The following is a 57,671-nucleotide window of genomic DNA, read 5'->3' on the forward strand; positions in this document are numbered from 1 at the left end:
CTTGCGCGGTGGGCCAGGTATCTGTGGGGTCGGTGGTTGCGGCGGGGTGAGGAGTTCGGCGAGCCAGGCGTCGATCGGTGCGCCGGCCGGGCCCGAGCGGCCGAGGCCGGGCAGGTCGGGGGCGAGAACGGAGGCGTCGAGGCGCGGGATGACGTCCGCCCAGGACTCGGAGTTCAGCGGCAGGCCGTGGAGCAGGACGTACCCGGGCCGGTCGTGGCGCCCCTCGATCCAGGTCCGGGTGCCGGCCACCCGCTGGTAGCCGTACGGGCCCCTCGGGGTCGGGGCCGAGCCGAAGCGGGCCGCCACCAGGTCGTCGGCCCAGGTCTTCAGCGCGCTGTCGACCGGCGGCACGCGCAGGCCGGACCGCTCGGCCAGTGCCCGGGCGGAGGCGGTGTCGTACCGGTCGGAGGACAGGAACGACAGCGTCTCCGGGTCGGCCCCGGTCAGAGCGCGGGGAAGGCGGCGCAACAGCCCGGCCGGGATCGTCCGCCGCGGCGCCCGCACCCCCATGTGCCCCGCGAGCAGCCCGATCAGCTCGGGCAGGAGCGGGGTGCGGTCGTCGAGGACCCAGTACGACTCGTCCCGGCCGTGCGCCGCCAGCTCCGCGAGGAAGGCCGCCAGGTAGCCGGCCTCGACCACGGGGACGAACACCGCACGCCCGCCGGGCACGGCGGGCAGGCGGCCGCGCCACAGGTCGGCCACCACGGACGCCAGCCCGACGAACTGGCCGGGGCCGATCACCGTGGACGGGTTGGCGATGCTCAGCGGCAGGCCGCGCTCGCGGGCGCGCGCCCGCACCGCCGCGTCCCCCTCCCGCTTGGACGCCTCGTACGCGCCCAGCCTCCGGTAGCCGGGCGGGCCGTCCTGCGCGGCGGGCCCGGCTTGCGGCCGGTTCGCCGCGTGGGGTGCGCCGCCCACCCGGTATCCGCTGATGTGCACGATGCGCCGCAGGCTCGTCCGGGTGGCGGCCCAGTCGAGGACGTTGAGCGCGCCGGTCACGTTCGCCGCCCGGGCCTCCTCGACGCTCAGGCCGAACGCGTAGCGGCCCGCGCAGTTGTAGACGTCCCGTACGGCGGGCAGGGCGTCCGGCGGCAGGCCGAGGCCGGGGACGGTGATGTCGGCCCTGACGACGGTCAGCCCGTCCAGGGGCACGTCCCGATCGGCGAGCCATGACCTCAGCCCGTCACCCCGGGCCGCGGCGGCGACCGCGTGACCGCGGCGCAGCAGCTCGGCGACCAGGAACCGGCCGATGAAGCCGCCGGCGCCGAAAACGATCGAGTCGGATGGCATGGATGCTCCTAATAGATCGATCTACATATTTTCGCGAGCTGAGGAAGCCCGCCGCTCCCTGGCTCCGGTGCGGCGGTGGGGGTCAGGTGCGGAGCAGGGTGGCGACGGTGCGGGCGGCGCGGTCGAGGGGCTCCCGGCTCCGGTGTGCCCTGGCCAGCAGCAGGGCCCCCTCGACCAGGGCGAGCACGGCCGTGGCGACGTCATCGGCGTCGGGGCGCCCCTCGGCGGCCAGCCGGTCGCGCAGGGGGGCCTCCCACGAGGCGTACACCTCCGCGCAGACCTGCTGGAGCGTGTCGTTGGCCGCCGCCATCTCCAGCGCGACCGTGGCCACCGGGCATCCCTTGCGCCAGCCGGAGGCTTCGAGGCGGTCGGCGAGCAGGCCGATCACCCCGTTGACCAGGGCGACCGTGTCCGGAGCCCGCTCGGCCAGCTCCTGCACCGCCAGGCCGATCTCCCGGCCGCCGCGGCGCAGCGCCTCGGCGACCATCTGGTCCTTGCCGCCGGGGAAATGGAAGTAGAGCGAGCCTCTGGGCATGCCGCTGGCCGCGGTCACCTGGTTGAGCCCGGCGCCGAAATAGCCGCCGGTCTCGATGAGGTCCTGGGTGGCGTCGAGCAGCCGCCCGCGCGTTTCCTCGCCTTTCCGTCCCATGGATCGACAAAGTAGACCGATCTGCATATTTCCGCAACCGGCCCTGACCCGCCGCCGCGCCGGGGCTCAGGTCAGGCGACCGGCTCGGTCGGGGCCGCGGCGGCCTCCCTGCGGGCCTTCTCCCGCAGGGCGTTCTCGTCCGTTCTGGCGTCGTAGCGGCGGAACCCCGGCAGGGTGGCGGCCAGGGCGAGGACGGCGGCCACGCAGAGCACGCCCCCCGACCCGAGCGAGAAGGGCACACCGCCGAAGCCCGCCATCAGGCCCGCCCGGGCGTTGCCCAGCATCGGGCCGCTGGCGTAGGAGAGGAGCTCGATGCCGGCCAGGCGGCCGCGGTACTCCGACGGGATCGTCTGGTTCCACATCGTGATGCGGAAGATGCCGCTGATCATGTCGGCGGCACCCGCCAGCGCGATGCAGACGAAGACCAGCCAGAAGTTCGGGGCCAGCGCGGTCAGCGCCACCGCCACGCCCCAGAGCGTGGCCGCGACGATCACGCCCAGGCCGTGGCGGTGCACGCGCGCCGTCCAGCGGCCGGTGACCGAGGCGATCAGGGCGCCGATCGCGGAGGCGGAGTAGAGCAGGCCCAGGGCCTGCGGCGTCCGCAGCTCCTCGGCCAGGAACGGGAACAACGCCGTGGCCATGGCGAACACCATCGCCGCCATGTCCACCAGATAGGTGCCCGTGAGGTCGCGGCGGCTGACCGCGTACCGTACGCCGTCGACCAGCGACCGCAGCGAGGCGGGCGCGGCGTCCTCGGCGGCGGGGAGCGACCTGACGCGCCAGAGCAGGAACATCGACACGACGAACGTCAGCGTGTCGATCGCGTACGCGGCCCCCGTGCTCCACGTCACCAGCAGGCCGCCCAGCGCCGGGGCGACGATGGCGCCGAAGTTCCAGCGCAGGCTGGACAGGACCGCGGCGGCGCTCTGCTGCTCGTGCTTGACGACCTGCTGGATCACCGCCTCCAGGCTCGGCCGCTGGAGCGAGGCGATGCCGGTGGAGACGGCGCCCATCACGTACAGGACCCAGACCTGGGGGTCGGGCAGCAGCGCGTTGACCATGAGGGCCGCGGAGGTCACCAGCAGGCCCAGCTCGCTCAGTACGATGATCTTGCGGCGGTCCAGCGCGTCGGCGATCGCCCCGCCCCACAGGCCGCACACCACCATCGGCACGAACTCCGCCAGGCTCACCAGCCCGACCGCCAGATAGGAGTCCGTCAGCTCCTTCATCTGGTACGGCACCGCGACCATCGAGATCATCGTGCCGAACATCGTGATGACGCCGGAGGCGAAGAGCAGCCGGTAGTCGCGGGAGTCGCGCAACGGGCTCAGGTCCAGCGTGAGGTGACGGAAAAGGCGTTTTGCTGCAGAAGGCACGAAGTGAGATTGTCCGACAGGCATCGTGGCCGGGGCAAACCAATATTCGGGCAGGGAAGCGCCTTCCGCGCCTCCCGCACTCTGTGGACCTGGGCTCCGCGACGCGCACGCAAGCGGCCCCGCGGATTTCCGCGGGGCCGCCGGGGGCGCTCTGCCGTCAGGCCGGCAGAGTTCTGCCGTCAGGAGGGGACCTTGTCGAGGAAGCCGAGCACCTTGCTGATCCGGCCGTCCTCGGCCAGCTCGACCACGTCGAACCCGACCGCGACCGGCTCCCCGCCCTCGGGGCCGAGGTGCCAGGTGAAGCGGGCGGTGTGGTGGTGGGCTTCGTACAGGTCGCCGGGGGTGAAGACCAGGCCGGGGAACATGCCCTGCGCACCCTCGATCACGGCGGCGATCCCGGCGTGGCCGGAGACGTCCGCGAGGGGGTCGGTGTAGGTGGCGTTCTCGGTCCACACCTCGGCGACGGCCTTGGCGCGGGCCTCGGGGTCGGTCTCGTTCCAGCAGGCGAGGTAGCGGTCGACGAGGGTCATGGTGGCTCCTTGAGGTGAAGAGGGGGTGGCGGGGTCAGTTGGCGCGGCTCTTGCGCAGGCCCATGATCTGCAGCTCGGCGAAGCCGGCGACGACCAGGGCCTGGGCGATGGCCCAGATGGCGCCCATCGTGCTGAAGCCGATCGCGCCGGTGACGACGGCCGCGATGCTGGCCAGGGTCCAGACGATGTTCACGGCGATCACGGCCTTGGTGGCGGCGGGGCTGATGTCGCGGCGGGCGGCCAGCAGGCCGACGGCGGCGCCGTACGCGAGGAGGAACACCCCGATCCCGCGCAGCAGGCCGGCGTCGGGGCCGAGCAGGTCGCCGACCGGGCCGGCGAAGGCGAGGTAGACCAGGCCGTTGCCGCCGGTGACGACGGCGTCGGCGGCCAGCGCCAGGCGCAGGAACTTCATCCGGTCGGTGGTGATGGTTACGGCGGTCATGTCGGGCTCCTTCTATGGCCTCGGTTCGGACAACTGAAAGATGTCAGGCCGGGGGTAGGGGCCGCGATTACGCGCCAGGTAAAGGGGAGCGGTCATCCCTGCTCAGAGGGGTGCTGTGAGGCCGGTCACATGCGGCGGGCGGGCCTGTCGCGAGAGGTGACGACCTGGTCGCCCCGGCCGGGGAAGGCCATGACGAGCCGCCAGAGAGTTGATCAGGAGGTGATCGGGTAGGCCGCTTCCCGCCCGCCCGGAGCGGCCCGCGCCGGTTGCAGAGGGGGGTGGGCGCGGGCCGCCGGGGGTTCGGGAGGGCGGGGTTTCGGGAGGGCGGGGTCAGGGGTCGGAGGGTCAGGGGTCGGAGGGTCAGGAGGCGGAGGTCAGGAGCCGAGGATCTCGCGGCGGAGGTGGGTCTTGAGGATCTTGCCGCCGGGGTTGCGGGGCAGCTCGCCCTCGCGGAACCAGACGTGCACCGGGATCTTGAACTTGGCGATCCGGCCGGCCAGGAAGGTCTGCAGCTCCCCGGCCGTGGCGGACGCGCCCGGGGCCAGCCGGACGACCGCGCCGACCTCCTCGCCCAGCTCGTCGTGGGGCACGCCGATCACCGCCACGTCGTCCACCGCCGGATGCTCGAACAGCGCCGCCTCCACCTCGGCGCAGTACACGTTCTCGCCGCCCCTGATCACCATGTCCTTGGCCCGGTCCACGATGTAGACGAAGCCTTCGTCGTCGATCTTGGCCAGGTCGCCGGTGTGCAGCCAGCCGCCCACGAACGTCTGCGCCGTGGCCTCCGGCTTGTTCCAGTAGCCGAGGATGACGTTCGGGCCGCGTACGCACAGCTCGCCCACCTCGCCGGGCGGCAGCTCGTCGCCCATCGGGTCGACCACGCGCACGTCCACCACGGGCGAGGGCAGGCCGATGCTGTCGGGCTTGGCCTGGTAGTCGGCGCCGCCGTTGCCGATGGCCAGGGCGGAGGTCTCGGTCATGCCGTAGCCGTTGGAGGGGGCGCGGTCGGGGAGGTTCTTGGTGATGCGCTCCAGCAGCTTGGGCGGGGCGGGGGCGCCGCCGTAGCCGAGGGTGGTCAGGGACGACAGGTCGTACTTGCCGAAGTCGGGGTGGGACATGAGCTGCCAGGCGTTGGTCGGCACCCCGATCATGGCGGTGACCCGCTCCCGCTCGATCAGGCGCAGCGCCTGCTCGGGGTCCCACTTGTACATCAGCACCAGGCCGCCGCCGCTGAACATCGTCGTGGTCAGGCCCGAGAAGCAGCCGGTGACGTGGAAGAGCGGGACGGTCAGGAGCGTGATGCGCCGGGTCCCCGCCGCCGCTCCGACGTCCTTGCCGGCCATGGCGACCGCGCGCATGAGGCCGAACGCGACCGTCATGGGGGACTGGCCCAGGTTGCGGTGGCTGCCGAGCGCGCCCTTGGGGCTGCCGGTGGTGCCCGAGGTGTAGAAGATCGTGGCGGGGTCCTCCGGGGCCAGCTCGACGTCGGGGAGCTTCACGTCGGCGCCGACCTCGCCCATGACCTCGTCGAACGCGCGCGCCCCCGGGGGGACCTCGCCCCTGGTCACGATCAGCGGCACGCCCGTGCCCGCCAGCCTGACCGCCCGCTCGCCGTCCGCGATCAGCACCTTGGCGCCGGAGTCGCTCACGCCGTAGGCCAGCTCGGCCTCCGTCCACCAGGCGTTGAGCGGTACGGCGATGGCCCCCGCCGCCAGCGCGGCCGAGAACGCGATCACCCATTCCGGGTAGTTGCGCATGGCCACCGCCACGCGGTCGCCCTTGGCCACGCCGTACTCCTCGACCAGCCGGTTGGCGAGGGTGGCGGCGCGGCGGAAGTGCTCCTCGAAGGTGATGTGCTGGTCCTCGTAGACGAGGAAGACCTTCTCGCCGTGGAACCTGCTCATCTCCAGCAGCGCGCGGAAGTGGGCGGGAGCGTGCTTCCAGGTGCGTACGCCTGTGTCGCCGATCTCCTCGATCTCGAAAAGCTGGCCGGGGCCGGTGAGCTGGGCCTGGACCTGGGCGTGCGAAAGAGAAGACATACGCAGAACTCCCGCAGTGGACGATTATTCCGGTAATTCACAGTACCGACCGGTAGGTACGTCGCGCTAGATGAGAAGTCGGGACCACGTCGCCCATGAAAGTTTCATCTACCTTCCGATAGTTTCTGCCCTCCAACTGCTGTTTTGGCGCCGCCGTGAGCTGGTTATTGACCACACACTCCCATGTCAATACCGTCAGCGATGCGGTCCCAACCGGGCCGAAACTTTCGGAATCGAGTGCCTGCCTCCGGAGGTAGATGTCCGTGCATTCGTCCTCGCTCCTTCGACTCCTCACGTTAGTGGGGATGTTCGCAGCCTTCCTCCTGCCCGCCACCTCGGCGGAAGCGTCGGCGCCCCTGCGCACGCACGCGGCCGCCCGCGGCAAGTTCATCGGTGCGGCGCTCGCCACCAGCCCGCTGTCCAACGAGACCTCCTACCGCAACATCGCGGCCACCGAGTTCAACCAGGTGACCGCCGAGAACGTGATGAAGTGGGACACGGTCCAGCCCAGCCAGGGCCAGTTCAACTTCTCCGGCGCCGACGCCATCGTCAATTTCGCCACCCAGAACAACCAGCAGGTCCACGGCCACACCCTGGTGTGGCACAGCCAGACCCCCGGATGGGTGCAGGGCCTGAGCGCCAGCGCCATGCGCACGGCGATGCAGACCCACATCAGCAGGCTCGTCGGCCGCTACGCGGACAACGCCGCGGTGGTGTCGTGGGACGTGGTGAACGAGATCTTCGACGAGAACGGCGGCTGGCGCAGCTCGTTCTGGTACAACACGCTGGGCCAGAGCTTCGTCGCCGACGCCTTCCGCGCCGCCCGGGCCGCCGACCCCAACGCCCGGCTGTGCATCAACGACTACAACGTCGAGGGCATCAACGCCAAGAGCACCGCGATGTACAACCTCGTCTCGTCCCTGCGCCAGCAGGGCGTGCCGGTGGACTGCGTGGGCTTCCAGGGCCACCTCGCGATCCAGTACGGCTTCCCCAGCGACATCCAGCAGAACATGCAGCGCTTCGCCGACCTCGGCGTCCAGGTCCGGGTCACCGAGCTGGACGTGCGCATGCAGATGCCCAGGAGCTCCAGCAAGGACACCACCCAGGCCACCTACTACCGCAACGTGATCAACGCCTGCAACGCGGTCACCGCCTGCGCCGGCGTGACGATCTGGGGCTTCACCGACAAGTACTCCTGGGTGCCGGACACGTTCTCCGGCGAGGGCGCCGCGCTCATCTACGACGAGAACTACCAGCAGAAGCCGTCCTACACCGCCGTGCACGACGCGCTGGCGGGCGGCACCAGCAACGACACCACCCCGCCGACCGCGCCGGGCACGCCGGCCGCGAGCAACGTGACGTCCAACTCCGCCACGCTGACGTGGACCGCCTCGACCGACAGCGGCGGCAGCGGCCTGGCCGGCTACAACGTCTACCGCGAGCAGGGGACGACCGACACGCAGCTCGGGCAGAGCACGACCACCTCCATCAACCTGACGGGACTGACCCCGAACACCGAGTACCAGGTGTACGTGCGCGCCCGTGACGGGGCGGGCAACCTGTCGGCCAACTCCGCCACCGTCACCTTCAGCACCACCGAAGGTCCCGGCGGCGGCGGGTGCACCGCCGTGGGCACCGTGCAGAACCAGTGGAACAACGGCTACGTCGTGCAGCCCGTGACCGTCACCAACACCGGCTCCTCCGCCATCACCGGCTGGACGGTCACCTTCACCCTGCCGGCCGGCCACACGCTGGCCGGGTCCTGGAACGCCACGCTGAGCGTCAGCGGGCAGACCGTCACGGCCAGGAACGCCGGCTACAACGGCAACCTGGCCGCCAACGCCAGCACCAGCTTCGGCTTCCAGGTCAACCGCCCGAACGGCAACACGCAGACGCCCTCCGGCTACACCTGCGCCTGATCGGGGATCCCCTGGGGCCTGCCCGGCCTGCCCGCCCGGCGTCCGGCCGCCCCAGGGGATTCTCTCACCCGCACACCGGCGGGACCGGCCGCGCCCGGTCCTGCCGGTGCCTTCCCGCGTTCGGCTACCTGCTCGACCCGGAGGCGTTCGAGCGGGGCCTGGCGGCGGGTCAGCAGATCTTGTAGTCCTGCCGGGAGGAGTCGTACGCGCAGGAGTCGACCAGCTTGCCGGCCCGGTCGCGCAGGTAGGCGGTGTCCCGGCTCTGGTTCCAGATGTAGGCGAACGTCCCGCCGCCGCTCCTGTTCCAGTACCGGGTGGTGCTGGTGTCCTTGCCCTTGCCGGTCCGCAGCGTGACCGTCTTGCCGGCGCGGAGGGTGAACGCGCCGAAGGTGTAGACGTGGTCGGGGCGGGCCGTCTCGTCGCGTACGGTCCAGCCCCTGAGGTTGACGCTCTTCCCGGTGGTGTTCCTGAGCTGGATGTACTCACCGTTCAGGCTGCTGTTCGAGCCGTGGTCCGGCGAGCCGGGCGAGTCATAGTAGATCTTGGTGATCTGCACGCCGGGCGCGGCCGCCTGGGCGGGCTGGGAGACGACGACCATGCCGGTGGCCAGTACGGCGGAGGTCAACAGGGATCGGATGCGCACGGACACGCTCCTGGCTCGGGGGGATTGGGCGGATCGATCCTATTGATGGGCATAGGTCGAGCACTGGAACGTTCCGGTATCGATTCGGCATCCACCCCGCACCGTCCCCCTGCGGGTGGCGGGCCTGTCGTCAGGCGGGGGTCAGGGCTGCTGCCGGGCGTCGCGCAGGAGCGCGGCGTCGAGGCCCGGCTGGACCGGGCCCGACTTCGGCGTGACGTTGGCCCGCAGCACCAGCCCGAGCACCAGCGACAACACGGTCACCGTGGCGCCGATCTGCTCCGCGGTGAACTCCAGCCCGAACCCCGCCACCGCGGTCATCAGCGTGGTCACCGCGCCCGTCAGCGCCGAGACCACGATCGGCCGGGTCATGAACGTGACGACGATCGACATCACCGCGCCGGCGACCGTCGCGATGGTGGCGACCTGCGTCTGCGACAGGTTCAGCCCGAAGGAGACCAGGAGGGCGACCAGCGCGTTCACCATGAAGAGGATGGTCGTGGGCTCCTGGCCGAAGATGCTGACCTTCTTCACTACGCCTCCCATCGAAGGGGTCCCGCGCAACGGCGGGGCGGGGGCGCGGGGCCTCCCGGGAACGCGGCCGCGCCTCCCTTGTAGACCCGAGCCTGAACCCCTACCGGCCCGCTGTCGAGGCCACCCCGACCGTCCCGGTTCGTGAGCTCTCCCTCGGCGGCGCAGGGTCACGCCGTGAACCGGGACGCGTTCCGGCATCCGGTTCTTGCGACGCATCGTCTGGGGTGGTCCGTTGCCTCCGGGTCGGGGGCGTGCTTAACGTGCTGGTGGCGATCCCCCTGACCGATGAGGAGCCCACCCTGATGCATGACGACCGCGACCTGGTCGAAGCCCGGCTGAGGCGAGTGCTGGACGAGCGGATCCGCCCGGCCGTCCACCCCGAGTCCGTGCCGCTGGAGGTGGCGGTCTGGCACGCGCCGGGCGAGCCCGTGCCGGTGGCGGAGGGGCTGGCGGCCACGCCCGGGCCGATCGCGGTGGGGCGGGAGTGGGGCAGGCCCTGGGGCACGAGCTGGTTCACGGTGACCGGCGTGGTGCCGAGGGAGTGGGGCGGGCGGGTCGTCGAGGCCATCCTCGACCTCGGCTTCGCCGAGGACCGGCCGGGCTTCCAGTGCGAGGGCCTGGTCTACCGGCCCGACGGCACGCCGGTGAAGGGGCTCAACCCGCGCAACCAGTGGGTCCGCGTCGGCTCGCCGGCCGAGGGCGGCGAGGAGGTGCGGCTGCACATCGAGGCCGCCTCCAACCCCATCATCCTCGGCCGCGACGGGTTCCGGCCGACGGCGCTGGGCGACAGGGAGACGGCGGGCTCCGACCCGCTCTACCGGCTGGGCCGGATGGACCTGGCCGTCTTCGACAAGACGGTGTGGGAGCTCGTCATGGACCTGGAGGTGCTCGGGGAGCTGATGCTGGAGCTGCCCGTCGACAGCGCCCGGCGCTGGGAGCTGCTGCGCGCGCTGGACCGGGCGCTGGACGCGATCGACCTCCAGGACGTCAACGCCACCGCCGCGGCGGCCCGGGCCGAGCTGGCCGGCGTGATGGCCGCGCCGGCGGCGCCGTCGGCGCACCGGATCAGCGCGGTCGGCCACGCGCACATCGACTCGGCCTGGCTCTGGCCGCTGCGCGAGACCGTGCGCAAGGTGGCCCGCACCGCCGCCAACATGACCGCGCTGCTGGAGGACGAGCCCGACTTCGTGTTCGCGATGTCGCAGGCGCAGCAGTGGGCGTGGATCAAGGAGCACCGGCCCGAGGTGTGGGCGAAGGTGGTCAAGGCGGTGGCCACGGGCAGGTTCGTCCCGGCGGGCGGCATGTGGGTGGAGTCCGACACGAACATGCCCGGCTCCGAGGCGATGGCCAGGCAGTTCGTGCACGGCAAGCGCTTCTTCATCGAGGAGTTCGGCGTCGACAACGAGGAGGTGTGGCTGCCGGACACGTTCGGCTTCGCGGCCGGGCTGCCACAGATCATCCGGGCAGCCGGGTCGAAGCGGCTGCTCACGCAGAAGATCTCGTGGAGCCAGACCAACGCGTTCCCGCACCACACGTTCCTGTGGGAGGGCATCGACGGGACCCGGATCTTCACGCACTTCCCGCCGGTCGACACCTACAACTGCTCGATGCACGGCCACGAGCTGGCGCACGCGGCCCGCAACTTCAGGGACAAGGGCGTGGCCCGGCACTCGCTGGCCCCGACGGGCTGGGGCGACGGCGGTGGCGGCACCACGCGGGAGATGGTGGCCAAGGCGGCCCGCGTACACGATCTGGAGGGATCGCCCGCCGTGAGGTGGGAGACGCCGGCCGAGTTCTTCGCCAAGGCCGAGGCCGACTGCCCGCACCCGCCGGTGTGGGTGGGCGAGCTCTACCTGGAGCTGCACCGCGCGACGCTGACCAGCCAGGCCAAGACCAAGCAGGGCAACCGGCGCAGCGAGTCGCTGCTGCGCGAGGCCGAGCTGTGGGCGGCGACGGCCGCGGTGCGGGAGGGCGCGCCCTATCCGTACGAGCGGCTCGACCGGATCTGGAAGACGGTGCTGCTGCACCAGTTCCACGACATCCTGCCGGGGTCGTCGATCGCGTGGGTGCACCGGGAGGCGCGCCGGACGTACGAGCTGGTGGCGCGGGAGCTGGACGAGATCATCGACGGCGCCCAGCGGGCGCTGGCGGGCGACCCGTCGGGCGGCACGCTGCTCTTCAACGGCGCCCCGCACCGGCGCCACGGCGTGCCCGCCGGCGGCGCCGCGCCCGAGCCCGCCCCCGCGCCCGCCCGGGATGCCGCCGGGCCCGCGGCGCGGGTGGTCCCGCGCGACGGGGGCGGATACGTGCTGGCGGACGCCCTGCTCAAGGTGGAGATCGACGCCCGCGGCCTGGTCGTGTCGGCGATCGACCGGCGCACGGGCAGGGAGACGGTCCCGCCCGGCCGGGCGGCCTGCCTGCTCCAGCTCCACCCCGACTTCCCCAACAAGTGGGACGCCTGGGACGTGGACGCGTTCTACCGCAACACCGGCACCGACCTCACCGAGGCCGACGAGGTGCGGCCGGCCGGGGGCACGGACGGGGGCACGGTCGTGGTCAGGCGCTCGTTCGGCGCCTCCGCGGTGACCCAGCGGCTCACGGTGGACGGCGGGCGGCTGCTGATCGAGACCGAGGTGGACTGGCACGAGACCGAGAAGTTCCTCAAGCTGGCCTTCCCCCTGGACGTGCGCGCCGACCGGTACGCCTCCGAGAGCCAGTACGGCCACGCCTACCGCCCCACGCACACCAACACGAGCTGGGAGGCCGCCAAGTTCGAGGCGTGCAACCACCGGTTCGTGCACGTGGCGGAGCCCGGCTGGGGCGTGGCGCTGGTCAACGACTCGACCTACGGCCACGACGTCACCCGCGACGTGGACGCGCACGGCACGACCACCACCGTGCGCGTCTCGCTGCTGCGCGCGCCGCGCTTCCCCGACCCGGAGACCGACCAGGGCGTGCACCGCTTCCGCCACGCGCTCGTGCCGGGCGCGACGATCGGCGACGCTGTCCGCGAGGGGCACTTCATCAACCTGCCCGAGCGCCGGGTGCCCGGGAGCGCGCCGGTCGCGCCGCTGGTCACCGTCGATGACGACGCCGTGGTGGTGAGCGCGGTCAAGCTGGCCGACGACGAGAGCGGCGACGTGGTCGTCCGCCTCTACGAGTCCCGGGGCGGCCGGGCCCGGGCCACGCTGCGCGCCGGCTTCCCCGTGGCGGAGGTCGTCACCACGGACCTGCTGGAGCGGCAGACGGGCGAGCCGCGGCGCGAGGGGGCCGAGGTGCCGCTGGCGTTGCGGCCGTTCGAGCTGGTCACCCTGCGCTTCACCCGCGCCTGACCCGGACCCCGCCGGCGGCGGCCCGCGCGGTCTCCACCCACCACGTGCAGCCACCCACCCCGGATGCAACCGCCCACCCCGCGTGCCGCCGGCCGGGCGGCCACGCCCGCGCACCGGGGTACTGGCGGCTTTACGACAAGTCGGGATGTGGCCACGCTGATTTCGTAGACAGCGCAGCTCAGGATGACTAGGAATTCGGTAGTCGTGCTTACCGATTGCCTTCTGGAGGTCGTCCATGCTGCGTGGCTCAAGCCGGGTGGTGGCCCTGTCTCTGGCAGCCTCGCTGCTCTCGGTCCCGGGCGCGTACGCGGCCGCCGGCCCGCCAGGGAAACCGCCCGCCGGATCGCCCGCCGCGTTCGCCGCGCGGCCGGCCGCCGGCGAGGAGATCACGCTCGTCACCGGCGACCGGGTGCTGGTGCGGGCCGTGGACGGCGAGCACAAGACGGTGACCGTCACCCCCGCCCCCCGGGCCGACGGCTCGGTGCCGACGTTCCAGGTGCTGGAGTCGGAGCACGGCCTGACGGTCATCCCCGACGACGTCGCCGCCCTGGTCCCCTCGCGGCTCGACACCGCGCTGTTCGACGTGACGGCGCTGGCCGGGCAGGACCACGGCGACGCCATCCCGCTGATCCTCACCTACGCCCCCGGCGTCGCGAAGGCCGCCCTACCGGCCGCGAAGCAGGTGCGCGCGCTGGAGAGCATCGGCGGCGCGGGCGTGACGGTGGCCGAGGCGGACGCGCCCGCGTTCGGGGCGGAGCTGGCCAGGCTGGCCGCCACGGCCCCCGGCGCCCGCGCGGCCGGGCCGCTGGCGGGCGTGACCAAGATCTGGCTGGACCGCGAGGTGCGGCCCGCGCTGGAGGACAGCGTGCCCCAGATCGGCGCGCCCGAGGCGTGGGCCGCCGGGTACGACGGCACGGGCACCACCGTGGCCGTGCTCGACACCGGCGTGGACGCCGCCCACCCCGACCTGGCCGGCAGGGTCGCCGCCCAGCGCGACTTCACCGGCGGGAACGCCACCGGCGACCCGCACGGCCACGGCACCCACGTCGCGGCCACGATCGCCGGCGCGGGAGCGGACGGCGCCGGCAAGGGCGTGGCGCCCGGCGCGAAGCTGCTGGGCGGCCGGGTGCTGGACGCCGACGGCCACGGGCAGCTCTCCTGGATCATCGACGGCATGGAGTGGGCGGCCGGCGAGCAGCGCGCCGAGGTCGTCAACTTGAGCCTGGGCAGCCCGGTACCGGGCGGCCCGCTCACCGAGGCGGTCTCCCGCCTCACCGAGCGGTACGGCACGCTGTTCGTGGCCGCCGCCGGCAACGACGGCTGCGACTCGTGCGTGGGCGCGCCCGGCGACGCCCCCGAGGCGCTCACCGTCGGCGCGGTGGACGGGCGGGACCGGCTCGCCGACTTCTCCAGCAGGGGCCCGATCGAGGCGGGCAAGGCGGTCAAGCCCGACGTCACCGCGCCCGGCGTGGACGTCACCGCCGCCAGGGCGGGCGGCGGCCGGGTCACGATGTCCGGCACCTCCATGGCCACCCCGCACGTCGCGGGCGCGGCGGCGCTGCTGCGCCAGGCCCGGCCCGGCCTCACCGGCGGCGAGCTGAAGTCGCTGCTCATGGCCACCGCGAAGCCCGGCGCCGACATCCCCGTGGACGCGCAGGGCGCGGGCCGGATCGACGTGGCCGCCGCGCTCGGCAGCCCGGTCGTCGCCGCGGCGGGCTCGCTCGACTTCGGCGAGCTCACGGTGGGCGAGGAGAAGACGCTCACGCTCGGCTACCGCAACCTCGGTGACACCCCCGCCGAGCTGGACCTGGCGAGCGGCCCGGCGTTCACCGTCGAGCCTGCCAGGCTCACCGTGCCCGCCAAGGGCACGGCCCGGGCGACGGTCACGCTCAAGGCGGCCGAGGCCGGCACGCTGCGTCAGGAGCTCACCGCCGGCGGGCTGCGCACGCTGCTGACGGCGAGCGTGGACGTCGAGCGGGTCGAGCTGCGCGTGCGCGGCATCGCGAGGGACGGCCGCCCGGGCCGCGGCGGCTTCACCGTGCTCGACCTCGACGCGGGCACCCTGGCAGGCCGGGTGCTTCCCGGCGACCCGGCCCAGCCCTGCACCGACGCCAGGTACGGCACCGGCACCTGCCTGCTGGTCAGGCCCGGCACCTACTCGGTGCTCGGCCACATCTTCACCATGCCCGCCGGCCAGGACAGCACCGCCCCCGGCACGCCGCTCAACGAGAGCCTGCTCGGCGACCCGGAGGTGACGATCACCAAGGACACCGAGATCGTGCTGGACGCCCGCAAGGCCGTCGAGGTCGAGGTGGAGACGCCCGACCACGAGACCAAGCGGAACACCGGGGCCGCCGCCGCCCTCATGTGGTACCGGGCCGGCGAGCGCGGCACGGCGCTGCGCGGCGGCACCACGATCACGCCCGGCGGGCAGATCGAGGAGCGGCTGTTCGTCCAGCCCACCAGGAAGGTCACCAAGGGCACGTTCGTGGTCTCCACCCGCTGGCGGCTCAAGGCCCCGGAGATCGCCTTCTCCGCGCCGGGGCTGCGGCTGACGCCTGAGTACGTCGACCCGGTCCAGTTCAGCGACTTCTCCACCGACTACCCCCGCCTGGACGGCACCCGGCTGCTCCTGGCCGTGGACGCCGGCCGGGGCAGCGCGGCCGAGATCGCGGCCCGCGACCTGCGCGGCAGGCTCGCCGTCATCCGCCGCACCGACGGCGTGCCGGTCGCCACGCAGGCGAACGCCGCCGCGGCGGCCGGCGCGGCGATGGTGGCCGTCTACGGCGACCGGCCCGGCGCCGACGTCACCACCGGCGGCGGCGGGGTCAGGCTGGCCGTCCCGACCGTGCGGCTGACCCACGAGGAGGGGCTGGAGCTGACCGGCCGGCTGCGCCGCCTGCCGGTGCCGGTCGTGGCCAGGGGCATCCCGGCCAGCCCGTACGTCTACGACCTGTACCTGCGCGAGAAGGGCCGGGTGCGCGACTCGCTCAGGTACGTCGTGCGCGCCGCCCGGCAGGCCAGGATCGAGACCGGCTACCACAGCCAGCTCGCCCGCGACGTGACGGTCAACGAGGCCCGCTACGTCTTCGAGCCCTGGGACACGCTGTCGATCTCGACGAACCATCCCCTGGCCCAGACGCCGCGGGTCCGCACCGACTACGTCACCCCCGATCCCGACCTGCGCTGGAGCACCTCGGCGGGCACGCCGGAGTGGCCCTACAACACCCAGTGGCCGCACCCCGACACGGCGCGGGTCCTGCTGACGTCGCCGGAGTTCCGGGCGTACGGGGCGGGGGAGCGGGTGAGCCGCACCGTGTTCAGGCAGCCACTGCTGCCCGGCGTCAACCCGCGCGACCCGGTGCGCCGGGAGGGCGACACGCTGAGCCTGTCGATGCAGGGCTTCGTGGACGCCCACGGCAACTTCGGCGAGACCTACACCAGCGACTTCGACGGGGGCATGAAGACCGACTTCCGGCTCTACCAGGGCGACACGCTGCTGTGGCAGACGAACTACCTGCCGGCCGGCTCGGGGACGGTGACACCGGACGAGAGCGCGTACCGGATCGAGTACGACCTGCGCAACGAGGCGGGCTGGGCGAAGCTGGCCACCCGCACGCGCGGCGTGTGGACGTTCACCTCGCGGCGGGCCGCGGAGCCGGCGGTGATCCCGCTGCTGATCGCCTCGTTCGACGCGCCCGTGGACCTGACGAACCGGGCCGGGTCGCGCCGGCTCGGCCTGACCCTGCGGCACCAGGAGGGGGCGGAGCAGAGCGCGATCAAGGACGTCTCGCTGGAGGTGTCGTACGACGACGGCGCCACCTGGAAGGGCGTCCGCCTGCGGGACAAGGGGAAGCGGGCCTATGAGGCGACGCTCGGCCGCGCGCCGTCGGGGTTCGTCTCGCTCCGGGTGAACGCCTCCGACGTGCGCGGCAACACGGTGTCGCAGGAGGTGATCCGGGCCTACGCCGTGCGCTGAACGCCGTGCATGAGGGTGTCGAGCACCCTCGTGGCCAGCGCGTCGGGATCGTGACCCGTGACGCTCGCCGGGGGAGTGCCGTGCGCGGCCTCCCCCAGCAGCGCGAGATAGGCCCGCCTGACCCAGACGAGGTCGGCGCCGGGCCCCAGCAGCCTCCCGAAGACCTCCTCGCACACCTCCATCACCTCGGCCTGCACGGCCCGCGCCTCGGCGCTGAGCGGCACCTGGCGCGCCAGCGTGAACCGCCAGGCGGGCTTGACCTGCAGGATCGAGGCCGTGGCCTGGTGCAGCGCGACCAGCGGGGGAGCGGTGTGCGGGCGGGCGGCCTTGACCGCCTCCAGGATCTCCCGCCACGCGGTCACCTCCATCGCCTCGATCAGCGCCTCGCGGCTGGCGAACCTGCGGTGGATGGTGGCCCTGGCCACGCCCGCGGCCTCGGCGATCTGCTCCATCGTGGCCACCGGGTTGGCGCTCAGCACGTCTTCGGCCGCCGCCATGATCGCCCGCATGCTGCGCTCGGCGTCTGCCCGCAGTTTTCCCATGGAAGGGAACGTTACCGCGTCCAAGTGAGACTAAGTGTCGCAGTTCTAGGAAAATCTGCTACGTTCTTTCTCATGAACCTCAAGGGAACCGCCCTCGTCACCGGCGCCTCCTCCGGCCTCGGCGCGGAGTTCGCCCGCGCCCTCGCCGCCCGCGGGCACGACCTCGCCCTGGTCGCCAGGTCCGCCCCCGCGCTCGAATCGCTCGCCGACGAGCTGCGCGAGCGCCACGGCGTGCGCGCGGAGGTGATCGTCCAGGACCTGTCCGCGCCCGACGCGGCCACGCGCGTCGCCGAGGAGGCCGCCGCCCGCGGCGTGACCGTCGAGCTGCTCGTCAACAACGCCGGCTTCGGCACGGCCGGGGAGTTCGCGCGGATCGACGCCGCGCGCGAGCACGACGAGCTCATGGTCAACGTCGTGTCCCTGGTGGGGCTGACGCACGCGTTCCTGCCCGGCATGCTCGCCCGGGGCTCCGGCGGGGTGATCAACGTGGGCTCGACGGCCGGGTTCAACGTCGCGCCGTACTTCGCGACCTACGCCGCGTCCAAGACGTTCGTGCTCAACTTCAGCCTGGCGCTCTGGAGCGAGCTGCGCGGCAGCGGCGTCAAGGCCCTGGCCGTCACGCCCGGCCCGGTCGAGACCGCCTTCTTCGACCGCATCGGCACCAGGAAGGCGGCCATCGGCGGCCGGCTCGCCACGCCCGCATCCGTCGTCACCGCCGCCCTGCGGGCCTTCGACCGCGACCAGGGCTACGTGGTGCCCGGCCGCGGCACCTTCGCGATGGCCCACCTCATGCCGCGCCGGCCGCGAAAGCTCGTGGCTCTCATGGGCCGGCGCGTCACTCGGCAGGTGGCGGACGAGCTCACACCCAGTGCGGCTCATTGACGGGCGCGCGCACGGCGGCGGGGGCGCCGGTGAGGGGGTCGGCGAGGGGGTCTGCGGGGGCGCGGGTGAGCAGGGCCTGGGCGAGGCCGGCCTTGATCAGCGCCGCGCCGCGCACCACCGGCAGCAGCGTCACCGCGAACAGCACCCCGACCACGGTGTTGACGCCCACGAACATCAGCGTTCCGTCGCCCAGCCCGAGCAGCTCGGGCAGCCCGCCGTCCACGCCCGGGATGGCGGCGACCATCCAGCCGTAGAGGGGGAAGGTCAGGCCGGCGATCGTGCCCGCCCACCACACGGCGGTGACGACGAAGGCGGCCAGCGAGATCGGGAAGGCGATGATCCCGTAGAGCAGGTCGAGGACGGCCTGCCCGGCGGTGAGCGGGTTCATCATCCGGCGGAACCAGCCCGCGCCGTACGGGGCGGGCGGGTAGGACGGCCGGGCGACCGGGCGGCGGATCACCTCGGGGATCGCGACCCGCTCGAAGTCGGCCAGGTTCCTGGCCGCGGCGGCGGTGCCGGCCAGGATCGGCAGCCCGACGAACGCGACCGCGCCGCCGAGCCCGGCCGCCACGCCGGTCACGACGACGGAGAAGTGGGCCACGGCCGTCGGCAGGCCGAGCAGGGTGTAGCGGGTGTCGGTGGCGAGGCGGTGCCGGAGGGTTGTCATGGGGACGACGCTACGGGGCCGGGCCGGGCCCGATCGACCCTGCTCACGGTCCAGTCCATGGTAGGGACAGCCCTACCCGAAGCCGCGCCCGGCCCGGTCCATGGTAGGGACAAGTCCTACCCGAAGCCGCGCCCGGCCCGGTCCCGGGGACTCAGGCGGCCCGGCCCGGGATCGCGGCGAGGAGCTCGCGGGTGTAGTCGTCGGAGGGACGGTCGAAGATCTCCTCCGCCGTGCCGCTCTCCACGATCCGCCCGGCCCGCATGACGTGCACCGTGTGCGAGATCATCCGCACCACGGCCAGGTCGTGGCTGATGAACAGATAGCTGAGCCCCAGCTCCCGCTGCAACCGCGCGAGCAGCTCCAGGATCTGCGCCTGCACCAGCACGTCCAGCGCGGAGACGGCCTCGTCGAGCACGACCAGCTCGGGCGAGAGCGCCAGGGCGCGGGCGATGGCCACCCGCTGGCGCTGGCCGCCGGACAGCTCGTGCGGCAGCCGCCCGGCCATCGACGCCGGCAGCGACACCTTCTCCAGCAGCTCCGCCGCCGTCCGCCTGCGCTCGGCCGCGCTGCCGACGCCGTGCACGCGCAGCGGCTCGGTGATCGACTTCTCGACCGTGTAGCGGGGGTCGAGCGAGGCGTACGGGTTCTGGAAGACCGGCTGCACCCGCCGGCGGAAGGCGAACAGCTCCTTCCTGCCCAGCGCGGTCAGGTCCGTCCCGTCGAAGCGGATGGCGCCGGAGGTGGGCGTGTCCAGCCCGAGCAGCAGGTTCGCGGTGGTCGACTTGCCCGAGCCCGACTCGCCCACGATCGAGACGGTACGGCCGCGCGGGACGGTGAACGACACCCCGTCCACCGCCGTGAACTCCTCACGCGTGCCCCTGATCGGGAACACCTTGCGCAGGCCCTCCACCACGACCAGGTCGCCGGGCGCCCGCTCGGGCGGGCCGGGCGGCTCGCTGACCCGCACCGACGACAGGCTCGGCACCGCGCCGAGCAGCCGCCTGGTGTACTCGTGCCCCGGCTCGGAGAGGATCGCCGCCGCCGGGCCGGTCTCGACGATCTCCCCCTGGTACATCACGGCCACCACGTCGGCCCGCTCGGCCGCCAGCGCCAGGTCGTGCGTGATGAGGAAGACGGCCGTGCCCATCTCGGCGGTGAGCTGCCCGAGCTGGTCGAGGATGCGCCGCTGCACGGTCACGTCCAGCGCCGAGGTCGGCTCGTCGGCGATGAGCAGCCGGGGCCGGCAGGCCAGCCCCATGGCGATCAGCGCGCGCTGCCGCATGCCGCCGGAGAACTCGTGCGGGTACTGCCCGAACCGCCGCTCCGGGTCGGGGATGCCCACCAGGTCCAGCAGCTCGACCACGCGCGAGCGCGCCGCCTTCCCCGAGGCCAGCCCGTGCACCTGGAGCGCCTCGGCGATCTGGTCGCCGATGCGCATGAGCGGGTTGAGGTTCGACATCGGGTCCTGCGGCACCAGGCCGATGCCCGCGCCGCGCACCGCGGTCATCTCGCGCGCGCTCAGCCGGGTCAGGTCCCGGCCGTCGAACACCACCCGCCCGCCGGTGATCCGGCCGTTGCCGGGCAGCAGCCGGTTGACCGCGGCCGCGGTGGTCGACTTGCCGGACCCCGACTCGCCGACCACCGCCACGGTCTGTCCCGGCAGGATCTCCATCGAGACGTTCCTGACGACGGTGACGTCCTGCCGGCGGGTGCGGAAGGCGACGGAGAGGTCGTGGATCTCCAGCAGCGGGGTCATGCGGTCCTCGATCGGTGTGCGGTTTCCTGCAGCAGGTCGTGCCAGAGCGCGTCGGTGGGCGCCGGGGTGCCCGCCACCAGCAGGCGGTTGCTGGCCAGGGCGAACGCCGCGTCCCGGCCCGGCACGAAGCCGACCGCGCAGCCCACGTGGCCGGGGTGGCCGAGCACGGTGACCGTCTCGCCGGGCAGCTCCAGCGCGTACCTGCGAAAGCCCAGCGCCTGCTCGGGGTCGGGGCCCGGGGTGAGGAACTCCCGTACGACCTCCGGGCGCCACAGGTGGTCGTACTCCTCGTACCTGGACAGGGCCAGGCCGTAGCGCAGCAGGTCGGGCACCGTCGAGAACAGGCCCGCGTGCCCCGCGACGCCGTCCAAGGCGTGGTGGGCGTTGCCGTCGGCGACCTCCCCGAGCACCGGCTCGGCCCGCCAGCGGGCGAAGTCGGCGCTGCGGTAGGGCACCGGGTACGGGCGTCCGGTGTCGAGCATGGTCATCTCGACCCGGTCGTCCAGCGCGCTCATCGCCGCCTCCGACCCGGCGGGGCGGGCGTAGGTGGTGGAGGTGAGGCCCAGCGGGCGGGTGACCAGCTCGGCCAGCGCCCGGTCCAGGCGCAGCCCGGTCACGGCCGTGACGATCCGGCCGAGCAGGATGAAGCCCAGGTCGGAGTAGTGCCGGGCGCGGCCGGGGCGGTAGCGGGGCGGCGGGAGCTGCGGCTGGATGTACAGCGGCCACCACTCCCACAGGCCGCCCCGGTGCAGCAGCAGGTCCCTGACGGTGATCGCCTCGTACGACTTCGGCAGGTACGCGCTCAGCGGCGCGTCCAGGTCCACCAGCCGGTCGGACACCAGGCGGATGAGCATGGTGGTCGTGGCGACGACCTTGGTCACCGAGGCCAGGTCGTGGAAGGTCTCCACGGTCATCGGCGCCACGCCGATCCGCTCGCCCTCCTCCCAGCGCACGACGCGGTGGCCGGCGCACTCGGTGAACTCCGCCCACGGCGTGCGCGCCGCCATGACCAGCCCGGCCGGCGCGCTCACCCGCTCGCCGCCCGTCATCGCGTCAGCACCAGGGAGCGGGGCGGCTCGGGCAGCGGCGCCGGGAGGACCAGCGCTCCCGCGCCGGGGGTCAGCGTGCCCAGGACGCGGGCGCCGGTCGCGCCCGTCCCGCCGGGCACCGTGCCGGGCAGGCCGTGCGCGGTGAGCCAGCCGATCAGCGCGAACGCGATCGCCTCCTTGTCGTCGGCGGGCGCGCCGTAGTCGTCGGAGGGCGCCACGGTGACGCCGGGCAGCGCCGCGCGCAGGCCGGCCATGACGACGGGGTTGCGGCAGCCGCCGCCCGACACGACCAGCGTGCCGACGCCGGCGGCCCGCACGTCGTGCGCGACCGTGCGGACGGTCAGCTCGGTCAGCGTCGCCACGAGATCCGCCTCCTCGATCGCCTCGCCCTCCGGCCCCGCGCCCGCCGCGCCGCCGGGCGCGGGGTCGGGGAGGCGGAGGCCGGCCCGGGTCAGGGCCGCCGCCACGTACCCGAGGTGGAACAGCTCCTTGCCGGTGCTCTTCGGCGCCGCCAGCCGGTAGTACGGCTCGGCCAGCAGCACGTCGAGCAGCCCGGCGTGCACCCGCCCCGACGCGGCCAGGCGCCCGCCGGAGTCGAAGCCGCGCGGGTCGAGCCCCCGGTCGGCCACCACGGCGTCGATCAGCGCGTTGGCCGGCCCGATGTCGTAGGCGTACAGCGACGGCGCGCCGGAGGCGCCGCCGCGCACCACGGTCAGGTTCGCGATGCCGCCCAGGTTGAGCGCGCCCGCCCCGCCCTCGTGCGAGCCGAGCAGCAGCCCGTCCAGCACCGACACCAGCGGCGCGCCGTGGCCGCCCGCCGTGATGTCCCTGATGCGCACGTCCGACAGCACCGGCACGCCGGTGCGCTCGGCGATCCACGCGGGCTGCCCGATCTGCAGGGTGCCCAGCGCGTGCGCGTCCCGCACCCAGTGGTAGACGGTCTGCCCGTGCGAGACGATCAGGTCGACCGGCCCGCCCGCGGCGATCGCCGCCTCCGCCGCCGCGGCGAAGCTCTGGCCGATCAGGGTGTCCAGCTCGCACACCTCCGCCAGCGTGGTCGGCGCCGGCGGCAGCGCCGCGGCCAGCCGCGCCCGCAGCTCCGCCGGGTACGGCGTGCTCGCCGTGTGCCCGACCCGGCCTTCGAGCACGCTCCCGGCCGGCTCGAAGTCCACCACGGCCACGTCGATCCCGTCGTGCGAGGTGCCGGAGATCATTCCGAGAACCCTCATGCCGTCTCCCCGAGCGCTCGTGCCCGCCCGTCCCCGTCCCGTCCCGGCGGCCGGGCGCGCCCGTCCGCGCTCTCCCCGAGCGCCGTGCGCAGGTGGCCGCCGGCCGCGGCCAGCCGGTCCGCCGCGTCCTGCGGCGACAGGGCGAAGCGCGTGGCCACCACCGCCTGCTTGACGTTGAAGCCGCTGGCGTCCAGCGCGGCCAGCGCCTCCTCCCGCCCGGCCCCGGTGATCGCGCGCACCATGCGCACGGCCCGCTCGCGCAGCTTGGCGTTGCCGGCCTTCACGTCGACCATCAGGTTCCCGTACGTCTTGCCGAGCCGCACCATCACGATCGTCGAGAACATGTTGAGCACGAGCTTCTGCGCCGTGCCCGCCTTCAGCCGGGTCGAGCCGCTGATCACCTCGGGCCCGACCAGCACCTCGACGGCGTGCTCGGCCGCCCGGCTCAGCGGCGTGCCCGCGTTGCACGACAGCCCCACGGTCAGCGCGCCCAGCGCCCGCGCCCGCCGCACCGCGGCCAGCACGTACGGCGTCCGCCCGCTGGAGGCGATGCCCACGACGGTGTCGAGCGGCCCGATCCCGGCCGCCGTCACGGCCGCGGCCCCCGCCTCCTCGTCGTCCTCGGCCCCCTCGCAGGGCGACACGATCGCGCTCTCGCCGCCCGCGATGATCGCGAAGACCTGCTCGGGCGGCGTGGAGAACGTCGGCGGGCACTCGGAGGCGTCCAGCACCCCCAGCCGGCCGGGGGTGCCCGCGCCCACGTAGACCAGCCGCCCGCCGGAGCGCATGCGCGGCACCGCGGCCTCGATCGCCGCCGTGATGCTCGGCAGCGCGGCGGCCACCGCGCCGGGCACGGTCGCGTCGGCCGCGTTCATGGTCGCGGCCAGCTCGCCCACGCTCATCGTGTCGATGCCGGCGAAGCGCGGGTCGGCCGATTCGGTCGTCAGTTCTGAGAGTCTCACCGATCTCCTCGGTTTCGCACGTCGAGAGTGTCACGCAGGCCGTCGCCGAGCAGGTTCAGCCCCACCACGAGCAGCACGACGACCACGCCGGGCGCGATCAGCGTCCAGGGGGCGACGAACACGAGGCTGCGCGCCTCGAAGATCATCGAGCCGAGCGACGGCGCGGGCGGCGGGGTGCCCAGGCCCAGGAAGCTCAGCGACGCCTCGGTCAGCACGGCCCACGACAGCGACAGCGCCACCTGGACGACGATGATCGAGGTGATGTTGGGCAGCACGTGGCGGAGCATGATCTGCCACCGGCTCTGGCCGGTGGAGACGGCCGCCTTCACGTACTCGATCTCCCTGAGCGAGAGCACGGGCCCGCGGGTGACGCGGATGAAGATGGGCACGTACACGACGGCGATGGCAACGGCGATCGTGAACCAGTTGCGCTCCAGCACCGACGCCAGCGACAGCGCCAGCAGCAGCGGCGGGAAGGCGAACAGCACGTTGGTCACCCCGCCGATCGCGCCGTCGGCCACGCCCCGGTAGAAGCCGGCCACGAGCCCGCCGAGCGTGCCGACCACGGTCGCGAACGCCACCGCGACGACCGCGATCAGCGCCGAGTTGCCCACCCCGGCCGCCACCCGCGAGAACACGTCGCGCCCGAACTGGTCGGTGCCGAACAGGTGCGCGCCCGACGGGCCCAGGAACCGCGACGGCGGATGCTGGGCGACCGGGTCGTAGGGCAGCAGCCCCGCGTACGACAGCACCGCCACCACGGCCAGCAGCGCCAGGATCACCACGCCGGCGACCCCGGCCGGGCTGCGCCTCATGACGCCCCCACCCTCGGGTCGATCACCCGGTACAGCAGGTCGGTCACCAGGTTGACCAGCACGAACGCCAGCGCGATCACCAGCACGGTGCTCTGCACGACCGCGTACTCCTTCTGCTGGATGCCCAGCAGCACCTGCCTGCCGATGCCGGGCACGGAGAAGATCTGCTCCACCACGACCGCGCCGCCCAGCAGGTAGCCGAACTGCAGCCCCGTCATGGTCACGATCGGGACGAGCGCGTTGCCCAGCACGTGCCTGACCTGCAGCCGCCGCTCGGGCACGCCCTTGGCGCGGGCGGTGCGCACGAAGTCGTCCGAGCGCACCTCCAGCACGGCCGTGCGGGTGGTGCGCAGGATCGGCGCGGCGATGCCGAAGCCCAGCACGAGGGCGGGCAGCAACATCTGCCGCAGGTTGAGCAGCGGGTCCTCCAGCAGCGTGGCGAAGCCCTGCCCGTTGGGGTTGAACCCGAACGAGGCCGCGAAGACCGACAGCAGCGTGGTGGCCAGCAGGAACGCCGGGATCGACAACCCGGCCAGGCTCACGGCCTGGCCGGCGGCGTCCCTGACGGAGTTGGGGCGCGAGGCGGCCAGCATGCCCAGCGGCACCCCGATCAGCAGCGCCAGCACGATCGACAGCACCGCCAGCTCGAACGTCACCGGCAGCGCGTTCATGGTCAGCTCCAGCACGCTCTGCTGGGAGCGGGCCGAGTAGCCGAAGTTGCCGGTGAACATGTTGCCCAGCCACGAGAAGAACTGTGTCACCAGCGGCTGGTCCAGGCCGTAGTACTGCTCCAGGGCCTGCCGCTGGGCCGGGGTGAGCGCCGCGGCCTCGGTGCCCAGCCCGGCGGTGATCTGGTCGCCCGGGATCGCCCGCAGCATCACGAAGACCAGCACGGCCACCCCGAACAGGATGCCCGCCGTCTCCGCGACGCGCCGCACGAACCGGTTGCGCAGCACCGTCATCCGACCGAGGTGGTACGCAGGTACTGCAGCGAGCCGCTGGCCATCGGCACGAACCCCGACACGTTCGCCGTCGTGGCGGTGTAGGTGTAGCCGGCGAACAGCCAGATCCAGGCGGCGTTCTCCTCCAGTTCGGCCGCGACCTTGTCGTAGACGGCCTTGCGGGCGGCCTGGTCGGTGGCGGCCTTGCCCTGGGCGAACAGCTCGTCCAGCTCGGGGGAGCTGTAGCCGGCGACCTTGTTGAGGTTGCCGTCGCTGGTGAAGTAGCGGCCGTAGGAGCCGTCGGGGTCGGGGCGGCCGCCGTTGAGCGCGACGGCCGCGTCGAAGTCGGCCGCCACCCAGCGGTCCACGAACGCGCCCGACTCCAGCACCTCCAGCTCCAGGTTGATCTTCGCCTCGGCGAGCTGGGCCTTGAGGTTCTGGGCCTCGTTGACGGAGGTGGCGTACTCGCCCTGCGAGACGATGGCCTTGACCGTCACGCCGGCGGCCTTGCCGGCCTTGCCGAGATACTCCGCGGCCTTGGCCAGGTCGCGGGTGGGGCAGGGGCGCTTGTTCGGGTCCGACTTGAAGGCCGGGGCGGTGATCGGGCCGGTCACCTCGCCCTCGCCGAGCGCGGCGGTGTCGAGCACCTGCTTGCGGTCGATCGCGCACTGGATCGCCAGGCGCACGTTGACGTCCTTGAGGTCGCCCTTGCGCGCGTTGAGCTGGAGCGCGTGGTAGTTGAGCTGCGGCGTCTTCGCGACGGTGATCGTGCCGCCGCCCTCGGCGGTCTGCGCGACGAGCGGGTCGTTGAAGACCGCGAGCTGCACGTTGCCCGACTGCATGGCCGCGACGATGGACGACTCGTCGGGGATCACCCGGAACTCCACGGTGGCGGCCTTGGCCTTCTCCGGGCCCCAGTAGGCGTCGTTCCTGGCCAGCGTGATCGACTGGCTGGCCACCCGCTTGGCCAGCCGGAACGGCCCCGTGCCGTTCGGCGTGGCGTTGAGCTTCTCCTCGGTGTCGTCGGAAGAGAGCATGGCCAGGTTGACCGAGGCCAGGTTGGCCGGCAGCGCGGCGTCGGGGCCGGTCAGCTCCAGCACGACCGTGTGCGGGTCGGGGGCCTCGACCGCCTTGACCGACGACAGCGACGCCCGGGCCACGGCGGCCGTCTTCTCGTCCATGATCTGGTCGAGGGAGGACTTGACGTCCTTGGAGTCGAATGCGCTGCCGTCGGCGAACGTGACGCCCTGGCGGAGCTTGAGCGTGAGCTTGCGGCCGCCGTCGCCGGCCTCCCACGACTCGGCCAGGCCGGGCACCACGTTGAGGTCCTTGTCGAACTCGGTGAGCGTGCCGTACAGGTTCTGCAGCACGTTGACGGCCTGGAACTGGGTGGCCTTCCACGGGAAGAGCGTGTCGGGGTCGGAGGTCACGCCGACGACGAGCGTGCCGCCGCCGCCCTGCGCGCCGGTGCCGGTGCCGGTGCCGGTGCCGGTGGGCCCAGAGGAGGGGGACGAACAGGCGGTGAGGGCGAGGGACAACGCGGCGGCGAGGCCGGCCGCGGAGAAGGCGCCACGGGGCATGTGGTCTCCTCAGGGCAGTAGGTCATAAAATTACGCAGACCCTACCATCGAGGTATTTTCTTTCCGTCACGGGATGGGTGTGAAGGATGCGCGAGGACGCCGAGACCCTGCTGATCCGCCTCCGCGCGGCCATGCCCGCCCTGCGGCCGTCGGAGCGGCGCATCGCCGAGGTGTTCACCGGCGACCCGGCCGCCGCCGCCAACCTGTCGATCGCCGAGGTGGCCGCCCGCTGCGCGACCTCGACCACCTCGGTGGTGCGCTTCTACCAGCGCATGGGCTACGCCCACTTCAAGGACTTCCGCATCGACCTGACCAGGGCGGTGGCCAGGGAGGAGCTGGCGGTCTCCGGCCTGCCCGAGGCGTCCGGCGACATCGACCGGCACGACAGCCTGGCGGGCATCGTCTCCAAGGTCGCGATGAACGAGACGCTCTCCATCGCCGACACCGCCCGCTCGCTGGACATGGACGCGCTGGGGGAGGCGGTGGCGCTGCTGCTGGCCGCCCGCCGGATCGACAGCTTCGGCGTGGGCGCCAGCTCGCTGGTGGGGCTCGACCTGCAGCAGAAGCTGGCGCGCATCGGCCGCACCGCGCTCAACTGGCACGACTCGCACGCGGCCTGGACCTCGGCGGCCACGCTCGACTCCGCATGCGTGGCGGTCGCCGTCTCGCACACCGGGGCCACCGTGGACACCGTCGAGTTCCTCGCCATCGCCCGCCGGGCCGGGGCCGCGACGGTGGCGATCACGAACTTCCGCGACTCGCCGCTGGCCCGCGCCGCCGATGTGACGCTCACCACGGCCGCGCGGGAGACGAAGTTCCGCTCCGGCGCGCTGGGCAGCCGCATCGCCCAGCTCATGGTCGTGGACTGCCTGTTCACCGGCGTGGCCCAGGCCTCCTACGACGCCTCGATGCGCGCGCTGCGCGACACGTACGCGGTGCTGCACGACCGCCGGGTCAAACGGGCCTAGCCGCCGCCATCTTCACAGGCCGGATTCACCTGGGGTTCACTGGCCACCCCTACCTTGGACGCCCATGAGCTGGAGGTACCGGGCCAACGCCACACTCGAGGGCCTGACGGGATACACGCTGACGCGCAAGCTGCGCAAGGAGCCGCCGAAACCGCCCCCGCCGCCCAAGGTGCCGCTGGAGCTGCAGCGGCTGCCGGGCGACGCGGTCAGGCCGCCCGTCGATCCCGCCCACGACCGGCTGCTGCGCGAGCCCGTCTTCCTGCTGTCGTCCGTGCGCTCGGGCTCCACGCTGCTGCGCGTCATGCTCAACAGCCACTCCCGGGTGCACTCGCCGATCGAGACGCACTTCCGCCGGATGACCGTGGGCCTGGGCACCGAGCCCGTACGCCAGGCCATGGAGCTGCTCGGCCACACCCACAGCGACATCGAGCACCTCGTCTGGGACCGCCTGCTGCACCGGGAGCTGACCCGCAGCGGCAAGCCGGTGCTGTGCGAGAAGACGCCCAGCAACGTCTTCGCCTGGCGGCGCATCTCGGCCTGCTGGCCGGACGCCCGCTTCATCTTCCTGCTGCGCCACCCCATGTCGATCGTGCAGTCCTGGCACGAGGCCGACCCGGTCAAGCGGCCCATGGAGGAGGCGGTGCCGCGCACGCTGGCGTACATGACCTACCTGGAGGAGGCCCGCACCCACCTGGAGGGCCTGACCGTGCGCTACGAGGAGCTGGTCGCCGATCCGGAGGCCGAGCTGCGCCGGATCTGCCTGTTCCTGGGCGTGGAGTTCGAGCCGGCCATGCTGGAGTACGGGAGGCAGGACCACGGCGGCTTCGTCAAGGGCATCGGCGACTGGCGCGACAAGATCCGCACCGGCACCGTCGTCGCCGGCCGGCCGCTGCCGGCGCCCGGGGAGATCCCCGCCGAGCTGCACGAGATCTGCCGGACGTGGGATTATCTCTCGTGATCCGGTTGCGAGGCTGTGACAGAGTTCGCTCGCGATTTGCCCGCCATTCGCCTCGGGCTCCGATATGTTGCCCTTCGTGATCAACGGGCCCTCGCGCCGTGCCTTATTCGCCGGTACTCTCGCCGGCCTCGCCCTGCCCGCGGCGGTGCCGACCGCACTGCCCGCGGCCGCCGAGGCCACCGACCGCCGCGGCAGTCTGCCCAGGCGGCCGAACATCCTGCTCATCCTGGCCGACGACCTGGGATGGGGTGAGATCGGCAGCAACGGGCAACGCCTGATACGCACGCCCAACCTGGACCGGCTGGCGGCCGAGGGCGTGCAGTTCAAGACCGCCTACTCGGGGGCGCCGCTCTGCGCGCCGTCGCGCTGCTCCCTGCTCACCGGCCTGCACGCCGGTCACAGCACCGTGCGTGACAACCCCGAGGGCGGGCCGCAGCACTCGCTCACCGACGCCGACCTCACCTTCGCCGAGCTGCTCCAGATGGCCGGCTACCGGACGGGCTGCATCGGCAAGTGGGGCTTCGGGCCCGAGGAGGCGGACCAGGCGTCGCACCCGAACGTGCGCGGCTTCGACGAGTTCTTCGGCTACATCGGGCACAAGCACGCCCACCAGTACTTCCCCACGTACCTGTGGCACAACGGGCAGAAGGTGCAGCTCAATGGCAGCTCGTACGCGCCGCACCTGTTCCGGCAGCGGGCCGTGGAGTTCATCAACGCCGGCAGCGACAAGCCGTTCCTGCTCTACTACGCCAGCATCCTGCCCCACGCGCCGAGCGTGGTCCCCGGCGACGCGGGCCCGTACGAGGACGAGCCCTGGAGCGGTCCGAACCGCCGCCACGCCGCCCAGGTGGCCAGGCTCGACACCGACGTCGCCGCGCTCATCAGGGCGCTGCGCGACGCGGGCGTCGCGAAAGACACCCTCGTGCTGTTCACCAGCGACAACGGCCCCCACCGGGAGAAGGGCGTGACACCCTGGCTGTTCGACTCCAACGGCCCCTACCGGGCCGACAAGCGCGACGTGTACGAGGGGGGCATCCGGGTCCCGATGATCGCGTGGTCGCCCGGCCTGCGGCCCAGGGTGGAGCGGCAGCCGGTGGCGTTCTGGGACGTCCTGCCCACGTTCGCGGACCTGGCGGGGGTGCCCGCGCCCGCCAACCTCGACGGCCTGTCCTTCCGCGGCCTGCTCACCGGCGAGGGCGCCCCCCGGCACGACCACCTGATCTGGAACCGGCCGCGCAAGGCCCAGGCCGTCCGCCGGGGCCGGTGGAAGGTGGTCAGGTTCGCCCCGAACATCGCCGGGGCCGGGCCGGAGGGCCGCGTCGAGCTGTACGACCTGACCAGGGACCCGGGGGAGAGCCGCGACCTGGCCGCCGCCCGGCCGCAGATCACCAGGGAGCTGGTGGAGCTGCTCGACCGCTCGATCGGGGACGACCCGCGCACCCCGTACGGGCTGCGGAGCGAGCTGGCCGGCGACCAGATCGTGGTCAGCCTGCACAACGGCTCGACGGTGCCCTGGCGCAACGTCCGGCTCCGCCTCGACGGGCGGCGGCGGGCGCAGGCGCACACGGTCGCCCGCCTGGACCCGGGCATGGCCGTGTCGGTCGGCTTCCCGGTGCCGTCGTCGGGCCGGGCCACGGCCAGGGCCGACTTCGAGGCCGGCGGCAGGACCCACGTCTTCCGCCGCGCGCACCGGGACACGCAGCGCCCCGACACCGTCAGCCTGCTGAGCAACTGACCGTCGTCACCTCCGGACCGGCGGGCCCGCCCGCCGGTCCGGAGGCCGCTCGCAGACGATCGTCACCCCGGCGGCACCCCACTCTAGTGACGAAGAGTGATGACATCACTACCGATAGTTGACATTCTGGTGACCAGAGCTTTCCGACGAAGAGAGGAACCCATGAACCTGGTCACCCGCGCGGAGTGGCACGCCAAGAAGCCGACCAGCGAGTACGTCCGGCTCTCGTCCACGAAGGGCATCAAGATCCACTACACCGGCGGGAAGGTCCCCGCCGACCTCGCCGAGTCCGCCAACCACGACCGCTGCGCCGACCTGGTCCGGGACATCCAGCGCATGCACATGTCGGGAGGCCGCGGCGAGAGGTACATCGACCTCGGCTACAACATGGTCTGCTGCCCCCACGGGCACACCTTCGTGGGCCGCGGCCCCCACGCCCTCCCGGCGGCCAACGGCGCGGGCCTCAACTCCGGCCACTACGCGGTGCTCGCCCTGCTCGGCAGCTCGGGGCTGACCGAGCCCACCGACGACCTGCTCAACGCCCTGGTCGACGCCATCGAATACCTGCGCGAGCACGGCGACGCCGGTCGCGAGGTCAAGGGCCACCGCGACGGCTACGACACCTCCTGCCCCGGCGACCCGCTCTACCGGTGGGTGCGCGCCGGGGCCGAACGACCGTGACGGACGGCTAGGGCAGGCGCCCCACGTGGGCCAGCGCCTGCTTCAGCAGCACGCCCTGCCCGCCCGCCATCTCCTGCTGCACCATCGGCGAGGCCGCCTCCTCCGGGGTGAACCACACCAGGTCGAGCGCGTCCTGCCGGGGCCGGCAGTCACCGGCCACGGGCACGATGTAGGCCAGCGACACGGCGTGCTGCCGCGGGTCGTGGTAGGGCGTGACGCCGGGCGTGGGGAAATACTCGGCGACGGTGAACGGCTGCGGCGAGGCGGGGATGCGGGGAAGCGCCACCGGACCGAGGTCCTTCTCCAGGTGGCGCATCAGCGCGTCGCGGATCCGCTCGTGGTGCAGCACGCGTCCCGAGACCAGCGCCCGGCTGACCGTGCCGTCCGACAACATGCGCAGCAGCAGCCCGACGTGGGTGACCACCCCGGTGTCGTCGGCGCGCACCGGCACCGCGTCGATGTAGAGGATCGGCATCCGGCCGCGCACCGACTCCAGTTCGTCCGGTGCGAGCCAAGCAGGCGTGGTTTCGGTCTTTTCGGTCATCTGCTGATCGTACGGCTCGCCGGGTCAGCGGCGTACCGCACTCCGCTCAGGTGGCACGCGCCCGGCCAGCCAGGAGGCCGTGCAGATGAACAGCACGATGCCCAGGAAGGGCAGATACTCCGCGATCTTGTGTTTCATGCGAGGTCACGCTCCGCTCTCTCCTTCGCCAGCCGCCTGCGTTGCGGCTGCACGGTGTACCTGGGGTCGCCGGCCGACTCCATGCCGGCCTGGAATATCCCGAACCTGGTGCACGCCGACCCGGCCAGCAGGGCCACGCCCGCCGCCATGGCCGCGAGCCTGCTGCGCCGGCCGGCGCTCACCCCGGCCACCGCCCCGGCCAGCACCAGCGCCTCGCCCAGCCGCAGCAGCCTGCTGCGCTTGAGCGGCTCGGCCAGCGCCCCGAGCCGCCGCTCCATCCGGGCGGCGGCCACGCACTCCACGGCCGCGCCCAGCAGCGCCGCCCGCCGCGCCGGGGCCGCCTCCGCCGTCGGCGCGGCCAGCAGGCCCAGCCCGCCCGCCGCCGCCGCGGCCGACCCGGCGAACAGGAACGGCATCTCGCGGAACCCCTCGTGCCAGGCCGGCACGGCGGTGTCGCAGATCAGCGCCGCCGTGTACGTCGCCACCGCCGGCCCCGTCACCGCGGCCCCCACGGTCGCGGCCCGCCCGAGCCCCGGGAACAGCCCGGTCACGCCGGTGGCCGCCGCCGCTCCCGCCTGCGGGCCGTAGGCGGTCAGGATCCAGGTGCCGACGCTCATCGGCGAGGTGACCTTGAACACCCGCAACATGTTGAGGAAGCGGGCCGGGCGGCCCAGGTCGTGGATCAGCGCGTAGAGCGAGCCGCCCAGCGCGCACAGCGCCCCGACCTTGCTCGCCCTGGCCAGCCGCGGCCTGCCGGTCAGCTCGGCGGCGGCGGCCAGCGTGGACGACGCGCCCGCCAGGCCGCCGAGGAACAGGTAGCCGGCGATGTCGGGGGCCCGCCACGTCGGCTCGTTCAGCACCGGCCGGCCGTAGTAGGAGTCGAAGTCGGCCTTGGGCACCATCAGCCGCTCGCGCCGGCGCCCGGCCGAGCCCGGCGTGGCCTCCCGGTCGCCGCGCACCCCGGCCGTGTCGTCCATGCGCACGTCGGTCTGGCTCATCGGCACCGCCTCGGTCGTCATGCCCGCCCCCGCACTCATCCCGGCCGGGCTCATCCCCGCCGGGCTCATCCCCGCCGCGCTCATCCCCGCCGCCTCGCCGTCATGTCCGCCCCCGCTTCGGCGTTCATCCGCGCCGCCTCCATGCCGTGGCCGCCATCCCGGCGAGCAGGGCCACGGCCGCGACCGCCACGTGCCGCCACATCGACGGCAGGTCCCTCGTCGTCACCACCGGGTCGGGCGGCAGGCCGTACACCTCGGGCTCGTCCAGCAGCAGGAAGAACGCGCCCGTCCCGCCCACGCCGTCGCCCGGGTCGTGGCCGTACAGCCGGGCCGAGGTGGTCCCGGCCGCGCGCACCTGCTCCAGGCGGCGCTCGGCCCGCTCGCGCAGCTCGTCGAGGTCGCCGAACTGGATGGAGTCCGTCGGGCACGTCTTGGCGCAGGCCGGCTCCTCCCCGGCGCCCAGCCGGTCGTAGCACAGCGTGCACTTGGCGGCCACGCCGTCGCTCTCCCGCTTGCCGATCACCCCGAACGGGCAGGCCGGCACGCAGTAGCCGCAGCCGTTGCAGACGTCCGGCTGCACCACGACCGTGCCGAACTCGGTGCGGAACAGCGACCCGGTCGGGCACACGTCCAGGCAGGCCGCGTGCGTGCAGTGCTTGCACACGTCGGAGGCCATCAGCCAGCGGAAGTCCATCTCGCCGACGCCCGGCTCCTGGTGTCCCAGCGGCTTGCGCTGCTCGACGAAGGCCACGTGCCGCCAGGTGTCGGCGCTCAGCTTCACGGTGTTGTCGTAGGACCAGCCGGTGAACTCCAGGCCGTCGTCGGGGACGTGGTTCCACTCCTTGCACGCCACCTCGCACGCCTTGCACCCGATGCAGATGCTGGTGTCGGTGAAGAAGCCCACCCTGCGGCTCTCGTCGAGCCGCTCGTCGAGGTCGAAGGCCACGGCTCACGCCTCCATTCCGGTGCCGGCGCCCACTCCGGCGCGCCGCTGGTAGGACCTGACCAGCTCGGGCAGCGCCGGCCCGCGCGGCCGCCGCCCCGGCCTGATGTCCGCCGACAGGGCCTTGACCTCCTGGATGTGCGAGTTGGGGTCCAGCGAGATCGCCGACAGCTCGTTGGCCGCGTCGCCCCTGGCCAGCCCGTTCGGGCCGAAGTGGAACGGCAGCCCGATCTGGTGCAGCACCCGGCCGTCCAGGTGCAGCGACGGCATCCGGTCGGTCACCAGCACCCTGGCCTCGATGGCGTTGCGCGCGGTGACGATCGTGGCCCAGTCGCCGTGCACCAGCCCCCGCTCGGCCGCCAGCGCGGGCGAGACCTCGCAGAACATCTCCGGCTGCAACTCCGACAGGTACGGCGTGAACCGGCTCATCCCGCCGGCCGTGAAGTGCTCGGTCAGCCGGTACGTCGTCACCACGTACGGGTAGACCGAGGCCCCCGGCTCGTCCCCGCTCGGCTGGTAGCGGTTGTCCGCGTGCTCGTAGACCTTGCGGGCCGGGTTGCGCTGCTGCCCGTACAGCGGGTTGGCCACCGGGGAGTCCTGCGGCTCGTAGTGCGTGGGCAGCGGCCCGTCCACCACCCCCGACGGCGCGTACAGCCAGCCCTTGCCGTCGGCCTGCATGATGAACGGGTCGATCCCCGACAGCGCCGCCTCGCCCTGCGCGTCTGGGTGCGGCCGGTAGCCGGGGCTCTTGCCGAGCTCGAAGTCGGGCACGTCGTGACCGGTCCACACGCCGGCCTCGGCGTCCCACCAGACCAGCCGCTTGCGCTCGCTCCACGGGCTGCCGTCGGGCCTGGCCGAGGCCCGGTTGTAGAGCACGCGCCGGTTGGCGGGCCAGGCCCAGCCCCACTCGGCGGCGATCCAGTCCTGCTCGGAGGCCGGTTTGCGGCGGGCGGCCTGGTTGACGCCGTCCTTGTAGACGCCGCAGTAGATCCAGCAGCCGCAGGCCGTGGAGCCGTCGGCCTTCAGCTCGTCGTAGCCGGACAGCGGCCGGCCGTGCGCGTCCCAGCCGTTGATCTCGGCCAGCACCGCCTCCCCCGACGGCTCGGCCGTCTCGCCGTGCACCGGGTAGTCCCAGGTGAGGTCGAGCACGGGCCGGTCCATCGGATCGTCCGACCCGGCCAGCTTCTCGCGGATGATGCGGCCCAGGTGGTACATGAACCACAGGTCGCTGCGGGCGTCGCCGGCCGGCTCGACGGCCTGGTGACGCCACTGCAGCAGCCGGTTGGTGTTGGTGAAGCTGCCGCTCTTCTCGGTGTGGCAGGCCGCCGGCAGGAAGAACACCTCCGTACGGATGTCGGCGGTGCGCAGCTCGCCCGTCTCGATCTCCGGGCCGTCCTTCCACCAGGTCGCGCTCTCGATCAGGTTGAGGTCGCGCACCACCAGCCAGTCGAGGTTGGCCATGCCCAGGCGCTGCATCCTGGCGTTGGCCGAGCCGACCGCCGGGTTCTCGCCGAGCAGCAGGTAGCCCTTGCACTCGCCGGCCAGCTGCGCCAGCACGGTGTCGTACGTGCTGTGCGAGCCCGTCAGCCGGGGCAGCCAGCCGAACCGGTAGTCGTTGTCCGGCTGCGCCGACTCGCCCCACCACGCCTTGAGCAGGCTGATCAGGAAGGCCGGCATGTTCGCCCAGAAGCCCTTGTGCGGCGCGTCGGCCAGCAGGAAGTCGCGCATCCGCTCATGCTCGTGCGCGTGCGGCATCGGGATGTAGCCGGGCAGCAGGTTGAACAGCGTCGGGATGTCGCTGGAGCCCTGGATGCTGGCGTGCCCGCGCAGCGCCTGGATGCCGCCGCCGGGCCGGCCGATGTTGCCCAGCAGCAACTGCAGGATGCTCGCCGCCCTGATGAACTGGGAGCCGTCGCTGTGCTGGGTCCAGCCCACCGCGTAGACGAACTCGGCCGTCTTGTCCGGCCCGGAGTTCTCCGTCAGGTGCCGGCACACCTCGGCGAACAGGCGCCGGGGCACCCCGCACACCCGCTCGACCATCTCCGGCGTGTAGCGGGCGTAGTGGCGGCGCAGCACCTGCAGCACGCAGCGGGGGTGGCGCAGCGTCTCGTCGCGCCGCGCCCGCCCGTCGAGCGGCGCGCCGGTGGCGCCGTGCACCTCCGTGCGGCCCGGCGGGTCGGTGCCGGCCACCCGCCGGTACTCGGTGTCGCGCGACCCCGAGGCGGCGACCGTGGTCATGCCCTCGTACTGCCAGGACTCCTGGTCGTACTCGCGGCAGCCGGGGTCGAAGCCGGAGAAGAGGCCGTCGAGGTCCTCGGCGTCGCGGTAGTCCTCGCGCAGGATCGTGGCCGCGTTGGTGTAGTTGAGCACGTACTCGTGGAAGTACAGCTCGTTCTCCAGCACGTGGCTGATGATCGCGCCGAGGAAGGCCACGTCGGAGCCGGCGCGGATGGGCACGTGCAGGTCGGCCAGCGCGCTGGTGCGGGTGAAGCGCGGGTCGACGTGGATGATCACCGCGCCGCGCGCCTTGGCCTCCATCACCCACTGGAAGCCCACCGGGTGCGCCTCGGCGAAGTTGGAGCCCTGGATGACCACGCAGTCGGAGTGCTGCAGGTCCTGCATGAACGTGGTGGCCCCGCCGCGCCCGAACGACGTGCCGAGCCCCACCACCGTCGAGCTGTGGCAGACGCGGGCCTGGTTCTCGACCTGCACCACGCCCAGCGCCGTCAGCAGCTTCTTGATGAGGTAGTTCTCCTCGTTGTCCAGCGTCGCGCCGCCCAGGCTGGCGATGCCCATGGTGCGGGCCGTGCGCAGGCCGCCCTGCTCCCACTGCCAGGTCTCGCGCCGGGTCTCGATGATCCGGTCGGCGATCATGTCCATGGCGGTGGCCAGGTCGATCGGCTGCCAGTCGGCCGCGCCCGGCGGCCGGTAGAGCGCCTGGTGCCGCCTGCCGGAGTCGGTGGTGAGCTGGAGGCTGGCCGCGCCCTTCGGGCACAGCCTGCCCCGGCTGATGGGGGAGTCGGGGTCGCCCTCGATCTGGACGACCTTCTCCTCCCGTACGTACACCTTCTGGGCGCAGCCCACGGCGCAGTACGGGCACACCGACTTCACCACCCGGTCGGCCGTGGCCGTGCGCGCCCGCCACGCCTCCGTCCTGGCCGACTTCGCCGCCGGGCCCCGCCCCGTACGGTCACCGCCGGTGAGCTGCCGCAGCAGCGGCCACCGCAGATCCATGACACCCCCCGATGTCCCCGGCACGAGTCCTGCCCGGCACCGGCCGGGGGAAACCGGCAGGTCAGAGGGGGGTCAGAAGACGCGGGAGGCGGCCTCGTCCCAGGCGGCGCGATCACCGGCCGGCTCGTAGCGGCGCAGCGGCTGGGAGGAGGCGACCAGCGCGCGCATCTCCTCCAGCCCGGAGACCAGCCCGGCCGCCCGCGCCTGCACCAGCACGTTGCCGAGCGCGGTCGCCTCGGCCGGCCCCGCCACCACCGGCAGCCCGCAGGCGTCGGCGGTGAACTGGCACAGCAGCTCGTTGCGCGACCCGCCGCCCACCAGGTGCACCACCTCGACGTCGCGCCCGGACAGCTCCATCGCCTGCCGCACGGCCAGCCGGTGGCCGAGCGCCAGGCTCTCCAGCACGCAGCGCACGAACGCGGCGGGGGAGGCGGGCGGGCGCTGCCCGGTGCGGCGGCACTCGGCGGCGATCCTGGCCGGCATGTCGCCCGGCGGCAGGAACACCGGCTCGTCGGGGTTGACCACGGCCGCGAACGGCCGCTCGCCGGCCGCGGCCGCCAGCAGCTCGCCCAGGTCGGAGCCGGGCCAGGCGCGCAGGCACTCCTGCAGCAGCCACAGGCCCATCACGTTGCGCAGGTAGCGGACGGTGCCGTCGATGCCGGCCTCGTTGGTGAAGTTGGCCGCGCGGCTCCCGGGCGTCAGCACCGGGCCGGGCAGCTCCACCCCGGCCAGCGACCAGGTGCCGCACGAGACGTAGGCGAAGGCGGGCCCGGCGGCGGGCACCGCGGCCACCGCCGAGGCCGTGTCGTGCGAGCCCACCGCCCTGACGGGGGCCGACCAGCCGATCTCCGCGGCCACGTCCCTGCGCAGGCCGCCGACCGCGTCGCCGGGCTGCCGCAGCGGCGGGAAGATGCCGGCGGGCAGCCCGAGCCGCTCGATCAGCGGTAAGGCCCACGACCGCGTGCGCACGTCGAGCAGGCCCGTCGTCGAGGCGTTGGTCACCTCGGCGCCGCGCTCGCCGGTCAGCCAGTAGCCGATCAGGTCGGGGATCAGCAACATCGTGGCCGCCCCGTCGAGCCGGTCGGCCAGCAGCTGGTAGATCGTGTTGAACGGCAGCACCTGCAGCCCGGACACGTCGTAGAGCGTCTCGGCCCCGACCGCCCCGGCCACCTGTTCGGCCACGCCGGCCGTGCGCTCGTCGCGGTAGTGCACCGGGTTGCCCAGCATCGCGCCCGACTCGTCGAGCAGCGCGTAGTCCACCGCCCACGAGTCGACGCCGATGGAGGAGACGGGGCCGGCCGCCCGCAGGCCCGCCAGGACCTCCCGGTAGAGGCCGAGGATGTCCCAGTAGAGGCGGCCGGCCACGCGCACCGGGCCGTTGGCGAAGCGGCGCGCCTCGGTCAGGCTCAGGCCGTCGGACAGGTCGGCCAGCATCACCCTCCCGCTGGAGGCCCCCAGGTCGACGGCGGCGAAACGGCGGCTCATTGTGTGGACTCCCTGGCGATGAGCTCCGGCTGGAACATGATGTGCTGGTGGGCGTGCGTGTCGGGGTTGTCGCACTCGTCCAGCAGCAGCTCGGTGGCGATGCGGCCGAGCTGGTACGTCGGCTGGCGCATCGAGCTGAGCGACACGGCCGAGGCGGCGGCGAAGTCGATGTCGTCGTAGCCCATCAGCGCCACGTCCTCGGGCACCCGCACCCCCGAGCGCAGCAGCGCGCGCAGCACGCCGAGCGCGAGCAGGTCGTTGGCGCAGAAGACGGCCTCGGGCAGCCCCTCGGCGATCAGCCCGGCCGCCGCCTGCTCGCCCGCGCGGGCGGTCATCGTCGCGGTCTCGGCCACCCTCAGCTCCTCGGGGTCGAGCCCGGCCGCCCGCATCGCCGCCTTGGCGCCCTCCCGCCGCTCCACGCACTGCCGGATCGTCAGCGGGCCCGTCACGTACGCCAGGCTGCGCGCGCCCCTGGCCAGCAGGTGCGCCACGGCGGCCCGGCCGCCCGCGACGTCGTCGACCGCGACCGCGCACTGGTCGGGCCGGTGCGCCGGATGGTCGACCAGCACCACGCTGATGCCGTGCCCGCGCAGCCGGTCGAGCCGGGCGGGGTCCTCGCCGGAGGGGGTGATGAGCACCCCGCGCACCCGGTGCTCGGCCAGCACCCGCAGGTTGCGCTCCTCCTTGTCCTGCGAGCCGGCCGAATTGCCCAGGATGACGGCGTAGCCCAGCTCGCTGGCGACGTCCTCGACCCCGGCGGCGACCTCGGTGAAGAACGGGTTGCCGATGTCGATCACGCTCAGGCCGATCGTCCTGCTGTGCCCGGCGCGCAGCGTCGAGGCCGAGCCGTGGCGCACGAAGCCCAGCTCGCTGATGGCCGCCTCCACGCGCTCCCGCGTCGCGGGGGCGACTTTGCCGGGCCGGTTCAGTACGTTGGAGACCGTGCCTGGGGAGACGCCGGCGTACGCGGCGACGTCCTTGATGCTGACCATGGCCATGGGCACAGATTAAAACGTACTAACGGAGAGTGCGCCAGTCGCGACACCGGTGGACACGCGGATGCGCGTTGACACCGCCGCGAAGGTCCCCCTAACGTCGCGCGCCGGAAGTAAAACGTTCTACACCGAGGAGCGCTCGTGATCCGGGCTGCCATCGTAGGAGCCGGCACCATCGCCGCGCACAGCCACGTGCCCGCGCTGCGGGCCCACCGCGACCGCGTCGAGCTGGTGGCCGTGGCCGACGTGGACCGGGCCAGGGCCGAGGCGCTGGCCGGCGGCGCGGCGGCCTACACCGACCTGGCGGAGCTGCTCGCGGCCGAGCGGCCCGACCTCGTGCTCGTCTGCACGCCGCCGCACCTGCACCTGGCGCAGGCGGTCGCCGCCCTGGAGTCGGGGGCGTGGGTGTGGTGCGAGAAGCCGGCCGCGCTCTCCCTGGCCGAGTACGACGCGATGTGCGCCGCCGAGGGGCCGGAGGGGCCGTACCTGTCGGTCGTCTACCAGCAGCGCTTCGGCTCGGGCGCCGGGCACCTGCGCGCGCTGGGCGGCGCGCTGGGCCGGCCGCTGCTGGCGCTGTGCCAGACGACCTGGCACCGCGGCGACGACTACTACGCCGTGCCCTACCGCGGCAAGTGGGCCACCGAGGGCGGCGGCACGACCGTGCTGCACGGCGTGCACCAGATGGACCTGATGCTCTCGGTCTTCGGCGACTGGGCCGAGATCAGGGCCATGGCGGGCCGCCTGGACCGGCCGATCGAGACCGAGGACGTGTCGCTGGCCATGGTCAGGTTCGACAACGGCGCGATGGCCTCGGTCGTCACCAGCGTGCTGTCGCCGCGCCAGGAGAGCTACCTGCGCTTCGACTTCGCCGACGCCACGGTGGAGCTGCGCCACCTGTACGGCTACGGCAACGCCGACTGGACCTCCACCTCCCCGCTGTGGAACCCGCCCGAGGACGTGCCCAGCAGCCACGCCACCCAGCTCGGCCTGCTGCTCGACGCCTACGACCGGGGCGAGCGCCCGCCGGCCTCCGGCGCGGACGGCAGGCGGGCCATGGAGTTCGTGACCGGCCTGTACGCCTCCGCCTTCACCGGCCGGCCGGTGCTCAGGAGCGAGCTCACCCCGGACCACCCCTTCTACCACCGGCTCGACGGCGGCGTTGAAACGTTCTTCAGCGCCACGCCGGGTTCATGACAGTTCAACCACGGCACCGTCGCGGGCCGCTCGCGCCCTCGGCGGAATCAGCTCCGCTGACCAGCGGGGACGTCCATCGGCGGCGACCGAGGTCTTGTGCGCCGGTGCACGGGAACGTTTTAATCCCCGTTGAACACAGGCGTCACAACCTGTGAGCGCTAACAGTCATTTCGAAAGGCAGGCTTCATGCCGGATGTCATCGCGTACGGCGGGGACTGGAATCCCGAGCAGTGGCCCGAGGAGACGTGGGAGCAGGACGTCGCGCTGATGCGCGAGGCCGGCGTCAACCGGGTCAGCGTCGGGATCTTCTCCTGGTCGCTGCTCGAACCCGTCGAAGGCGTCTTCGACTTCGGCTGGTTCGACCGGGTGATGGACCTGCTGGCCGGCAACGGGATCGGCGCCAACCTGGCCACCCCCACCGCCTCCCCGCCGCCCTGGTTCGCCACGGCCCACCCCGAGGCGCTGCCCGTGGACGCCGACGGCCGGCGCCTCCACCACGGCAGCAGGCAGGGCTTCTGCCCCAGCTCGCCGATCTACCGCGAGAAGGCGCTGCGCATCGCCGAGCAGGTGGCGCTGCGCTACCGGGACCATCCGGCGCTGGTCATGTGGCACGTGCACAACGAGTACGGCTGCCACAACGCCCGCTGCCACTGCGACACCTCGGCCGCGGCCTTCCGCACCTGGCTGCGCGCCCGCTACGGCACCCTGGACGCGCTCAACGACGCGTGGGGCACCGCGTTCTGGTCGCAGCGCTACAGCGACTGGGCGCAGATCCTGCCGCCCCGCGCCACCCCCAGCTTCACCAACCCGGGCCAGCAGCTCGACTTCCGCAGGTTCAGCTCCGACGCCCTGGTCGAGCTCTACACCGCCGAACGCGACCTGCTCAGGCGGCTCACCCCCGGCGTGCCCGCCACCACCAACCTCATGGCCGGCGCCCACTGGGACATGGACTGCCGGGCCTTCGCCGCCGAGGTGGACGTGATCTCCACCGACCACTACCTGATCGGCGCCCGCCCCGAGCCCCACATCGACCTGGCCTTCGCCGCCGACTACGCCCGCTCGCTGGGCGGCGGGCGCCCCTGGCTGCTCATGGAGCACTCCACCGGCGCGGTCAACTGGCAGCAGCCGCGCAACCTCGCCAAGACCCCCGGCGAGCTGCGCCGCAACTCGCTGTCCCATCTGGCCAGAGGCGCCGACGGGATCATGTTCTTCCAGTGGCGCCAGTCCAGGGCCGGCGCCGAGAAGTGGCACTCGGCGATGCTGCCGCACGCCGGCACCGACACCAAGATCTGGCGCGAGGTCGTCGCGCTCGGGGCGGAGCTGGCCGGGCTGGCCGGCGTGGCCGGCAGCACGGTGCGCGCCGACGTCGCCCTGCTCGTCGACCACTCCAGCGTCTGGGCCCAGGACCACCCCGCCCAGCCCACGTCCGAGCTGGACCCGGTGGAGGAGGCCAAGCGCTGGCACGCCGCGCTCTGGCGGGCCGGCGTCACCTGCGACGTGGCACACCCCGAGGACGACCTGACCGGCTACCGCCTGGTCGTGGTGCCCCAGCTCTACCTGGTGAGCGACGCGGGCGCGGCCAACGTGGAGGACTTCGCCCGGCGCGGCGGGGTGGTGGTCGTGGGGCCGTACAGCGGGATCGTGGACGAGCACGACCGGGTGCGGCTGGGCGGCTACCCCGGCGCCTGGCGAGACCTGCTCGGCGTCACGGTGGAGGAGTTCTTCCCGCTGGCGGGGCCGATCCGGCTGGCCTCGGGCACGACGGCCGGCGTGTGGAGCGAGCAGGCGCGGGCCACGACGGCGAAGGTGCTCGACACGTACGAGGGCGGCGAGCCCGCCTGGACCCGCAACCAGTACGGCGACGGCACCGCCCACTACCTGACCACCAGGCTCGACGACGCGGCGCTGGCCGAGGTCCTCGCCACGGCCTGCCGCGAGGCGCGGGTCGAGCCGCCGGCGCGCAGCGTGCCGGGCGTGGAGGTGGTGCGGCGCTCGCACGCCGACGGCCGCTCGTTCCTGTTCGCGATCAACCACACGGACGCGGACGCGCCGGTCACGACCGCCACGGGCGAGACCGTCACCGTCCCCGCCGGCGACGCCGTGGTCATCCCCGGCTGACCCCGGCCGATCCCGGCCCCGCGCGGACCAGCGCGGGGCCGGGGGATTAAGCCGGGGGATTAAGCCGGGGGATTAAAACGTGTCACCCCCCGATCCGGGGCCCCACCCCCGGATCGGGGGCGGGTGACGCATTGACAGTGGGCATCGGGAATCATAGTTTCCTGCACGAGAGATTAAAACGTTTTTGAAAGGAGTGTCGGTGCAACGCGTCTGCTTCCTGCTGAAAGTCCGCCCGGAACGGCTGGCGGAATACCGCGAACGCCACCGCGACGTCTGGCCGGAGATGCGAGAGGCGCTGTCGCGCACCGGCTGGCACAACTACTCGCTCTTCCTCAGGGACGACGGCCTCCTCGTGGGCTATCTGGAGACCGACGACTTCGAGGCGGCGCAGCGGGCCATGGCCGAGACCGAGGTCAACGCCCGCTGGCAGGCCGAGATGGCGCCGTTCTTCGAGGGCCTCGACGGCCGCCCCGACGAGGGCATGACACCGCTGACCGAAGTGTTCCACCTGGACTGATCGGGGAGTAATGACTGACATCAAGGCCGCGCTGCGAACCCAGCGCATCGAGACGCCGTCCTGGGCCTACGGCAACAGCGGCACCCGGTTCAAGGTCTTCGCCCAGCAGGGCGTGCCGCGCGACCCGTACGAGAAGCTGGCCGACGCCGCCCAGGTGCACGCCCACACCGGCATCGCGCCCACGGTCGCCCTGCACATCCCGTGGGACAAGGTGGACGACTACGCCGACCTGGCCCGCCACGCCCGCGAGCTGGGCGTGGGGATCGGCGCGATCAACTCCAACGTCTTCCAGGACGACGACTACAAGCTGGGCAGCGTCACTCACCCGGACGCGCGGGTGCGCCGCAAGGCCACCGACCACCTGCTCGAGTGCGTGGACATCATGGACGCCACCGGCTCCGACACCCTCAAGCTCTGGTTCTCCGACGGCATCAACTACCCCGGCCAGGACGACCTCAGGGCCCGCCAGGACCGCCTGGCCGAGTCGCTGGCCGAGGTCTACGACCGCCTGGGCGAGGGCCAGCGCTTCCTGCTGGAGTACAAGCTGTTCGAGCCCGCCTTCTACGCCACCGACGTGCCCGACTGGGGCACCGCCTACGCCCACTGTGTCAAGCTCGGCCCCAAGGCGCAGGTCGTCGTGGACACCGGCCACCACGCGCCGGGCACCAACATCGAGTTCATCGTCGCCTTCCTGCTGCGCGAGGGCAAGCTCGGCGGCTTCGACTTCAACTCCCGCTTCTACGCCGACGACGACCTGATGGTGGGCGCGGCGGACCCGTTCCAGCTCTTCCGCATCATGTACGAGGTCATCAGGGGCGGCGGCTTCACCGACGAGGTCGCGTTCATGCTCGACCAGTGCCACAACATCGAGCCCAAGATCCCGGGCCAGATCCGCTCGGTCATGAACGTGCAGGAGGCCACCGCCAAGGCGCTGCTCGTCGACCGCGACGCCCTGGCCGCCGCGCAGGCCGCGGGCGACGTGCTGGGCGCCAACGCCGTCCTCATGGACGCCTACAACACCGACGTGCGGCCGCTGCTCGCCGAGCTGCGCGAGGAGATGGGCCTGGCGCCCGACCCGATGGCCGCCTACGCCACGTCCGGATACTTCGAGAAGATCGCCGCCGAGCGCGTCGGCGGCAACCAGGCCGGCTGGGGGGCCTGAACCATCATGTCCAACTCCATGTCCGACTCCATGTCCCACGACGCCTCCACGATCGTCAACGAACTGCTCGACCGCTCCCACCGCCTGGGCGCCGACCCGCGCAACACCAACTACGCGGGCGGCAACACCTCGGCCAAGGGCGCCGCGCCCGACCCCGTCACCGGTGAGGAGGTGGAGCTGCTCTGGGTCAAGGGCTCGGGCGGCGACCTCGGCACGCTGAAGGAGCAGGGCCTGGCCGTGCTGCGCCTCGACCGGCTGCGCGCGCTCAAGAACGTCTACCCGGGCGTGGAGCGCGAGGACGAGATGGTCGCGGCCTTCGACTACTGCCTGCACGGCAAGGGCGGCGCCGCCCCGTCCATCGACACCGCCATGCACGGCTTGGTCGAGGCCGCGCACGTCGACCACCTGCACCCCGACGCCGGCATCGCGCTGGCCACCGCCGCCGACGGCGAGGAGCTGACCCGCCGCGTCTTCGGCGACCGCGTGGTGTGGGTGCCGTGGCGGCGGCCCGGCTTCCAGCTCGGCCTGGACATCGCCGCCATCAAGGAGGCGAACCCGCAGGCCATCGGCTGCATCCTGGGCGGCCACGGCATCACCGCGTGGGGCGCGACCTCCGAGGAGTGCGAGGCCCGCTCGCTGGAGATCATCCGCACCGCCGAGGCGTACCTGGCCGAGCACGGCCGCCCCGACCCGTTCGGCGCGGTGATCCACGACACCCTGCCGGAGACCGAGCGGCACGAGCGCGCCGCCGCGCTCTTCCCGATCATCCGCGGCCTGGCCTCCACCGACGTTCGCGTGGTCGGTCACTACACCGACACCCCCGAGGTGCTGGACTTCCTCTCGCGCGCCGAGCACCCCAGGCTCGCCGCGCTGGGCACCTCCTGCCCCGACCACTTCCTGCGCACCAAGGTCGCGCCGCTGGTGCTGGATCTGCCGCCGGACGCCCCGCTGGAGCGGGCCGCCGAGCGGCTGCGCGAGCTGCACGCCGCCTACCGGGCCGACTACACCGCCTACTACGAGCGGCACGCCGGCCCCGACTCGCCGCCCATGCGCGGCGCGGACCCGGCGATCGTGCTGGTGCCCGGCGTCGGCATGTTCTCCTTCGGCAAGGACAAGCAGACCGCGCGGGTGGCCGGCGAGTTCTACGTCAACGCCATCAACGTCATGCGCGGCGCGGAGTCCGTCTCCACCTACGCCCCCATCCCCGAGTCGGAGAAGTTCCGCATCGAGTACTGGGAGCTGGAGGAGGCCAAGCTCCGCCGCATGCCCAGGCCCAAGCCCCTGGCCACCAGGATCGCGCTGGTGACCGGCGGCGGCTCGGGCATCGGCGCGGCCACCGCGCGCCGGCTGGCCGCCGAGGGCGCGTGCGTGATCGTGGCCGACCGCGACCTCGGCGCGGCGGAGAAGGTGGCCGCCGAGATCGGCGCGAACGCCTACCGCGTCTCCGACGTCGCCGTGGCGGTCGGGGTGGACGTCACCTCGGAGGAGCAGATCGTCGCGGCGGTGCGCGCGGGCGTGCTCGCCTTCGGCGGCGTCGACCTGGTCGTCAACAACGCCGGGCTGTCGCTGTCGCGCGCGCTCCTGGAGACCACGGTGGCCGACTGGGACCTGCAGCACGACGTCATGGCGCGCGGCTCGTTCCTGGTCTCCCGCGAGACGGCCCGGGTCATGATCGACCAGGGCATGGGCGGCGACGTCATCTACATCTCCTCCAAGAACGCCGTCTTCGCCGGCCCCAACAACGTCGCCTACGGCGCCGCCAAGGCCGACCAGGCCCACCAGGTGCGCCTGCTGGCGGCCGAGCTGGGCGGCCACGGCATCCGGGTGAACGGCATCAACCCCGACGGCGTCGTCCGCGGCTCCGGCATCTTCGCCTCCGGCTGGGGCGCCAACCGCGCCGCCGTGTACGGGGTGGAGGAGGAGCGGCTCGGCGAGTTCTACGCCCAGCGCACCCTGCTCAAGCGCGAGGTCCTGCCCGAGCACGTGGCCAACGCCGTCTTCGCCCTCACCGGCGGCGACCTCACCCACACCACGGGCCTGCACATCCCCGTGGACGCCGGCGTGGCCGCCGCGTTCCTCCGCTAGGGACGCGGCGCCGCCGGCCCGGCACCACCCCGGCCGCCGTGACCAGGACCCCTCCGGCCACGGCGGCCCTCGCCATTCCCCGGCCCCGCCCCGCCTCGGCTCCGCGCTCCTGCCTCGGCTCCGCCTCCCGCGCCGGGAGCGCGCTCTCCGCGCGCCCGGAGCGGCCCCGTCCCCGCGGTCCGGGTGTCCTACCCGCGTGTACGCGCCGCCGATTCGGACAAGAACATCGTGATGGCCCCTGTCCCGACGTCACCGTCTCCGGAGCGCCCGCGCAGGTGACAAGTCTCACGATGCGGGCATCCGGCCCGTCGCGGCTTGCATGTACATCCTCTAGAGTGCATTATCTTCACAAGCAAGGTCATGAGTGATGATGCATAATCATGCAGCAGGAGGGGTCGAATTGAGGGCAGCGGTCGCGGGGGCCAGCGGCTACGCGGGAGGGGAGCTGCTCCGCCTCCTCCTCGGCCACCCCGAGTTCGAGATCGGCGCGCTCACCGCCGCCGCCAGCGCCGGCAGCCCGCTCGGCGCCCACCAGCCCCACCTGCCGCAACTGGCCGGCCGCCTGATCGAGGACACCACCGCCGACACGCTCGCCGGCCACGACGTCGTCTTCCTGGCCCTGCCGCACGGCCACTCCGCCGCCGTCGCCGCCCAGCTCGGCGAGGAGACGATCGTGGTCGACTGCGGCGCCGACCACCGGCTCTCCGACCCGGCCGCCTGGCAGGAGTTCTACGGCGGCGAGCACGCCGGCACCTGGCCCTACGGCCTGCCCGAGCTGCCCGGCCAGCGCGAGATCCTCAGGAGCGCCAAGCGCATCGCCGTCCCCGGCTGCTACCCGACCTCGGTGCTGCTCGCGCTGACGCCCGCCTTCGCCGCCGGGCTCGCCGGGCCCGACGTGGTCGTGGTGGCCGCCAGCGGCACCAGCGGCGCCGGCAAGTCGCTCAAGCCCAGCCTGCTCGGCAGCGAGGTCATGGGCTCGGCCAGCGCGTACGGCGTGGGCGGCGTCCACCGGCACACCCCCGAGATGGAGCAGGGCCTGTCGGCCGTGGCGGGCACGCCGGTGCGCGTGTCGTTCACCCCGACCCTGGCCCCCATGAGCCGCGGCATCCTGGCCACCTGCACCGCCCCCGCCGCCCCCGGCCTCACCAAGGAGGCGCTGCGCACGGCGTACGAGCTGGCGCTGAAGGACGAGCCGTTCGTGCGGCTCCTGCCCGAGGGCGTCTGGCCCGCCACCTCCATGACCTACGGCGCCAACACCGCGGCGCTGCAGGTGACGCTCGACGAGCGCGCGGGCCGCGTGGTCGCCGTCATCGCCATCGACAACCTCACCAAGGGCACGGCCGGGGGCGCCCTGCAGAGCGTGAACCTCGCCCTCGGCCTGCAGGAAGAGCTCGGCCTCCCCATGACAGGAGTCGCACCATGAGTGTTACAGCCCCCCTGGGCTTCCGGGCCGCGGGCGTCGCCGCCGGGATCAAATCCGGCGGCGCCCGCGACCTGGCCCTCGTCGTCAACGACGGGCCCTGCCGCGCCGCCGCGGGCGTCTTCACCGCCAACCGCGTGAAGGCCGCGCCGGTGCTGTGGTCGCAGCAGGTCCTGGCGGGCGGGCGGCTGCGGGCGGTCGTGCTGAACTCCGGCGGCGCCAACGCCTGCACGGGCCCGGAGGGCTTCCAGGACACCCACGCCACCGCCGAGAAGGTCGCCGAGGCGCTGCAGGACTCCGCGGGCGAGGTCGCGGTCTGCTCCACCGGCCTGATCGGCGAGCGGCTGCCGATGGAGGCGCTGCTGTCCGGCGTCGAGACCGCCGCGGGCCAGCTCTCCCGCGACGGCGGCCTGGCCGCCGCCGACGCCATCCGGACCACCGACACCGTCTCCAAGATCTCCTTCAAGCGCGGCACCGGCTACATGGTCGGCGGGATGGCCAAGGGCGCCGGCATGCTCGCCCCGGCCCTGGCCACCATGCTCTGCGTGATCACCACCGACGCCGACCTGACCAGCGAGGAGCTCGACGCCACCCTGCGCAGGGCCACGTCCAGGACGTTCGACCGGCTCGACACCGACGGCTGCATGTCCACCAACGACACCGTGCTGCTGCTCGCCAGCGGCGCCGCCGGGGTCAAGCCCGACCTGGCCGAGTTCGAGCAGCGGGTCACCGAGGTCTGCGCCGACCTGGCCAGGCAGCTCCTGGTGGACGCCGAGGGCGCCTCCAAGGCCATCGCCATCGAGGTGGTCGGCGCGGCCTCCGAGGACGACGCGGTCAAGGTCGGCCGCTCCGTGGCCCGTTCCAACCTGCTCAAGTGCGCCATCCACGGCGAGGACCCGAACTGGGGCCGCGTGCTGGCCGCCGTCGGCACCACCGACGCGGAGTTCGAGCCCGACCGCCTCAACGTCGCCATCAACGGCATCTGGATCTGCCGCGGCGGCGCCGTGGGCGACGACCGCTCCAAGGTGGACATGCGCCCCCGCGACGTGACGATCACCATCGACCTGTCGGCCGGCCCGCACACCGCCACGGTGCACACGACCGACCTGACGGCCGACTACGTCCACGAGAACTCGGCGTACTCCTCATGAGGCGCACCGCCGCGCAGACCAAGGCCGGCACCCTGATCGAGGCGCTGCCCTGGCTGACCCGCTTCGCCGGCGCGACCGTCGTCATCAAGTACGGCGGCAACGCCATGATCGAGGAGTCCCTCAAGGAGGGCTTCGCCGAGGACGTCGTCTTCCTGCAGCACGCGGGCCTGCGCCCGGTCGTCGTGCACGGCGGCGGCCCGCAGATCAGCAGCGCCCTGGACAGGCTCGGCATCGAGTCCACCTTCGCCGCCGGCCTGCGGGTCACCACGCCCGAGGCCATGCAGGTCGTCAGGATGGTGCTCACCGGCCAGGTCAACCGCGACATCGTCGGCCTGATCAACCGGCACGGCCCGTTCGCCGTCGGCATGTCCGGCGAGGACGCCCACCTGTTCACCGCCGTGCGCAAGCACGCCGTCGTGGACGGCCGGCCGGTGGACATCGGCCAGGTCGGCGAGATCATCAAGGTCGACCCCGGCGCGGTGCACGCCCTGATCGCCGACGGCCGCATCCCGGTGATCTCCAGCGTCGCCAGGGGCGACGACGGCGAGATCTACAACGTCAACGCCGACACCGCCGCCGCCGCGCTGGCCGTGGCGCTGCAGGCGCAGAAACTGATCGTCCTGACCGACGTCGAGGGCCTGTACGCCAACTGGCCCGACGACACCGACGTGATCGACGAGCTCACCGCCGACGAGCTCGCGGCCCTGATGCCCACACTGTCCAGCGGGATGGTCCCGAAGATGGAGGCGTGCCTGTCGGCCGTCCAGGGCGGGGTCCCCCGGGCCCACGTCCTCGACGGGCGGGTGCCGCACGCCCTGCTGCTGGAGATCTTCACCAATGAAGGAATCGGAACGATGGTGATGCCCTCATGAGCCTGTACGAAAGGTTCGACAACGCCTTCATGCCCAACTACGGCGTCCCCCCGGTCGCCCTGGCACGAGGCGAGGGCACCCGCGTGTGGGACGTCGAGGGCAGGCAGTACCTCGACTTCATCGCCGGCATCGCGACCAGCTCGCTCGGCCACGCCCACCCCGCCCTGGTCGAGGCGGTCTCCCGGCAGGTGGCCACCATCGCGCACACCAGCAACCTGTTCCTGCACGAGCCCGAGGTGCTGCTCGCGGAGAAGCTCCTGTCGCTGCTCGACGCCCCCGCCCGGGTCTTCTTCGCCAACTCCGGCACCGAGGCCAACGAGGCCGCCTACAAGCTGGCGCTCAAGTACGGCCGGCGCGAGGGCCGCTCCTACTTCGTGGCCGCCGAGAACGGCTTCCACGGCCGCACCATCGGCGCCCTGTCCCTGACGGGCAAGAAGTCCATCCGCGACCAGTTCGGACCGTTCCCGGTCCCGGTCCGCTTCGTCCCGTACGGCGACGCCGACGCGCTCAAGGAGGCCGTCACCGACGACTGCATCGCGGTCTTCCTGGAGCCCACCCAGGGCGAGGCCGGCGTGGTGCCGCCGCCCGAGGGCTACTTCGAGGCGGCCCGCGTGATCTGCGACGCGACCGGCGCGCTGCTGGTGGCCGACGAGATCCAGTCGGCGATCGGCCGCAGCGGCCACTGGTTCGCCCACCAGGCCGACGGCGTCACCCCCGACATCGTCACCCTGGCCAAGGGCCTGGGCGGCGGCCTGCCGATCGGCGCCTGCGTCGGGTTCGGCGAGGCCGGCACGCTGTTCGAGAAGGGCGACCACGGCTCGACGTTCGGCGGCAACCCGGTCTCGTGCGCCGCGGCGCTGGCCGTGCTCGACACCGTCGACCTCGACCACGTGCGCTCCGTCGCCGCCCGGCTGCGCGGCGGCCTGGAGGGCGTCGGCCACCCGCTGCTCAAGGGCGTGCGCGGCCGCGGCCTCTGGCTGGCCGCGGTGCTGTCCGAGCCGCGCGCGGCCCAGGTCCAGCAGGCCGCCGCGAACGCCGGCTTCCTGGTCAACGCCGTGCAACCCGACGCGATCCGCATCGCGCCACCGCTGATCGTCACCCCCGACGAGGTGGACGCCCTCGTGACCGCGTTCCCCACGATCCTGGAGGAGGCGGCCAAGTGAACGGCGGCCAAGTGAACATCGAGCACAACCCCGCGAAGGTCAGGCACTTCCTGCGCGACGACGACCTGAGCCCCGCCGAGCAGGCGGAGGTCCTCGACCTGGCCGCCGCCATGAAGAAGGACCGGTTCGGCTGGCGCCCCTTCGAGGGCCCGCAGAGCGTCGCCGTCCTGTTCGACAAGCCGTCCGCCAGGACCCGCGTCTCCTTCCACGCCGGCATCGGCGAGCTGGGCGGCCTGCCGCTCATCGTGGACAACGTCTCGGTCCTCATGGGCCGCGGCGAGCCGGCCGCCGACATCGCCAGGGTCTTCGACCGGCAGGTGGCCGCCATCGTCTGGCGCACCTCCGGGCAGGAGCGCATCGACGAGATGGCCGCCCATTCCCGGGTGCCGGTCGTCAACGCGCTCACCGACGAGTTCCACCCCTGCCAGATCCTCGCCGACCTGCAGACCATCAGAGAGAGGCTGGGCCGCACCGCCGGGCTCACGCTCACCTACCTGGGCGACGGCGCCAACAACATGGCCCACTCCTACCTGCTCGGCGGCGCCACGGCCGGCATGCACGTGCGCATCGCCGCCCCGGCCGGCTACCAGCCCGACGCGCTCGTCCTCGACCGCGCCGCCGCCATCGCCGCAGGCACCGGCGGCTCGGTCGCCACGCTGTCCGACCCCGCGGCCGCCGCCGAGGGCGCCCACGTGATCGCCACGGACACGTGGGTCTCGATGGGCCAGGACGGCAAGGACGAGCGGGTGGCCGCGCTCATGCCGTACCAGGTGAACGCCGAGCTGCTCGCGCACGCCGCGCCCGACGCGATCGTGCTGCACTGCCTGCCCGCCTACCGCGACTACGAGATCACCGCCGACGTGCTCGAAGGGCCGCGCAGCGTGGTGTGGGACCAGGCGGAGAACCGGCTGCACGCGCAGAAGGCCCTCCTGCACTGGCTAGTGTCGGCGGCATGACGATCCCGATGACCAAGGCCGCGCGGCAGGCCAAGATCACCGACCTGCTGCAGCGGAAGGCCGTGCGCTCCCAGCCCGAGCTGGCCAAGCTGCTCGCCGAGAGCGGCGTCGAGGTCACCCAGGCCACGCTCTCGCGCGACCTCGACGAGCTCGGCGCGCTCAAGCTGCGCGCCGACGACGGCTCCCTCGTCTACGCGCTGCCCGGCGAGGGCGGCGGCAGGATCCCGCTGACCCGGCTGGGCACCGGCGAGACCCCCGCCGCCCGCCTGCACCGCATCGCGGAGGAGCTGCTGGTCAGCGCCGAGGCCTCGGCCAACCTGGTCATCGTACGCACACCGCCCGGCGCGGCCCAGTTCCTGGCCTCCGCCATCGACCACGCCGACTGGGAGACCATCCTCGGCACGGTCGCGGGTGACGACACCATCCTCGTCATCAGCCGCGACCCCGCGGGCGGGCAGGCCCTCGCGCAGGCACTGCTCAAGGCCGCCGACCGGCGCGCCTAGCGCACTTTTGGAGATCATGAAATGCCCGACAGGGCAGTCCCCGCCTGTTCAGGCGGCCCGGACACCTTTGACCAGGCGCAGGCCAAGGGCTTCGTCCAGCTCTTCTCCCTGCCCGCTAAGATCGCGGCCGCACGGGACGCGAAGAGAGGCTGAGTTGCACTATGGTCGCGGGGGAAACGGAGGAGATGACGGTGAGTGAAGGCAAGCCGATGCGGCTGTGGGGCGGACGCTTCGAGAGCGGCCCGTCCGACGCGCTGGCCCGGCTGTCGGTGAGCGTGCACTTCGACTGGCGGCTGGTGCCGTACGACCTGGCGGCGTCCAGGGCGCACGCCCGCGTGCTGCACAGGGCGGGGCTGCTGAGCGACGAGGAGCTCGAGCGCATGATCGGCGCGCTCGACGACCTGGAGCGGGCCTGCAAGGAGGGCGAGTTCCGGCCGACGGTCGCTGACGAGGACGTGCACACCGCGCTGGAGCGCGGCCTGCTGGAGCGGCTCGGCTCGCTCGGCGGCAAGCTGCGCGCCGGCCGCTCGCGTAACGACCAGATCGCCACCGACCTGCGCCTCTACCTGCGCGACCACGCCCGCTCGGTCGTCTCGCGCCTGGTCGAGCTGGAGACGGCGCTGATGGCCCAGGCCGCCACCCACGCCGACACGGCCGCGCCCGGCATGACGCACCTGCAGCACGCCCAGCCGGTCTCGTTCGGCCACCAGCTCCTGGCGCACGTCCACGCCTTCAGCCGCGACATCGACCGGATCATCGACTGGGACAAGCGCGCCGCCATCTCCCCGCTCGGCGCCGGCGCCCTGGCGGGCTCCTCGCTGCCGCTCGACCCGCAGGCCGTGGCCGAGGAGCTGGGCTTCTCCGCCGCCGCGCCCAACTCGATGGACGCCGTCGCCGACCGCGACTTCGCCGCCGAGTTCCTGTTCGACGCGGCCATGATCGGCGTGCACCTGTCGCGGCTGGGCGAGGAGATCGTCCTGTGGGCCTCGCAGGAGTTCCGCTGGATCGAGATGGACGACGCCTACTCCACCGGCTCGTCGATCATGCCCCAGAAGAAGAACCCCGACGTGGCCGAGCTGGCGCGCGGCAAGTCGGGGCGGCTGATCGGCAACCTGATGTCGCTGCTGACCACGCTCAAGGGCCTGCCGCTGACCTACAACCGCGACCTCCAGGAGGACAAGGAGCCGGTCTTCGACGCGGTCGACACGCTCCTGCTGGTCCTGCCCGCGATGGCCGGCCTGGTCGCGACCATGCGGGTCAACACCGCGCGCATGGAGGCCTCGGCCCCCGACGGCTACGCGCTGGCCACCGACCTGGCCGAGCTGCTCGTGCGGCGCGGGGTGCCGTTCCGCGAGGCGCACGAGGCCGTCGGCCACCTGGTGGTGTGGTGCCAGGTCAACGACAAGGACCTCGGCGAGCTGACCGACGACGAGCTGGTCAAGGTCTCGCCGCACCTGACGCCCGACGTCCGCGACGTGCTCAGCGTGCCGGGCGCGCTGGCCGCGCGCAAGGCCCACGGCGGCACCGCCCCCGACCGCGTCCGCGACCAGCTCGTCGCGCTGCGGGAGGCGGTCGACGCGCAGGCGGCCTGGGCGGCCGGGAGCTGAGCTCCGCCTTGACCCCCTCCTTCGGCGACCCGGACACCGGCGGCAGCGCCGGTGGCCCGGACGGCGTCGGCCCGGACGGCGTCGGCCCGGACGGCGTCGGCCCGGACGGTGGTGGCCCGGGCGGTGGTGGCCCGGGCGCCGGCAGCAGGGCCGGCGGCGCGGGCTCCGGTGAGCCGGGCTTCGCCGTGGACGGCGGCGGCGGTGAGCTGAGCCTCGCCCCGCTGCCGCGGGCCTTCTTCGACCGGCCCTCCCACGAGGTGGCGCCCGACCTGCTCGGGCGCGTGCTCGTGCACGGCAGCGGGGCGGGCGCCGTCGCCGTACGCCTGACCGAGGTCGAGGCGTACGGCGGCCCGGGCGAGGACCCGGCGGCCCACACCTACCGGGGCAGGACGCCGCGCAACGCGGTCATGTTCGGCCCGCCCGGTCACCTGTACGTCTACTTCACCTACGGCATGCACTTCTGCGCCAACCTCGTCTGCCTGCCGGAGGGCTCCGGCTCGGCCGCGCTGCTGCGGGCGGGCGAGGTGGTGGCGGGCCTCGACCTGGCCCGCTCCCGCCGCACCTCCGGCGCCCGCCCGCCCGGGAGGCGGGTCCCGGACCGTGACCTGGCGCGCGGCCCCGCCCGGCTGGCCGTGGCGCTCGGGCTGCTCCGCGAGCACAACGGCCTCGACGCCATCCTCGAAGGCTCGTTCGCCGGCCGCCCGCACGACTCGCTCACCGTGCTGGAAGGCCGGCCGGCCGACCCCGGCCTGATCAGGTCAGGGCCCCGCACCGGCGTGTCGACGGCCAGGGAGACCCCCTGGCGATTCTGGATCGACGGCGACCCGACCGTGTCGCCGTACCGTGCTCACGTGCCCCGGCGCCGCAACGCCGCGGCCACCTCCGTGGGGGAGGCGCCCAGCTCGTGAGCGCTGAAGATGTGCAGGTTGTCCTCGGTGTCGATCTCGAGCATCTCGGTGCGCAAGCCCCACCGCCTGCGCACGTCCACCTTGATGTCCCAGATCTTCTCCCACGGCACGTGCCGCCTGCCCGCGAACCCGTGCACCACGGTGATGCCGCTCTCGTCGGCCGCCAGCCGTACGGGGACCAGCAGGTCACGCAGCCCCATCCCGCCCACCAGCAGGGTCGCGGGGACGGCCAGGACAACGCCCCGGAAATCGCCCTCGGCCCACCAGTAAACGCCGAGCCCGGCACACGCCAGAGCCCCTAAGATCTTGAAAACGGCCAGCTCGCGACGGACCCTCCACATGGACACCCAGCGTATCCAAGTGGCGCGCATGCGCACTGATCGGGCAGGCTGTAGGCATCCACTTCGACCAGGAAAGCCAGATCACCGTGACCGACATCATCGACGACCTCGCATGGCGAGGCCTGATCGCCCAGTCCACCGACCTCGACGCCCTGCGCGCGTCCATGGCCAAGGCGCCGATCACGGTCTATTCCGGCTTCGACCCCACCGCGCCGTCGCTGCACATCGGCCACTTCGTGCCGCTGCTGACGCTGCGCCGCTTCCAGCTCGCCGGGCACAACCCGATCGGCCTGGTCGGCGGCGCCACCGGACTGATCGGTGACCCCAGCGGACGCAACACCGAGCGCTCGCTCAACTCCACGGAGATCGTCGCCGAGTGGGTGGAGCGCCTGCGCGGCCAGGTCGGCAAGTTCCTCGACTTCGACACCCGGCCCAACCCCGCCCGCCTGGTCAGCAACCTCGACTGGACCGGCGAGCTGAGCGCCATCGACTTCCTGCGCGACATCGGCAAGCACTTCCCGGTCAACCGCATGCTGGCCAGGGAGTCGGTCTCCGCCCGCCTGGCGGGGGAGGGGCTGAGCTACACCGAGTTCAGCTACCAGATCCTGCAGTCCAACGACTACCTGGAGCTCTACCGGCGCTACAACTGCACGCTCCAGATCGGCGGCAGCGACCAGTGGGGCAACATCACCGCGGGCGCCGACCTGATCCGCCGCATCGAGGGCGGGCACGTCCACGTGCTCACCCAGCCGCTCATCACCAAGGCCGACGGCACCAAGTTCGGCAAGACGGCGGGCGGCGCGCTCTGGCTCGACCCCGCGATGACCTCGCCGTACGCCTTCTACCAGTACTTCCTCAACTCCGACGACCGTGACGTGATCCACTACCTCAAGGTGTTCACGTTCCGCGGCCGCGAGGAGATCGAGGCCCTGGAGAAGGCCGTCGCCGAGCGGCCCTTCGCCCGCGAGGCCCAGCGCACGCTGGCCGAGGACCTCACCGAGATGCTGCACGGCAGGCAGGAGCTGGACGCGGTGCTGGCCGCCTCCAAGGCCCTGTTCGGCCAGGGTGCGCTGGAGGAGCTGCCGGCCGCCACCCTCGGCGCGGCGCTGGCCGAGGTGCCCAAGGCCACGGTGCCCGCGCTCGGCGCGTCGTTCGTGGACCTGCTGGCCGACAGCGGCCTGGTGGAGTCCAAGTCGGCGGCCCGGAGGGCGGTGAAGGAGGGCGGGGCGTACCTCAACAACCGCAAGATCACCGACGAGTCCTACACGCCGACCGCCGACGACCTGCTGGGCGGGCGCTTCATGGTGCTGCGCCGCGGCAAGAAGTCGATCGGCGGCGTCGAGGTCGGCTGACCTTCCGCACGACGAAGAGGCGGGCCTTCCCTCGCGGGGAGGCCCGCCTCTTGGTGTGGTACGGGACCGGGCGGCTCGTCCGGGTCACCGGGCGCAGGTCATGGGAGTCGGCGGGTCCCCGGCGGGTCCTCGGCGGTTTCCGACGGTTTCCGGCGGGTTCACCGGCGGGTGAACAGCGCGACCGTCAGGCCCGGCAGATCCCCCGAGTGCTTGGCCATGCTGAGCTCGAACCCGGCCTCCTTCACCTCGCCCACCCGGTCGATGGAGTCACCTTCCAGGCCCGACTGCTTCGTCCCGCGCCACACGACCCAAACCCGCTCACGCCCCTCCAGCGCCGCGGAGACATCGGAGCGCTCCGGATACCCGAACCCGTCAGGGTTGGGCGAATCCCCGGATCGCAGCACATCGACCGGCATGAGGGAATCGGCGTAGTAGTCGAAGCCGGCGCGCAGCGGGCTCTGCCCGTAGACGATCCCGTCATCCGGCTCGG

The 57,671-nt window shown here is 72.9% G+C and carries 47 protein-coding genes (2 of these 47 only partly in view); 22 read left to right on the plus strand and 25 right to left on the minus strand.

What is annotated here, in order from left to right; all coding sequences use genetic code 11:
- From IO39_RS14860 to IO39_RS14885, 6 genes are all read right to left on the minus strand, one after another.
- A protein-coding gene (locus IO39_RS14860; protein WP_063765276.1) for an SDR family oxidoreductase crosses the window boundary here: on the minus strand, positions 1-1,290 show its 5' portion. Its footprint begins 84 nt before the window's first position; the window shows 1,290 of its 1,374 coding nt (coding positions 1-1,290); it begins with the start codon at positions 1,288-1,290; the stop codon falls past the left edge of the window.
- Positions 1,291-1,372: 82 nt separating this feature from the next.
- Positions 1,373-1,939, minus strand: coding sequence for a TetR/AcrR family transcriptional regulator (locus IO39_RS14865; RefSeq protein ID WP_043622144.1), 567 nt, complete (start codon positions 1,937-1,939; stop codon positions 1,373-1,375).
- 71 nt (positions 1,940-2,010) lie between these two features.
- Positions 2,011-3,315 (minus strand): MFS transporter, encoded by a 1,305-nt coding sequence (locus IO39_RS14870; RefSeq protein WP_043622146.1) that lies wholly within the window; start codon positions 3,313-3,315, stop codon positions 2,011-2,013.
- A 179-nt stretch (positions 3,316-3,494) separates the two neighbouring features.
- Positions 3,495-3,845, minus strand: coding sequence for a nuclear transport factor 2 family protein (locus tag IO39_RS14875; RefSeq protein WP_043622149.1), 351 nt, complete (start codon positions 3,843-3,845; stop codon positions 3,495-3,497).
- 34 nt (positions 3,846-3,879) lie between these two features.
- Positions 3,880-4,287, minus strand: a complete 408-nt coding sequence (locus IO39_RS14880; RefSeq protein ID WP_043622153.1) for a hypothetical protein — start codon at positions 4,285-4,287, stop codon at positions 3,880-3,882.
- A 374-nt stretch (positions 4,288-4,661) separates the two neighbouring features.
- The gene (locus tag IO39_RS14885; protein WP_043622156.1) at positions 4,662-6,326 is read right to left on the minus strand and encodes a class I adenylate-forming enzyme family protein; all 1,665 of its coding nucleotides are present in this window, start codon (positions 6,324-6,326) and stop codon (positions 4,662-4,664) included.
- Between the two features lie 305 nt (positions 6,327-6,631).
- On the opposite strand from IO39_RS14885, the gene IO39_RS14890 reads away from it, so the two are divergent.
- Positions 6,632-8,245: an endo-1,4-beta-xylanase gene (locus IO39_RS14890; protein WP_245641976.1), complete on the plus strand. Its 1,614-nt coding sequence runs from the start codon at positions 6,632-6,634 to the stop codon at positions 8,243-8,245.
- Between the two features lie 169 nt (positions 8,246-8,414).
- Here the strand turns inward: IO39_RS14890 and IO39_RS14895 are convergent, their stop codons facing one another.
- Positions 8,415-8,888, minus strand: a complete 474-nt coding sequence (locus IO39_RS14895; protein ID WP_245641977.1) for a lamin tail domain-containing protein — start codon at positions 8,886-8,888, stop codon at positions 8,415-8,417.
- A 141-nt stretch (positions 8,889-9,029) separates the two neighbouring features.
- Positions 9,030-9,419, minus strand: a complete 390-nt coding sequence (locus IO39_RS14900) for a hypothetical protein (protein WP_052422898.1) — start codon at positions 9,417-9,419, stop codon at positions 9,030-9,032.
- Between the two features lie 302 nt (positions 9,420-9,721).
- Between IO39_RS14900 and IO39_RS14905 the strand changes: the two genes are divergently transcribed.
- Positions 9,722-12,751 (plus strand): alpha-mannosidase, encoded by a 3,030-nt coding sequence (locus tag IO39_RS14905; RefSeq protein WP_043622313.1) that lies wholly within the window; start codon positions 9,722-9,724, stop codon positions 12,749-12,751.
- 235 nt (positions 12,752-12,986) lie between these two features.
- On the plus strand, positions 12,987-16,730 hold the full coding sequence (locus IO39_RS14910) for a S8 family peptidase (RefSeq protein WP_043622163.1): 3,744 nt from the start codon (positions 12,987-12,989) through the stop codon (positions 16,728-16,730).
- Here IO39_RS14910 and IO39_RS14915 read toward each other — a convergent pair.
- Positions 16,715-17,272: a TetR/AcrR family transcriptional regulator gene (locus tag IO39_RS14915; protein ID WP_043622166.1), complete on the minus strand. Its 558-nt coding sequence runs from the start codon at positions 17,270-17,272 to the stop codon at positions 16,715-16,717. The genes IO39_RS14910 and IO39_RS14915 overlap by 16 nt on opposite strands.
- A gap of 72 nt (positions 17,273-17,344) precedes the next feature.
- On the opposite strand from IO39_RS14915, the gene IO39_RS14920 reads away from it, so the two are divergent.
- Positions 17,345-18,154: an SDR family NAD(P)-dependent oxidoreductase gene (locus tag IO39_RS14920; RefSeq protein ID WP_043622169.1), complete on the plus strand. Its 810-nt coding sequence runs from the start codon at positions 17,345-17,347 to the stop codon at positions 18,152-18,154.
- Here IO39_RS14920 and IO39_RS14925 read toward each other — a convergent pair.
- From IO39_RS14925 to IO39_RS14960, 8 genes are all read right to left on the minus strand, one after another.
- Positions 18,132-18,821 carry a sensor domain-containing protein gene (locus IO39_RS14925; RefSeq protein WP_052422899.1) on the minus strand — a complete coding sequence of 230 codons (690 nt, stop codon included), beginning with the start codon at positions 18,819-18,821 and terminating at the stop codon, positions 18,132-18,134. The two genes, IO39_RS14920 and IO39_RS14925, sit on opposite strands and share 23 nt — an antisense overlap.
- A gap of 151 nt (positions 18,822-18,972) precedes the next feature.
- The gene (locus IO39_RS14930) at positions 18,973-20,577 is read right to left on the minus strand and encodes an ABC transporter ATP-binding protein (protein WP_043622172.1); all 1,605 of its coding nucleotides are present in this window, start codon (positions 20,575-20,577) and stop codon (positions 18,973-18,975) included.
- Entirely contained in the window at positions 20,574-21,626 is a 1,053-nt protein-coding gene (locus tag IO39_RS50630) for a serine hydrolase domain-containing protein (RefSeq protein ID WP_052422900.1), read from the minus strand. The genes IO39_RS14930 and IO39_RS50630 overlap by 4 nt, the downstream gene beginning before the upstream one ends.
- Positions 21,623-22,855, minus strand: a complete 1,233-nt coding sequence (locus IO39_RS14940) for an anhydro-N-acetylmuramic acid kinase (protein ID WP_043622174.1) — start codon at positions 22,853-22,855, stop codon at positions 21,623-21,625. The genes IO39_RS50630 and IO39_RS14940 overlap by 4 nt, the downstream gene beginning before the upstream one ends.
- A complete protein-coding gene (gene murQ, locus IO39_RS14945) occupies positions 22,852-23,817 on the minus strand; it encodes an N-acetylmuramic acid 6-phosphate etherase (protein ID WP_052422901.1) in 966 nt (321 codons plus the stop codon). Before murQ ends, IO39_RS14940 begins: the two co-directional genes overlap by 4 nt.
- Complete coding sequence (locus IO39_RS14950) at positions 23,814-24,632, minus strand: ABC transporter permease (RefSeq protein WP_043622177.1); 819 nt, start codon at positions 24,630-24,632, stop codon at positions 23,814-23,816. The genes murQ and IO39_RS14950 overlap by 4 nt, the downstream gene beginning before the upstream one ends.
- Positions 24,629-25,594, minus strand: coding sequence for an ABC transporter permease (locus IO39_RS14955; protein ID WP_043622180.1), 966 nt, complete (start codon positions 25,592-25,594; stop codon positions 24,629-24,631). Before IO39_RS14955 ends, IO39_RS14950 begins: the two co-directional genes overlap by 4 nt.
- Complete coding sequence (locus IO39_RS14960) at positions 25,591-27,153, minus strand: ABC transporter substrate-binding protein (RefSeq protein ID WP_043622183.1); 1,563 nt, start codon at positions 27,151-27,153, stop codon at positions 25,591-25,593. The genes IO39_RS14955 and IO39_RS14960 overlap by 4 nt, the downstream gene beginning before the upstream one ends.
- Positions 27,154-27,239: 86 nt before the next feature.
- Between IO39_RS14960 and IO39_RS14965 the strand changes: the two genes are divergently transcribed.
- From IO39_RS14965 to IO39_RS14980, 4 genes are all read left to right on the plus strand, one after another.
- The gene (locus tag IO39_RS14965; protein WP_043622186.1) at positions 27,240-28,121 is read left to right on the plus strand and encodes a MurR/RpiR family transcriptional regulator; all 882 of its coding nucleotides are present in this window, start codon (positions 27,240-27,242) and stop codon (positions 28,119-28,121) included.
- Positions 28,122-28,185: 64 nt separating this feature from the next.
- Positions 28,186-29,079, plus strand: coding sequence for a sulfotransferase family protein (locus IO39_RS14970; protein WP_052422902.1), 894 nt, complete (start codon positions 28,186-28,188; stop codon positions 29,077-29,079).
- Between the two features lie 76 nt (positions 29,080-29,155).
- Positions 29,156-30,814 carry an arylsulfatase gene (locus IO39_RS14975; RefSeq protein WP_211267018.1) on the plus strand — a complete coding sequence of 553 codons (1,659 nt, stop codon included), beginning with the start codon at positions 29,156-29,158 and terminating at the stop codon, positions 30,812-30,814.
- A 162-nt stretch (positions 30,815-30,976) separates the two neighbouring features.
- Entirely contained in the window at positions 30,977-31,495 is a 519-nt protein-coding gene (locus tag IO39_RS14980) for a peptidoglycan recognition protein family protein (protein WP_052422904.1), read from the plus strand.
- A gap of 7 nt (positions 31,496-31,502) precedes the next feature.
- On the opposite strand, the gene IO39_RS14985 is transcribed toward IO39_RS14980, so the two are convergent.
- The 6 genes from IO39_RS14985 to IO39_RS15010 form a co-directional block, all read right to left on the minus strand.
- Entirely contained in the window at positions 31,503-32,039 is a 537-nt protein-coding gene (locus IO39_RS14985) for an NUDIX hydrolase family protein (protein ID WP_043622192.1), read from the minus strand.
- A gap of 134 nt (positions 32,040-32,173) precedes the next feature.
- Entirely contained in the window at positions 32,174-33,175 is a 1,002-nt protein-coding gene (nrfD, locus tag IO39_RS14990) for an NrfD/PsrC family molybdoenzyme membrane anchor subunit (protein WP_043622329.1), read from the minus strand.
- Positions 33,176-33,299: 124 nt separating this feature from the next.
- Entirely contained in the window at positions 33,300-34,121 is an 822-nt protein-coding gene (locus IO39_RS14995) for a 4Fe-4S dicluster domain-containing protein (RefSeq protein WP_043622195.1), read from the minus strand.
- Between the two features lie 3 nt (positions 34,122-34,124).
- The gene (gene fdh, locus IO39_RS15000) at positions 34,125-37,352 is read right to left on the minus strand and encodes a formate dehydrogenase (RefSeq protein ID WP_043622198.1); all 3,228 of its coding nucleotides are present in this window, start codon (positions 37,350-37,352) and stop codon (positions 34,125-34,127) included.
- 72 nt (positions 37,353-37,424) lie between these two features.
- Positions 37,425-38,837, minus strand: a complete 1,413-nt coding sequence (locus IO39_RS15005; RefSeq protein ID WP_043622202.1) for a rhamnulokinase — start codon at positions 38,835-38,837, stop codon at positions 37,425-37,427.
- Positions 38,834-39,835, minus strand: coding sequence for a LacI family DNA-binding transcriptional regulator (locus tag IO39_RS15010; protein WP_043622332.1), 1,002 nt, complete (start codon positions 39,833-39,835; stop codon positions 38,834-38,836). The genes IO39_RS15005 and IO39_RS15010 overlap by 4 nt, the downstream gene beginning before the upstream one ends.
- A 138-nt stretch (positions 39,836-39,973) precedes the next feature.
- Between IO39_RS15010 and IO39_RS15015 the strand changes: the two genes are divergently transcribed.
- The 13 genes from IO39_RS15015 to IO39_RS15075 all read left to right on the plus strand — a co-directional run bounded on the left by IO39_RS15015 (position 39,974) and on the right by IO39_RS15075 (position 55,488).
- A complete protein-coding gene (locus tag IO39_RS15015; RefSeq protein WP_052422905.1) occupies positions 39,974-41,026 on the plus strand; it encodes a Gfo/Idh/MocA family oxidoreductase in 1,053 nt (350 codons plus the stop codon).
- A gap of 186 nt (positions 41,027-41,212) precedes the next feature.
- The gene (locus tag IO39_RS15020; RefSeq protein WP_043622206.1) at positions 41,213-43,144 is read left to right on the plus strand and encodes a beta-galactosidase; all 1,932 of its coding nucleotides are present in this window, start codon (positions 41,213-41,215) and stop codon (positions 43,142-43,144) included.
- 199 nt (positions 43,145-43,343) lie between these two features.
- Complete coding sequence (locus IO39_RS15025) at positions 43,344-43,661, plus strand: L-rhamnose mutarotase (RefSeq protein WP_043622337.1); 318 nt, start codon at positions 43,344-43,346, stop codon at positions 43,659-43,661.
- Between the two features lie 10 nt (positions 43,662-43,671).
- The gene (rhaI, locus tag IO39_RS15030) at positions 43,672-44,823 is read left to right on the plus strand and encodes an L-rhamnose isomerase (RefSeq protein ID WP_043622209.1); all 1,152 of its coding nucleotides are present in this window, start codon (positions 43,672-43,674) and stop codon (positions 44,821-44,823) included.
- Positions 44,824-44,841: 18 nt separating this feature from the next.
- Complete coding sequence (locus tag IO39_RS15035) at positions 44,842-46,908, plus strand: bifunctional aldolase/short-chain dehydrogenase (RefSeq protein WP_245641978.1); 2,067 nt, start codon at positions 44,842-44,844, stop codon at positions 46,906-46,908.
- Positions 46,909-47,278: 370 nt separating this feature from the next.
- On the plus strand, positions 47,279-48,331 hold the full coding sequence (argC, locus tag IO39_RS15040; RefSeq protein WP_043622342.1) for an N-acetyl-gamma-glutamyl-phosphate reductase: 1,053 nt from the start codon (positions 47,279-47,281) through the stop codon (positions 48,329-48,331).
- Positions 48,328-49,479, plus strand: a complete 1,152-nt coding sequence (argJ, locus tag IO39_RS15045; RefSeq protein ID WP_043622211.1) for a bifunctional glutamate N-acetyltransferase/amino-acid acetyltransferase ArgJ — start codon at positions 48,328-48,330, stop codon at positions 49,477-49,479. The genes argC and argJ overlap by 4 nt, the downstream gene beginning before the upstream one ends.
- Positions 49,476-50,351, plus strand: coding sequence for an acetylglutamate kinase (gene argB / locus IO39_RS15050; protein ID WP_043622213.1), 876 nt, complete (start codon positions 49,476-49,478; stop codon positions 50,349-50,351). Before argJ ends, argB begins: the two co-directional genes overlap by 4 nt.
- Positions 50,348-51,514, plus strand: coding sequence for an acetylornithine transaminase (locus IO39_RS15055; protein WP_043622216.1), 1,167 nt, complete (start codon positions 50,348-50,350; stop codon positions 51,512-51,514). The genes argB and IO39_RS15055 overlap by 4 nt, the downstream gene beginning before the upstream one ends.
- A complete protein-coding gene (gene argF, locus IO39_RS15060) occupies positions 51,511-52,470 on the plus strand; it encodes an ornithine carbamoyltransferase (protein ID WP_245641979.1) in 960 nt (319 codons plus the stop codon). Before IO39_RS15055 ends, argF begins: the two co-directional genes overlap by 4 nt.
- Positions 52,467-52,973: an arginine repressor gene (locus tag IO39_RS15065; protein ID WP_157548339.1), complete on the plus strand. Its 507-nt coding sequence runs from the start codon at positions 52,467-52,469 to the stop codon at positions 52,971-52,973. Before argF ends, IO39_RS15065 begins: the two co-directional genes overlap by 4 nt.
- Before the next feature lie 185 nt (positions 52,974-53,158).
- Positions 53,159-54,580: an argininosuccinate lyase gene (gene argH / locus IO39_RS15070; protein ID WP_043622218.1), complete on the plus strand. Its 1,422-nt coding sequence runs from the start codon at positions 53,159-53,161 to the stop codon at positions 54,578-54,580.
- Between the two features lie 8 nt (positions 54,581-54,588).
- On the plus strand, positions 54,589-55,488 hold the full coding sequence (locus IO39_RS15075; RefSeq protein WP_245641980.1) for a DNA-3-methyladenine glycosylase: 900 nt from the start codon (positions 54,589-54,591) through the stop codon (positions 55,486-55,488).
- Here IO39_RS15075 and IO39_RS15080 read toward each other — a convergent pair.
- Positions 55,428-55,829, minus strand: a complete 402-nt coding sequence (locus IO39_RS15080; RefSeq protein ID WP_052422912.1) for a PH domain-containing protein — start codon at positions 55,827-55,829, stop codon at positions 55,428-55,430. The genes IO39_RS15075 and IO39_RS15080 overlap by 61 nt on opposite strands.
- Before the next feature lie 86 nt (positions 55,830-55,915).
- On the opposite strand from IO39_RS15080, the gene tyrS reads away from it, so the two are divergent.
- Positions 55,916-57,181, plus strand: a complete 1,266-nt coding sequence (gene tyrS, locus IO39_RS15085) for a tyrosine--tRNA ligase (RefSeq protein ID WP_043622222.1) — start codon at positions 55,916-55,918, stop codon at positions 57,179-57,181.
- A 158-nt stretch (positions 57,182-57,339) separates the two neighbouring features.
- Here tyrS and IO39_RS57705 read toward each other — a convergent pair whose 3' ends face one another.
- A protein-coding gene (locus tag IO39_RS57705) for a glycosyltransferase family 39 protein (RefSeq protein WP_043622225.1) crosses the window boundary here: on the minus strand, positions 57,340-57,671 show its 3' portion. 1,192 nt of this gene lie beyond the right edge of the window; 332 of the gene's 1,524 nt are visible here — the last part of the coding sequence; its start codon lies beyond the right edge, outside the window — the gene reads right to left on this strand; it ends in the stop codon at positions 57,340-57,342.

The sequence above is a fragment of the Nonomuraea candida genome (assembly GCF_000725485.1).
In the GTDB taxonomy this organism is placed as follows: Bacteria; Actinomycetota; Actinomycetes; order Streptosporangiales; family Streptosporangiaceae; genus Nonomuraea; species Nonomuraea candida.

Excerpts from the sequence above, each read along its gene's own strand:
- nrfD (WP_043622329.1), bottom strand. The coding sequence starts at position 33,175 with ATGAGCCAGACCGACGTGCGCATGGACGACACGGCCGGGGTGCGCGGC.
- IO39_RS14970 (WP_052422902.1), top strand. The coding sequence starts at position 28,186 with ATGAGCTGGAGGTACCGGGCCAACGCCACACTCGAGGGCCTGACGGGA.
- IO39_RS14965 (WP_043622186.1), top strand. The coding sequence starts at position 27,240 with ATGCGCGAGGACGCCGAGACCCTGCTGATCCGCCTCCGCGCGGCCATG.
- IO39_RS14920 (WP_043622169.1), top strand. The coding sequence starts at position 17,345 with ATGAACCTCAAGGGAACCGCCCTCGTCACCGGCGCCTCCTCCGGCCTC.
- IO39_RS14875 (WP_043622149.1), bottom strand. The coding sequence starts at position 3,845 with ATGACCCTCGTCGACCGCTACCTCGCCTGCTGGAACGAGACCGACCCC.
- IO39_RS15055 (WP_043622216.1), top strand. The coding sequence starts at position 50,348 with ATGAGCCTGTACGAAAGGTTCGACAACGCCTTCATGCCCAACTACGGC.
- IO39_RS14905 (WP_043622313.1), top strand. The coding sequence starts at position 9,722 with ATGCATGACGACCGCGACCTGGTCGAAGCCCGGCTGAGGCGAGTGCTG.
- IO39_RS14865 (WP_043622144.1), bottom strand. The coding sequence starts at position 1,939 with ATGGGACGGAAAGGCGAGGAAACGCGCGGGCGGCTGCTCGACGCCACC.
- IO39_RS15080 (WP_052422912.1), bottom strand. The coding sequence starts at position 55,829 with ATGTGGAGGGTCCGTCGCGAGCTGGCCGTTTTCAAGATCTTAGGGGCT.
- IO39_RS14910 (WP_043622163.1), top strand. The coding sequence starts at position 12,987 with ATGCTGCGTGGCTCAAGCCGGGTGGTGGCCCTGTCTCTGGCAGCCTCG.
- IO39_RS14925 (WP_052422899.1), bottom strand. The coding sequence starts at position 18,821 with ATGACAACCCTCCGGCACCGCCTCGCCACCGACACCCGCTACACCCTG.
- IO39_RS14980 (WP_052422904.1), top strand. The coding sequence starts at position 30,977 with ATGAACCTGGTCACCCGCGCGGAGTGGCACGCCAAGAAGCCGACCAGC.
- rhaI (WP_043622209.1), top strand. The coding sequence starts at position 43,672 with ATGACTGACATCAAGGCCGCGCTGCGAACCCAGCGCATCGAGACGCCG.
- argH (WP_043622218.1), top strand. The coding sequence starts at position 53,159 with ATGACGGTGAGTGAAGGCAAGCCGATGCGGCTGTGGGGCGGACGCTTC.
- IO39_RS14915 (WP_043622166.1), bottom strand. The coding sequence starts at position 17,272 with ATGGGAAAACTGCGGGCAGACGCCGAGCGCAGCATGCGGGCGATCATG.
- fdh (WP_043622198.1), bottom strand. The coding sequence starts at position 37,352 with ATGGATCTGCGGTGGCCGCTGCTGCGGCAGCTCACCGGCGGTGACCGT.
- IO39_RS14960 (WP_043622183.1), bottom strand. The coding sequence starts at position 27,153 with ATGCCCCGTGGCGCCTTCTCCGCGGCCGGCCTCGCCGCCGCGTTGTCC.
- argJ (WP_043622211.1), top strand. The coding sequence starts at position 48,328 with ATGAGTGTTACAGCCCCCCTGGGCTTCCGGGCCGCGGGCGTCGCCGCC.
- IO39_RS14955 (WP_043622180.1), bottom strand. The coding sequence starts at position 25,594 with ATGACGGTGCTGCGCAACCGGTTCGTGCGGCGCGTCGCGGAGACGGCG.
- IO39_RS15010 (WP_043622332.1), bottom strand. The coding sequence starts at position 39,835 with ATGGCCATGGTCAGCATCAAGGACGTCGCCGCGTACGCCGGCGTCTCC.
- IO39_RS14950 (WP_043622177.1), bottom strand. The coding sequence starts at position 24,632 with ATGAGGCGCAGCCCGGCCGGGGTCGCCGGCGTGGTGATCCTGGCGCTG.
- IO39_RS15005 (WP_043622202.1), bottom strand. The coding sequence starts at position 38,837 with ATGAGCCGCCGTTTCGCCGCCGTCGACCTGGGGGCCTCCAGCGGGAGG.
- argB (WP_043622213.1), top strand. The coding sequence starts at position 49,476 with ATGAGGCGCACCGCCGCGCAGACCAAGGCCGGCACCCTGATCGAGGCG.
- IO39_RS14885 (WP_043622156.1), bottom strand. The coding sequence starts at position 6,326 with ATGTCTTCTCTTTCGCACGCCCAGGTCCAGGCCCAGCTCACCGGCCCC.
- argC (WP_043622342.1), top strand. The coding sequence starts at position 47,279 with ATGCATAATCATGCAGCAGGAGGGGTCGAATTGAGGGCAGCGGTCGCG.
- IO39_RS14880 (WP_043622153.1), bottom strand. The coding sequence starts at position 4,287 with ATGACCGCCGTAACCATCACCACCGACCGGATGAAGTTCCTGCGCCTG.
- IO39_RS15020 (WP_043622206.1), top strand. The coding sequence starts at position 41,213 with ATGCCGGATGTCATCGCGTACGGCGGGGACTGGAATCCCGAGCAGTGG.
- IO39_RS14985 (WP_043622192.1), bottom strand. The coding sequence starts at position 32,039 with ATGACCGAAAAGACCGAAACCACGCCTGCTTGGCTCGCACCGGACGAA.
- IO39_RS15035 (WP_245641978.1), top strand. The coding sequence starts at position 44,842 with ATGTCCGACTCCATGTCCCACGACGCCTCCACGATCGTCAACGAACTG.
- IO39_RS50630 (WP_052422900.1), bottom strand. The coding sequence starts at position 21,626 with ATGACGGGCGGCGAGCGGGTGAGCGCGCCGGCCGGGCTGGTCATGGCG.
- IO39_RS14940 (WP_043622174.1), bottom strand. The coding sequence starts at position 22,855 with ATGAGGGTTCTCGGAATGATCTCCGGCACCTCGCACGACGGGATCGAC.
- IO39_RS15065 (WP_157548339.1), top strand. The coding sequence starts at position 52,467 with ATGACGATCCCGATGACCAAGGCCGCGCGGCAGGCCAAGATCACCGAC.
- IO39_RS14890 (WP_245641976.1), top strand. The coding sequence starts at position 6,632 with ATGTTCGCAGCCTTCCTCCTGCCCGCCACCTCGGCGGAAGCGTCGGCG.
- IO39_RS14930 (WP_043622172.1), bottom strand. The coding sequence starts at position 20,577 with ATGACCCCGCTGCTGGAGATCCACGACCTCTCCGTCGCCTTCCGCACC.